Source organism: Paenibacillus mendelii, assembly GCF_024498075.1.
Lineage (GTDB): Bacteria > Bacillota > Bacilli > Paenibacillales > Paenibacillaceae > Paenibacillus_Z > Paenibacillus_Z mendelii.
Genome location: NZ_JANHOF010000011.1, coordinates 57672 through 115342, shown reverse-complemented (window position 1 = coordinate 115342; position 57671 = coordinate 57672). Strand labels below are relative to the sequence as shown.

Sequence of the window (57671 nt, the reverse complement as noted above, 5' to 3'; positions counted from 1 at the left end):
AAAGAGATGAGCATTCTAAAAATTGGCGTTATCGGCGCAGGCTCGATATCGCAATCCCACTTAAACGCCTATAAGGCTAATAAAGAAGTGGAAATATATGCAATCTGTGATTTGAATGAAGAAAGAGCGGCGGAGGCTGCCAAGAAATATGGGGCTACCAAAGTATATACGGACTATAACGAGCTTCTGGCCAATCCTGATATCGTTGCAGTAAGCGTTTGCACCTGGAACAATACGCATGCCAAGATCAGTAAGGCGGCTATTGAAGCAGGCAAGCATGTCTTGGTTGAAAAACCGCTCTGCCGTACCGTTGAAGAAGCAATGGATCTTCAACAAGCCGTACGTGCCTCAGATAAAATTCTTCAAGTCGGTTTCGTACGCCGTTACGATCCGAATGCCCAAATGCTGCGCAAATTTGTTGAAAACGGGGATGTCGGCGAAATTTACTACGCCAAAGCTTCCAGCATTCGCCGTTTAGGCAATCCGGGCGGCTGGTTCTCGGATATCGAGCGCTCCGGCGGCGGACCCTTGATCGATATCGGTGTGCATGTGATTGACCTCTGCTGGTATATGATGGGCAAACCAAAAGTGAAATCCGTCAGCGGGAATACATATCGCAAGCTTGGCAACCGCTCGAATATCCAGAACCTGTCGTTCTATCAAGCGGCGGATTATGATGCGGAGAAGAATACGGTCGAAGACATGACGAATGCGCTCATCCGTTTCGAGAACGGCGCATCGCTTCTCGTTGACGTTAGCTTTACGCTTCACGCGAAGAAGGACGAAGGCGCTGTGAAGCTGTATGGCACGAAAGGCGGCTTGGAGATCGATCCTGAGATTAGCATCGTGACCGAAAAGCACGATACAATCATTAATATTACGCCGCAAGTGAATTCGGTTGGGTTCGATTTCGGACGCGCCTTCCAAGCGGAGATTGACCATTTTGTTCAATGTGTGAAGTCGGGCAATGATCCGATTAGCCCTGTAGAAGACGGTCTCGAAATTATGAAGATCCTATGCGGTATTTATGAATCGGCTGAAAAAGGCGTAGAAGTTCATTTCTAATACCAGCATGACTTCGCATTAATGATGCGATTATTTGATAAAGGTGGGAAACAACATGAAACTTGGATTAAGCTCATACAGCTTGGCCCGTGCAATTCAAGCTAACGAAATGAGCATTACGGACGCCATCGTTTGGATCTCCAATCATGGGGGAGAACATATCGAGATCGTTCCGATCGGATTCGACCTGAACCAAAACCCAGGTCTGATCGATCAGATTCGTAAGCAAGCAGAGGAATCAGGCATCGCGATTTCTAACTATGCAATCGGAGCGAATCTCACAGCCGATGATGAATCCGCATACGAGAACGAAATACAGCGAGTTATGAAGGAAGTAGACGTCGCCAACGCTCTCGGCGTCAAGCTGATGAGACATGACGTTGCTTCTAGAAGCGATATTTCGATCAAGCAATTCCAGGCGGATCTGCCGAAGATGGCAGAAGCCTGTCAGCGTATTGCTGACTATGCAGCCCAATACGGGATCACAACCAGCGTGGAAAACCATGGCTATTACATACAGGCGAGCGACCGCGTTCAGGCTCTCATTCATGCGGTAAACCGGCCTAATTTCAAAACAACGCTCGATATCGGCAACTTCATGTGTGCTGACGAGGATTCGGTGGCCGCTACGAAGAACAATATTTCGTACGCATCCATGGTTCATATCAAAGATTTCTACCTTCGTCCATCTTACCTCAATCCAGGCAGCGGCTGGTTCCGTACAACAGCCGGCAACTATTTGCGCGGGGCGATTTCCGGACAGGGCGATATCGATATGCGTGAAGTGCTGCGGGTTATTAAGCATTCCGGGTATGACGGTTACTTGTCGATCGAATTCGAAGGCATGGAAGACTGCAGGACGGGTTCCGAGTATGGTTTGCAGAATATTAGACGTCTTTGGGACGAAGCATAGACGTAATTTGTCCTTTAGTTGATTACTACGAATGAGGTGACGAATTGGGAATTTCGAATAAAATCGGTGTAATCGTCGATAGCTTCAAGGTTGGTGTACGTGAAGGTCTGGTTAAGGCGAAGAACGTTGGAGCCGATGGCGTACAAATCTATGCGGTGAGCGGAGAGATGGATCCAGATAATCTTTCGACTGCGCAGCGCAAAGAATTGAAAGAGTACATCGCATCGCTAGGACTGGAAATCTCCGCATTAGTAGGCGACTTGTCCGGTCATGGCTTTCAAGACAAGAATGAAAATGCATGGAAGATCGAGAAATCCAAGCGCATTCTTGATTTGGCCGTTGAGCTTGGCACGAATGTGGTCACGACTCATATCGGTATCGTACCGGATGATACGAATGGTGAAATCTACGAAGCCATGCAGAAGGCATGCGACGAGCTGAGCTCTTACGCGACCAGCGTCAACGCATATTTTGCCATTGAGACCGGTCCTGAAACATCGGCTCACTTGAAGAGCTTCCTCGATACACTGAGTACGAATGGTTTATCGGTTAACTTCGATCCGGCGAATATGGTCATGGTAACTGGCGATGATCCGGTTCAAGGCGTGTACAACTTGAAGGATTATATCGTTCATACACATGCCAAGGATGGCATTCGTTTGGTTGAGGTCGATCCGCGAATTATCTACGGATCACTCGGCTTCGAGCCGCTTAGCCATGAGAAAATCGCAGAGATGGCCACTGGCGGAGAATTCTTCCGCGAAGTTCCGCTTGGTGAAGGTAAAGTGGATTGGCCAGCGTATATCCAAGCGCTGCAGGATATCGGCTACAAAGGCTACCTCACGATCGAGCGCGAAGTGGGGACTAATCCAGAGGCCGATATCGCTAACGCTGTTCAATTCTTGAAACAATTCAAGTAATCATAACAACGAACCGTTGCACAAAGAATCCCCCGCAGATCAATGACCTGCGGGGGATTCTTTGTTGATTTCTCATCCCTGCAGGTATGAGAAAGTTTGAATGTTCATGAAATCGGTTTCTTTTCTCGGATGTCAAGCCCTGGGGGGCGTTGTATAATCGGGACATACAAGGGGGAGAACGGATGGGCCGTAATGAATTATGTTCTATATTTGATCGATTAGGGTGGAAGTATATAGAGCTCTACAACGAAGACGGTGGGTCTATTCTAATCCTTGAACGAGGCTGCCGCGTAATCGGCGTTTATCCCGATTCGAATGCCGAGAACGCGGTGTGGGTCAGGCCAGAGCTTGCAGAGCTGGCGAATTCCGCGGCTGTCACGGGTATGAAGGAGAGCTGGAATATCGGTGGAGACCGAACCTTCATCAGTCCGGAAGTGGAGTATTTCTATAATCCTTCAACAGCAGCATACCTTATTCCCGCAGCCTTGGATCCAGGATCATACGAAACCGGCAATAGGGTTCACGGCTCGCTCACAGCTAACCAAACCGTCAACCTCCAAGCGTACCGGTCCGATTGCGAAATCGGATTTGATATGTCAAAGCGAATACGACTGGTCCCCGATCCATTGAAGCTCAATGAGGCGGAGTATGGCCTTGAATATTCATTTGTCGGTTATGAGGTAGAGGCGGAAATTGTTAGACATGATCATCTGTTTCTGGGGGATGAAACCAAACAACTCCCTCCCTTGTCCCTATGGAATCTGATCCAGGTACCTGCAGCCGGTGAGGCCATCTTGCCAACGAATGGACCGGCAAAGACCGTATCCTTCTTGGCTGGATATACGCCATGCGGTTTACAAGAAGAGCCAGATCATATTAGATTCCAAATCGATGCGCGAGTTAAAAGCAAGATATCCATTCGAGCAGGGGAGACGACAGGTAAAATCGGATACATCCGCACGACGGCTGACGGCAGAAGCTTATTGCTCATACGCAGCTTCCGTGTTGATCCTACAAAGCTGTATGGAGATGTACCGCTGGATCGGCAGGATGACTTTGGACACTGCGTACAATGCTACAATGACGATGGGGCTTTTGGCTATTTTGGCGAAATCGAGTACCATACCCCATTGATGGAATCAACGGATCGAGTGCTCACAGATGTAAGTCAGGTGTGGTGTTATGTAGGGGACAGGGAACAAATCGGGAAGGTTGCTGACGTGCTGCTTCAGGCACGGATATAGCGCCTTCCCGTTTCTTCATGTATCGCGGGACTTCATTGGCCTCATGTTTAACTATTGCGAGGGATCTTCGAAAATTGATTGCGGTATTGTGAGGGTGTAACACCTTGTGCTTGCTTGAACAATTGGCCGAAATAGCTGGAATCGGGAATACCGACGCGCTCGGCTATAATTGCAATGCTAAGTTCAGGATCAGCCAGCAGTTTAAGCGCCAGCTTCATACGGAATTGAGTCAAGTAACCCATGATGGTCATATTAAAGGCTTCCTTGAAGGTACGGCTTAAATATTGTTGGCTGACCTTCATCCGCTGCTCCAGCCAAGATAATGTGATTGGCTCGATATAGTGAGCATGCAGCAGCTCGACGATATCCCGGGCAAGCTGTGCGCGGTTCAAGCTGATTCCAGTGGTCGGGGCTTCGTCCTCGTTCTTGCTTTTTCGGGTGATGGTTTCTTTGATGATTCGTTCGATTTCGGGAGGATCAACCGGCTTGACCATCAAATAATCCACATGAATGTCGATTGCCCGCTTGGCATAGTGGAATTCGTCATAAGCTGTGACGATGCAGATCACCGTGTCAGGCTGGTTCTGTTTAATGATCGCGGCGACATCTAATCCGTTCATACCCGGCATACGGATATCCATGAAGATCAGATCCGGTAAATAGCGGGCTGCCCGTTCCAGCGTTTCTGTTCCTGAGCGGGCTCCGTCCACGATGACGGCAGGCAATCCGCTGTCGTTCACAATTTTGTTCAATACCTTCAATTCGATGGGCTCGTCGTCGGCAATCAGGATACTCAGCAGCATACGAAACTCCTTTCCAAACGTGAGAGAACTGATTAAACTAACTATAAACCATACGGCAAGCTTGATGCACTCTTAACTTCCGCAAGAAAAGTACGAAAATATGAAACGAGGCGAATCGCATGGAAGAGGATTGGATTCGGGAATGGACGGAAGAACAGTTCGTATTCAACCAAGCAGATGATGAAGTTAGCGATATCCGGGCTTATTTCGATCTGGGACTGTTCACCAAGCTGCAGAAGACGTTCATGACGGCGACAGGCATGAATGGCAATATTCTTGATCCGAAGGGTGTCGCGATTACGGATAAATTCGATGACCGATCTCCCGCATTCTGCCGGCTTGTTCAATCCGTCCCTGAAGGAGAGCAGCGCTGTCTGCGATCCGATGAGCGTGTAACCTCTTTCTCCATAACGAAGAAAACGTCCGTTGTTTGCAAGTGTCATGCAGGTCTATATGACAGTGCAGTCCCCATTCACTTCCGCAAGCACGGAATGGGTGCGTTCATTACCGGACAGGTATTACTAGAGCATCCAACAGAGGTAAGAATTGCGGAAATTCTGAAACGTGTTGAGAGTCTCGGCCTGAATCAGGATTCGCTGGTAGATGCCATCCGGCAGGTGCCCGTCATAACGGAAGAAAAGCTGAAGGCTACGACTGAGTTTATGAGTCTGCTCGTTGAATATATTGTCAAGAGCTTGGAGGAGGGGGAATCCAAGCGGAAGGAAGCGGAGTGGCGATCACTGCTGCGCGAAACCGAGATGAAGGTTATACAAGCGAAGCTTCATCCGCATTTTTTGTTTAATATTCTGAATCTGATCTCAGGTCAAGCGCTGCTTGAGAATGCGACGCAGACCTATGCTACGGTCAATCACTTATCGCGCATGCTGCGTTATATCGTCAAGTCCTACCGTCCCTTGGTTACGATCGATGAAGAACTGACACAGCTGGATTCCTATATCCAGCTGCAGCTGCTGCGATTCGAAGACAGACTGAGCTTCAGAGTCGATGTTCACGACGAGCGGATGAAGTCAGCCCTACTGCCAAGTCTTACGCTGCAAATTCTAATCGAGAATGCGATCAAACACGGCGTCGAGCCCAAAGAAGGACCATGTGAGCTATGCTTGCGTGTCTATATAAGCGAAGACAGAGGGATAATCGAGATCAAGGATGCAGGCGTCGGAATGGATGAACAGACTGTGCTGGAGCTGAACGAAGGCGGGGGAGAGCATGCGAAGCGTAACTCGGGAATTGCTATGATTCGCAAGCGTCTCGATTATTACTATGAAGGCAATTATGAGCTGCGGTTTCGCTCCGAGCCGGGATTTGGAACCACGGTCATGATCACGTTCCCAATTACAGAAAACGGCTGATACGGTTGTGAAAAATACGTTCGTATTTTACGGAAAGCGGTTTCTTTTCTCGGGTGTGCGGCGATCCTCCTGGTGCTATAATCGAACCAGAATAGAGCAAAGGGGTTATGGCCTTGAGAGTGATGGCTTGCTGTGCACATCCAGATGATGCGGAAATATTGATGGGAGGAACCCTGGCAAAATACGCTGAGCGCGGTGACGACGTATTTATAGTCGTAACGACCAATGGTGAGGTCGGGCATCCGACGCTGCCTAAGCATGAGATTGCTGCCATACGCAAGGAAGAGGCGCAGCGCGCGGCGGAATTAATTGGCGCCGAGCTAATCTGGCTCGGATTTCCTGACGAATTTCTGTTCGACCGGGAGGAGACAAGGCTATCGTTCATTAATGCGATTCGCAAGTGCCGTCCGGATGTCATCTTGACGCATTGGCCTGGAGATCTCTACAACCCGGACCATACATTGACCGGTCAAATCGTGAACGATGTCGCAATTATGACTACCGTCCCTAACATTGTTACTGACGAGCCGCCATGCGAAAAAATTCCAGTTGTCTATTTTGCCGATAGTGTGGCGGGAGTAGGCTTTCTGCCCGAGGAATATGTTGACATTACCAGCACGATCGGAGTAAAACGCCGTATGTTAGCTGAACACAAGAGTCAAGTGTCCGATTGGTTATCCGACCAATATGGTGTCACGATGGACGAGATGATGACCGTCAGCTCTCAGTACCGGGGGTTCCAGGCAGGTGTACGTTATGCTGAGGGATTCATACGGGCCAAGGCTTGGCCGCGAGGTGTAGCGGGTACGCTTTTGCCATAATAAATGAGGGGAAGGGGCAGTTCAAGACATGATTCGATCCGTTAATGTATTGTGGAATAAAGGTCCAGCAGGAGGACATATCGCAGTTTCGTCCGGTCAGATTACGCGAATAGAACCAGCTGCCGGCAGCAATCGGAATGATTCCAACGGGGTGTCCTTCACTGCCGCGGAAATTGGAGAAGGCCATGATAAGGGGTACAAGCTCTACGTCAGCTTCGATACGATCGAAGTCACGAGCGGCGCTCCCATTCTTGTTACGGTAGATTCGTCCGTAAATCCCTTTACGTTCCGGCTGCATGACGTGGATGCACGGTACCCGATCTACATTCGGGAATACGGTGTCATCGTCACCGAGGGGGATGATCATCGATCCTACAATCAAATAGAAGCAGAGATTGCAGCCAAAGGGTTGTTTACCGGCTTAGAGACGATTGAATCCGAGCCGGAAGAAAACTACGAATCCGCGGCCGCTCATACGAAGAATCTGGCCTGTCAGACATGGCTCGGCTTATCGCGCGATGTAAGGATGTTTGCCGTTGGGCTGCGTGGCGTTGGCGGCGAAGATCTCCTGTGGGATTGGATTCAGCCCAGAAGATTTGCTCATGAGCAAGGGATTCCCGAGAATGACGATCGTTCTGTTCGTTACCGGTTCCTGCTTGGAAAAGGCATCGGATGTACGGAGCCCGTTACACGCCGGCTGGAGGAAGGCGTACTGCCGATTCTCCGCGGCCGTATTGAGGAAGATGACGTCGTCTACGATACAACTTCGTTTGCCTCATATGAACACAGTCCGTTGAATGAGCAGACGCTGCGAGGTACGAATTACCTTGTTGCCGACGGCTATGGCGCCGGTCATATGCTTACAGAGGATCAGACGAAGCGTCGTGAAGAGCTGTTGGCTCGTCAAGCAGAGCTCGACAAAAATGAAGAAACCGTCTTGTATCTGCGAGCGAAGGCGACCAATAACGGCCAGGTTCCGCGTTATGCCTGGTTTAAGAATGTCGTCCCGAATGCATTCGTGTTGAATAATGATCAGAATTATAAATTTGATGGCTCAACCGGATTCGTCAATTATTCCGAGAACCGAGTGTGCAGCGTTACCCTAATGAACGGAAGAGCGCTTGAACGTGAAGAAACGGCGATACTGTTGATGCCCGGTGAATCCGTCGAATTCGATATCTACCTGCCGCATAGTCCAATTTCCGCAGAACGAGCCGCTCGATTAAGTGAGCAATCCTTCGATGCAAGATTGGAGGAATGCCGTCAATTCTGGAGAGAGAAGCTGTCGCAAGCCGCTAAGTTCCGTCTTCCGGAGCGGCGGATCGAGCAAATGATTCAAGCAGGGCTGCTTCATCTCGATGTCGTCGCATTCGGAGAAGAGCCAGGTGGTACGGTCCTTCCCGCTATCGGCGTGTATACGGCTATTGGATCGGAGAGCTCGCCGATCGTGCAGTTCATGGATTCGATGGGCTGGAATCACTTAGCCGAGCGATCGTTGCAATTCTTCCTGGACAAACAGCATGAGGATGGTTTTATTCAGAATTTTGGCGGGTACATGCTGGAGACGGGTGCTGCACTATGGAGCATTGGGGAGCATTACCGGTACACGCGGGATGAAGAGTGGGTCGCCCGGGTGAAGCCTAATCTTCTCAAGGCAAGAGATTATATTAAGGCGTGGCGGGAGCGGAATCAAACGGAGGCGCTTCGCGGCAAAGGGTACGGAATGCTCGAAGGCAAGACGGCCGATCCGGAAGATCCATACCACTCCTTCATGCTGAATGGATATGCCTACATTGGACTGGCTCGTTTAGCAGAGCTCCTGCTCGCGACCGATCCGGAAACCTCGCAAGCGATACGAATGGAGGCTGAAGCCCTCAAGGCAGATATCCGTGATGCCTTCGATCGCTCGGTTGCGCTCTCGCCTGTCGTGCCGATCGGGAATGGCAGCTGGGTACCGACGGCTCCGCCTTGGGTAGAAGACCGGGGACCGTTGTCGCTTCATACCAAGACGGGAAAATGGCTGACCCATGGTGCTGCCGTTGCTAGAGATTCGCTGCTAGGACCGCTGTATCTGGTTCTGCAGGAGGTAGTAGGTGCGGATGAGACAGCCGCGTCATGGATGCTTAATTATCATTCAGAGCTTATGTGCGCAAGAAACGTTGCTCTGAGCCAGCCGTATTACAGCATTCATCCTTATGTACATCTGAAGAGGGGCGAAGTCAAACCGTTCCTGAAAGCCTATTACAACGGCTTCGCTGGACTCGCCGACCGTGAGACCTATACATTCTGGGAGCATTATTGGCATGCAAGTCCGCACAAGACCCATGAAGAGGGTTGGTTTCTGATGCAAACCCGTTGGATGCTGTACATGGAAGAAGGCAGAACGCTGAACCTTCTACCTGGTATTCCAAGGGAATGGATGAAGGATGGTTCGGTCGTCGAATGGGAGAATGCGCGTACGTACTTCGGAGCGACCAGTCTTCAAGTTGTCTCTAATCTGTCCGAAGGAACAATCAAGGCGTCGTTTCAATGTGAAACAGACCGCAAACCGGATTCGATTCTACTGCGTCTGCCGCATCCGGAAGGTGCTGTTCCAAGCCGTGTAACCGGCGGCGTCTACGTTCCTGAGAAAGAAGCTGTACTCGTGGAAGCCTTCGAGGGTACGATCGAAGTGACCTTGCATTATTAATATCATTAAATATTAAATGCTGACATCTTACACGGTACGACATGCGATCTCAATTCGCAGCGTGTAGGTCAGTCTAATTGAAAACAAGCAGGCGACCTGAATGAAAGAGGTCAACTGCTTGTTTTTGTCTAGTTTTGTGGGGCTATTTCGCTAAGTGGGTGAATTGTAATCGAAGGACAGCCCCAGAGCTGCCGATTGTGCCCGCTTCCGATATCGGTTTGGAGACATTCCTGTCTTTTTTTTAAATAACGCATGGAAGAACTTAATATCCCGATAACCGACCCTGCCTGAAATATCACCAATGCTCAAACTCGTCTGAAGCAGCAGGTCACAGCTCTTCTCTATGCGCAAGTTTTGTATAAACTCCGTGAATGACTGGCCCGTTGCCGTCTTGAATAGCCGCTGGAGGTGGCTGACGCTGATTGGTATTAATGCTGCAAGCTCCTTTAACACCAGTGGCTGGGCATAATGAGCGTGGATATAATCGAATATGATGCCGATTTCGGAATAAGCACCCGATGCCGCTCCCTCCTGCTGATAAAGACGGTAAAGAGTTAGAAGCAGCTGTGTCAAATGGGCACACATGAACGACTCATACCCAGGCTGGCGCATCATATATTCCATATGAAGTCCTTCCATGATCCGTCTGACCTCGCCCCCGGTGTCCGTAAGACGCCGATAGGGCTGCCCTTCAGCAGTCAGCAGCGTATCCATGTCCTCTGGTAAAGGATACGCTCTCTGCAATCTTGTGAGCATATCAGGTCCTATCAGGCAATTGTATACAATGAGCTCATCCTTCGGTTCCTGTGATACCGGCCGGTAGACATGCTGCGTGCCGACGGGAATGACGAAGAGATCTTTCTGCTCGACCGACAGCCGTTCATCCCCAATGTAATGATGGCCCTTGCCTTCAGCGACGTAATTAATTTCAATGAAGTCGTGGACATGAATCGGCAGCGAGAATCGCTCGCGCTCCCTCGTCACGCTAAGCTGCATATTCGTGCGCCAAAAAATATGGCCTTCGAGTCGATATGGCGATGTGTTCATGATGGTTTCCGTCCTTCAGAAGGATGTAATACACCTATAAATATAACATAAGCCCCCCTTTATACGACAAGTTTGCCGTATTATGCTGTAAGAAAGATGAACACGGGAGGATGGCTATGCTAACGATTACAAGACTGCAAGTGAACGGATTAATCGAACCACAAGGGTTGGACGAGCAGTGTCCGCGTTTCTCATGGCAATTGAAGAGCGAGAAGCGAGGGGAGATGCTTGCAGCTTCGCAAGTATGGGTCGCAATGTCGAAGGCCGATCTGGAGGCCGGGAATGCAATCATATGGGAAAGCGGTAAGAAAACAGGCAGCGAGCTTCATGTCGATTATGCGGGTCGAACTCTCGCAGGCTGCACCCGTTATTGGTGGAAAGCGGGGGTGTGGGATGCGGAGGGGGATTATTCCGAATCGGAACCTAGCTTCTGGGATACAGGCCTGTTCGCCGGTGATTGGCAGGCAGATTGGATTTGGCGTTCGCGCCGCGTGCAGACGAATGATTTTGCCTACTTCCGCAAGGAATTCAAACTGACCAAAGCGATCGCGTGGGCGAAAGTGTTCGTATCTGCGCATAATTTCGTTCAATTTCACGTGAATGGTGATCGTATAGGTGGCTTTGGTTCGCCTGCTCCGACAGAGATACGCAAACGGAAGTATTATTTGGCCTATGATGTGACCGCTTCTCTGCAGTCAGGGGAGAACTGCATAGCAGCAGCGGCACACTACCTTGGGGGCGATGGTCAGAATTATGTGAACGGTCTTCCCGGATTTCGGCTGCAGCTCCACGTCACATTCACGGATGGATCGAAGAAGCTGTTCAAGTCGGATGCAACCTGGCAAACCCTGCGGGATATTCCCCATCGGACAGGTACCGCGTACCAGCAGAACCGGCGCATGTCGGCCATTGAAGATTATGATGCCCGCAAGCTTGATCCGGCGTGGCTGCTTCCCGGGTTCGACCCCGGTCAATGCAGACGAGCGGCACTCGCAAAAATCGCCAAAGCGGAATGGCCCATGAAGTGGCAGCAGATTCCGGAGGGAGCACTTGAGGAGGAAATCGTTCCTCAGCGGGTATCTACCACGCTACCGCTTAAGGAAGACGATCTTCCCGTTCATGTATTCGATACAGGCAAGATCATATCCGGCTGGCCAAGCTTTTCTTTGAAAGGGCTGCCAGGAGTTACGCTGCAGATGCGTTATTCTGAAGACTTGAATGATCAGGGACGGGTCAAGCATAACGTATGTAACGAGAACTCAGACAATTATTACGATCAATATACGATGAAGGGCGATGAAGTGGAAAGCTGGAAACCAGATTTCTCCTTTAAAGCCTTCCGGTATGTCGAGGTGACCGGATATCCGGGGCCAATCGAGCCCGGAACGAATATCGTCATTCATTCGGCACATACCGATATGGCTCAGGGGGGCCGCTTCACCAGCTCCGATGCTTTTCTGAACACCATGTACGAGGCTTCGATCCAAACGCAGAAGAATAATACGCTTGGACAGACCGTCGATTGCCCGCATCGGGAGCAAGCTCAATATTTGGCCGATACCGATCTTCAGGCGGAAACGCTGCTGTATAACTTCGATGCGCTTCAGGTGCTGGAGAAGACGTTAAGCGATTTTGCGGATGGCCAGCTGGATGACGGCACATTCCCATTCGTATTTCCGTCCAATTACGAGCATCCGGATTTCTTTATCCAAATTCCGGAGTGGGATCTCCATTTTGCGACCATGCTATGGAAGCTTTATAACCAATCTGGCGACGTTCGGCTGCTGGAAAAGTATTATGAGCCGCTATGTAGAATGATCGATTACTTCATGGGGACGGCTGATCCGAATACGGGCTTGATTCCCGTTGGCAAAGGCTGGCACATAAGCGACTGGCCGTATCCGACCGTGGACCATGCCGGAGATTTCTTGACGGTGCAACAGATTAAAGCATGGCAGGCGCTTCGAATCGCAGCAGATTCAGCCCATCTGACAGGGCGGATAGAGGAGGGCGCCGCATACGCGGCTCAGGCGGATAAGCTGCAAAGCAGCATTCTGCAGCATCTCTATGATCCGGATCTGAAGCGTCTGCGTGATAGCTCCGAATCGGAAGCGACACATCAAGGTGTCGGAGCACTTGCGCTTCTTGCGGGGATCATCCCGAGCACGGATCGGGATTCGGCGCTGGCTTATGTTGCGGAGAAAACATGGGAGTCCAAGACCGTGCTTTCGCTGCCGCTGCTTCGCTTATTGTTCGAGAGCGGGCGTCCTGAGATTGCATACGGCTTGATACGGCGTGAGGAATATCCGGGCTGGGGATATATGATCGCCCAAGGCGCCAAGACGATGTGGGAAGGATGGGACGATATCGAATCCCACTGCCACGCATGGAATGGTTACCCGGCCAGAATGCTTCAAGAGTATGTCGTTGGGATTCAAGGGACTTCTCCCGGATTCGCTAAGGTTCGGATTCGTCCCTATATGCCGGCAAGCCTCAGCTTCGCCGAAGCGACTGTACCGACTGTCAGAGGGGAAGTCATCACGAGATGGGTCAGACATGATAGAACGACCATTCAAGCCCAGCTGCATATCCCAACTTCGATGTCCGGTCAATTCATTCTGGATCTGCCGGAGGGAATGGTGCCGGTCTCAGTGATGGAGGGAACGTCCGTTATGTGGGAGAAGGGCAGCTCGATCAGCAAGGTGGAAGGTATTGTGGATTGCAAACAAGCAGAACAAGCCATCATCATTGATCTTCAATCGGGAGTCTATGATTTTACCTTCAACCTATCCTAGTAAGCAGCGAATTGCTGTATCAAAGTAATCTTAGCTTCAAGCCTTGTTCCGATAACCGATCGGGACAAGGCTTTTTCTGGTCTTAAACCAGCACATACTAATGGGGAAATTAATATTAAATTCCATGTATATACATTTTTAATTCAGATCAGTATACTTACCTTAAAACACGTATGAGAACGTTGCTGATGAATGGGTTCCGATAGGTTAGGGAGGCTGAAGAAACGAGTCGGAGTAAATAATCCTTGGATTGAAGGGAGGTGAGTTTGTATTCGATTAGGATGGTGATTGGTGAACGGTTTACAGGAGGACTTGCAGTCGATAACATTATTCGGAGGTGTTTTGTAAGTGCTTACAAGCCGCGCAAGACGATCGAAGTTATTCCATGTTTTCCTTACAGTTGCTTTGCTTATTACAGTATTCCCATTCACATCTCCAACTGCTAACGCAGTGGACTCCGTACAGCTCGCATATGAGTTTAATACGGACGGAGATAACGAAGGTTGGGCTGCATCCGGCAATGGGATCGGTTCATCCTCTGTATCCGGCGGATCTCTTCATATCACAACGGATGGCTTTGATCCGTATTGGTTCGGACCTACTCCGCTCAATTTGCCGGCAGATTCCGGACATGTGATGGTTATTCGGGCAAAATCCAACAACGGCGGCAGTATGGCTGTGTTCTTCGACACCGACATATCACCGGGTCTATCTGCTGATAAGAATATGGCGTTTGGCATTATACCTGATGGGGAATATCACGAGTACCGCATAAGGGTCGGGGCGCATTCCCTATGGAGCGGGGTCGTGCAGTCATTCCGGTTGGACCTTGAGCCGCCGAGCAGCTTTCCGGCTGAGGTAAGCATCGATTATATACGTTTCGTTCAGGAGTCTACATACGGATTCGAGTTCAATAACTCGGATAACGGATGGTCTGCTGTCAGTGATTTGACGGCACTGACGCCTGGAGCGAATACGGTGTCCACCACGGTCACGGGAAATCAACCCTCATTGATTTCTCCGGCATTAAACACACCGGCAGGCGATATTGGCAGCGTGAAGCTGAGAATGAAAGCATCGGCTGGGGAGAGCGTTGCTGTATATTTCGCCAATATTTCATCTTCTCCGCAATTCTCCGAGGATCGCAAGCTGGTGATGCCGATTACAGCCGATGGGCAGTTCCATGATTACTCCATCGACTTATGGACTCATCCGCTATGGTCCGGTACCATTGGGGAAATCCGCCTTGACCTGCAAGGCAGCGCATTGACAGGAGCAGATTGGGAGATCGATTATGTCCGCTTCCCATCGGGCGTATCGACCCGATTCGATTGGAATGTAGATGGCTTTACGCAAGGCTGGGAAGCCGCACATTCGTTATCGCCGCTTACAGCAGCAGGCGGGAAGCTGTCCACGACCGTCACAGGCAATGATCCGTACATGGCCGCACATGGCATAGACGGGATTATCGGCGAGCGCGACGGTACGATGGTCATCGGACTTAGCGCAACCGCCGGTAACTCAGTCATGCTGTTCTACGGTACGGGTACCCAGCCTGGGTTCTCGGAAGATCGGAAAATCAGTTTTCCCATCATAGCCGATGGACAAATGCATGAATACAGGGTTCCATTAGCGGAGATGCCATTGTGGGCAGGGCGTGTTCAATCGCTACGTCTTGACCTCGAAGGCAATGCAGTGAATGCGAATTGGGAGATCGATTATTTGTACTTTGAGGAGAGCCCTGCCGCTGTTCAGTTTGAGATGAAACGGTCTCAACCATCCGTAGAAGTCGGTGAAGAGGCGGTCGTCACGGCTGAAGTGTTTAACTCGGGCGGCAAGATCTTGCCCAACGCGAAGGTGGAAATCGAGCTTCCGGCTGGCCTAGAGCTAATTGAAGGCGATGCGGAGGTTTCGCTTGGAGATATGGCTCTGCGCCAGAGGGTACCGGTTACGTGGAAAGTGCGGGGCGCGGCGCCAGGAGGATACGCAGTGAATGTTAAACTGTCCGCAGCCGGCCTCACGGGCAGCAAATCGCTGCCTCTGCCTGTTCTTGCAGCGGCGCCATCGGTTGATCCGCAGCATTCCACAACTGCTCGCGCAAGCGTTGATCAAGCAACGGGACACGCGGTGCTGGAGAACGGCAACGTACGTATCGTATTCCCGCGTGATTCATTCGGCTTTGGTCAATATTTGGTCTATGCTTGGGCGGATGGACAGTGGAATTTGATGGCATCCGCACAGCCATTTGCTTATGCAACGATCCAGCAGCAGAATGGTGGCATCGAATCTGTCGGTTTCTATCCGACTCATGCTTCAGTAAGCCATGCATCCGATCAAGCTGCATTGACGATGAACGGCACGTCGACCGACAGCTCCGGACGCGTGTGGACCCATGCCTTTACGTTCAAGCTTGGTACGAACGATCAAGGGGTGAACGTTGAACAGCAGGTAAGTGCCGATACGGATGCCGATCTGCTTAATATGTCCGGTCCCGTACTCACGGTTGGTCAGGGGAGCTTCGGCAGCACCAAGGATGAAGCGCTGTTCCCAGGGCTTGAATGGCTGGTCGATGACGAATCCTCATCGAGTGATCTCGACTCGAACCTACCGTATTCTAACCGTCTCGTACCGCATCCTTACAAAATAACAATGCCGCTCATGGCTGTCCGCAGCGGTGAGAAGGTCGTTAGTTTAATGTGGGATCCGAATCAGAAGTGGGATGGGGAGCACTCACTGCCTGCCGCGAAGTTCGCTTCTCCAAATTTTGTGGAGAATCAGAATAACCACGTGCTTGGGTTGTCGGCCCTGTCGGTGCCAACCTTCGTGAAAGAGAATTCAGAATTGGCCGTCGATCCCTATGCGCTTGAGGCCAATAAACCGCTGACGCTTCAAGCCGTTATTGCGGCAGCTGAAGGCGACAGCGTGCTCGAAGCAGTCGATTTGTACCTGGATTCCTATGGCTGGCCGGAAGAAGCGCCCGGACATAGTTTTGAGAAAGAAGTCGATCTTGGCTTGGAAGCCTATCTGAACACATTCTGGGTCGATTCGGCAAAAGGATGGCGACATGTCGACGGCCCGAATTGGGGACCGTCCAAATTCCCTTCTAATAATGTGCTGCTGCGTCAGCTGGGCATGTACGATGCAGCGAAGCGGCCTGATGCGGAGGCCCGCATTCAAGAAGTGCTGAATGATATGCCCAGCAAAGCAGCTCTCGGTAACCCGGATGGTCATATCCCGATCTGGCAGTCGCCATTCTATCTGGGTTACATGAAGGAGTCGCTGCAAGGGTTGAAAGGGACGATACAGTCGCTCATTAATTCACAGGATGCTTCCGGAGCCTGGTTGTTCTACAATAACCCGAACAATGCCGGAAGACCGTTAGGTGTTGATGGCGAACAGCAGCTTGGTTTCACGGCGCAGCATACGCAAACCTTACTTCGTTACGCTAATATGACAGGCGATGAAGACGCAGCCGCCGCCGGCATGAAGGGCATCGCGGCTATGCAAACGATGGGGGATGTGCCGCGTGCTGCACAGACGTGGGAAGTTCCCGTGCACACACCGGACATTCTCGCTTCCGGCAGGGCCGTTGGCGCCTATCTGGAAGCGTTCAAATGGACGAATGACGATCAATATGTAGATGATGCAGTCAAATGGGCCCGTACAGGCTTCCCATTCATCTATGCGTGGAATATCCCCGGCTTTTCATTCTCGCCGTACGCGACTATTCCTGTCTTTGGTTCAACCGCTTATGTGATGCCTTGGTTCGGGGTACCGGTACAGTGGAATGGACTCGTCTACTCCTATTCACTCTTAGAGCTGTCCCGCTATGATGATTCACTGCCTTGGAGCGAGATCGCCTCCGGAATATTATCCAGTGCCGAGGAGATGCAGGAGGCAGATGCCGGCGAACCGCATCTGGGCGGATATCCGGACTTCTGGAAGCTGCTCACAGATGAACGCTCCGATGATGTGATGATTAACCCGGAGGCGCTGCTCAAGAATGTGTTCTTGGAGCGTGCGCTTGAAGGTCAAGGACCCGAGCCTGATTTCACGACAACGCTAACGGCGCCTTGCGCCAATGGACAGTGCGAGCCTGCCCGCATCTCCACGCTGGCGAATATCAGCAATGTCGGACCGTCTTCTACGAATCATCTAGTGAAATTCGATTTAACGTACCCGGCTGGAGAGACGACATATGTATTGATTACGCAGCGCGACAAACCCCGTATAGTTACGATCAATGGGGTGGAGCAAAGCGAAGCGGCCGATTTGAATACCGTAATCTCTGGATGGTCGTATGATACAGGAACGGGATATTTAACACTGAAAGTCAAGCATTCAGCCAAAGATGACGTCAAGCTTCATTACTAATCGGAGTTTATTTGCCTTCATATCGTTATAAGTCTAGAGTCACGTAGCATCTTATGCTATGTGGCTCTTTGCTATCGCTTACGACAGGATTGGCTGCGGGGAGAGACCGGGGGAACCGCTATAATGAAAACGACCATATAGATGGCCGTTTTCTCTACATATAGGTAAGAGGAAATATTAGTCTTGCTTGGGTTTGACTAACTGGTTGTTCTGGATGCCCAGAAATTCGAATGCTTCCTCCAGCATAATCTGGTCATTATCATTCCAGAAGCATTTGTTGATTTCCATAATGTTCGAATTCCGCGAAATACGGTCCATCTGCATCTTCATGAGTGTTCCGCTGCAGAGAACGGCAATCTTGGAGACATGCGGGAAAACGGTGCGCTGTGCATTTTCCCATATGCTGTTTACTTCGGGAGTAAACACAACGGAGCGGCCATTACGTTCCATGAAGCGGTTGTCGACGAGCAGCTTCACCTTTGTCGTTTGGGAATTCGCCTGGACCGTCGAAATAATGATGTCAGCGGCGGCTTTTGCTTCCTCGGGTGTCAGATTCTCATGAACCTGCCAGGAGAATACGTGCGTGCTTTGATCCATGTTGGAAATAAATTTGTCTTTTAAATTGATGCTCATTCCAATTCACCTCTGATAATGTTAATAGGTTACTTAAACCAGGATGCCAGCATGACATCCAGCGTGTTGCATGTATATTGAACCAAATGCTTGGCTTCATCCAACTGCTTCTCGCTCATGCCTTTGATCAAGTGATAGACGTCGCTATGTTCTTCATCGGCTTCGCAATGGATAGCCCAATATTCGAGATTAGTGAAACCCGTCCGCTGCAGAATCGCATAAGCGTGCAAATAAACCGCGTGCGCGAAGCCTTCGCTCGTACTATTGATAATGAGCAAGGAGAGATTCTCATCCATGGCCGCAACGGCACGGTACTGCAAGGAGATGAAATGCTCGGTCTCATAGTTGGCATTGTGCAGCTCGGGATCATCCAGCCCGATGCCGATCATCCATTTGCGAAGCATCTCTGCATGGTCTTTCTCTTCTTCATAATGACTCGAAAATAAATCGTGATCGACATCGGGGAAACGTTCCCATCTAAGCTTCAACAGCTCGCCAAAATGCTTGGACAAGTGATAAAGATTGTTACACCAAGAAAAGTACGAAGGATCCTTCTCCTGCGGGAAGTGGAGGAAGAACGGATTTTCGTTTTTAACGCGTGTCAGTTCAGACTGAATAATGGTATTAATACTTTCGACTACAACTAGCGAATTTGCCAAAGCCACGTAATCACTCCTAAATTTGTATTCCTTGGTTATATCGGTTTCTAAAGAATGGAAATTTATACTTGACAAAAGAATTTCAAAAAACATACAAATAAATTCACAAAATTACGATGAGAAATTTCTCAACGATCATGATAGCCAAGACAGAATTTGTTTACAGGTAAATATGCGTTTGGTAAAATTTAGTTATTAAGCGATTCGTGTTCTTGAAGGATCCAGGCATGAATTAGTTCCAATTGAATACGAATATAACGGAATAGGATCGTGAGGCTGGACAAGAACTCGAACCGCTCAGTAATGCATATATGTGCCTTCTATCTTATGCAGGAAGAAAGCAGGTGGACTCATGATTATCAGCTTGAAGGATTTTCCGATTCTTTCGACTAAAGTGGAATGGGGACGAATCACCACGCAGTTTACTTTGGAAGCGGTAGAGGACGAAGCCTTAATCAGCAATATCAGTATCGTCCCGGTCATAGGCGATCGTTATGTAATGATGAAGCTCGATACAGGCGTATGGGAACTCGCAGGAGGTACGTTGAAGCGGGATGAACCTTATTTGGACGCCTTGCGCAGGGAAGTGCAGGAAGAATTAGGCGCTGAATTAATTGCCTACCATGTATTGGGGCACTTCAGATGCAGCTCGAGGGCGGAACAGCCCTACCTGCCTCATATTCCTCATCCCGATTTCATCCGGCTTGTTGGATATGGCGAAGTGAGACTTATCGGCGAACCGCTCAATCCGCCAGACGGCGAGAAGGTGATCTTAGTCGATGTCGTTGGTATCGAAGAAGCCATTCGTCGATTCGAAGAAATTAATCGGCGTGATCTCTCGGAACTTTACCGGCTGGTTCACCTGACCAGAACGAGCGAGAAACAGAATGTATCTGATACGATTAACGGCATTAAATTATAATAACATTAAATAAAAATATAGTGATTTCCGCGGAATTTACATACAATGGACGTTATTTATCCGACGCTCTGCATGACTTTCGGAGTACTTTGGTCCCTTGACATCATGAGCCGACTGGAATAAACTTTGTTCGATTCCACGACTTGAATGCGGGAGGCGTTTCGTTTGGGTGTTATATCCGACATGAAACGATTTTTACAGGTTAAAGGTGCAGTTAGATTGCTGCTTGCATTATTTTGTTATGGGATCGGAACAGGCATTCTAGCACCTATGAATTCGATCTATCTCAGTGAGAGCATCGGATTATCCAAGGGGCAAGTCGTGTCCGTATTTGCGTCCTCCTTATTCCTCAATATGATCACGACGATGGTCGTAGGCATATGGAGTGATCGATTAAAGAGCAAGAAGAAGCTGGCTATGAGCGCGGCAGCATTGTGCATGGTTGGGTTGTTGTTTTATCTTCGGGCGGATACATTCGCGACTGCGCTGATCGGCATGTGCATCGCGGTGGCGCCTTCCGGCTTAATAATGGGGCAGTTGTTCGCCATGTCACGGAATCATTTTGTACGGTTAGCGTCCGATATTGTCGAGATGGCCCAAATTTGGCTGCGGGCAGGCCTTAGCATCGGTTTCTTCGTTGGTTTATTGATCGGGGCGAATCTCTACCTGCTTGCAACCTTCCAAGGCGTGTTATGGGGCAATTTGGCCGGCTATGCGGCATTATTCGTGCTGCTGTTGTTCTATAAGGAGTATACGGGAGAGACAGTGAAGGCCGAGGCGAAGACCGGTGAGCCGTTCTCGATGCTGATGCTGGTCGCTTTGTTCATGTTGGCCTGCGCGGATGCGATTCGCGGCTTATATTTGCCGCTTGTCGTCAAGGACTTGTTCGGTCGTCCAGAGCTCATGTCCTACATATGGAGTATTCAAGCCGTGTTCGAGCTGTTATTTATGACAATCGCGGGATACTGGGCCGTTAAATATGGAAGCAAGCGGATCATTCTGCTGGGTGGCATCGGTGCTTTTATTACCTATGCCGTGTATGCATCATCCGCGGCGCTGCCCATCTTCTTCATCGTACAGCCCGTTTATTCCTTCTTTGTTTCGATCCTATATGGGGTAGCGATGGGATATGTACAGCGAATGTTCGTGAATCGCAGCGGCTTCGGCTCGAGTTTATACGTCTTTATCTCCTTATCGGCCTCTTTGTTAGGTTATATGTTCCCGCTGCTAATTAGCGGTTATAACCCGCTGATCTTCGTCATCCCGCTCAGTTTAGTATCCGCCTCGATGCTGCTGATTCTGTTTGTACTTCGGATGGAACGCAGACCGGCCGCTGGTATGACGAGTGGAATCTGACATGATGAGCTATAATGGATTGGTATGCTTAAGGGGCGATCAAGACGGTACAAATTTGCGCAGATATAGCGAAAATTATAGGAAGGGCAGTATATTCGCTACGCCTAAAAAGGCGGGACGCAGCCTATCATTCTTTACATTTTTATATCTTTAGGAAAGAGGGAAACACATGATTCAAACGCAATGGGAATATCGTACGATCAAGTATAGGACAGGTGGATTTCTCGGGGGAAAGGTCAAGGAAGAGGAATTGGACGAGCTGCTGAATTCACAGGGCTATGAAGGCTGGGAGCTGATTTCCTGCTTTGATACCAGCATGACACAAGGGCAGTCTAAGGATATTATTATGATATTTAAGCGGAGAGTCTAGCACTCTTTTATGAATAGTACGATGGGGAACATCACTGAATTTGGCAAGAATAGAAAATTGGGAAAGACGTAAGCGGTAAGCGCTCCGGCATCAATCTCTTGGAACGATAGCGGGTATTCTGATAAAATGGAAAATAGGATGACTCGTTCGAAGACGATTGGAGGAGACGTAATGAGAAGCTCTCAATTTCAATTGCCTGACCGCCCGATTCATGTCTATAAATGGGAACCGGACGAGGGGAAGCCCTTATCTGGAATCGTTCAATTGGTACACGGGTCCTGCGAGCATGCAGGGAGGTACGAGGCGTTCGCACAATACTTGACTGGGCAAGGGCTGGTCGTCTATGCCAACGATCATCGGGGGCACGGCCTCTCCGTGAAGAACAACGAGGACTTCGGGTACTTCGGTGAGCGGGATGGCTGGGACCACATGGTCGATGATCTATACAAGCTTACCGGGCTTGCAAGAAGGGAACATCCTGGTCTGAACGTTACCATGTTGGGCCATAGTATGGGTTCCTTTATGGCACGTCATTACGCAGTGAAATACGGGTCTGCCGTTGACGGGATGATCCTCTCCGGGACTGCGCACTATGGCCGGCTCCTGCTGCGGCTCGCCCGCTTGATTGCGGTTTGGGAGGTCTGGTCCCGAGGCAGCCGCTTCCATAGCACGTTTCTCTACCGAATGACGTATCAATCGTTCAACCATCGCTTCCAACCCATTCGAACGAATCAGGACTGGCTGACACGTGATCAGTCGATCGTAGACCGGTTCATGGCGGATGAGCGTTGTGGCTTTGTATTTACAGCCAGCGGATTTCGGGATATGTTCGATGGACTTCTCTATATCACGAAACCGGCGAATATTAGCCAGACTCCTAAATCACTGCCGATCTTATTGCTGTCGGGGACAGACGACCCAGTCGGGACGTACGGAAAAATGGTGGAAGAAGCCTACAATGCTTACCGGACAGTGGGTGTTATCGACGTTAATATGAAGCTATATGAGGGAATGCGGCATGAGATTCTGAATGAAATTGGTCGCGAACAGGTTTATGCTGACATATTGGATTGGCTCCAGGCGCATGAGCTGCGCGATAATGACGCAACTACGATATCAACAATATAAAGCACATGAGTAAGCTGGATAGATGTTCGGCTTGCTCATGTGCTTATTTGCGGAGGATCAAATAAAAAGAACTGACACCATGCAAGGTGTCAGTTGGTTATGGTGTGATGGGGTAAAAAAAGTGTTGTCAGTGATAAACCTGTGTGGTAGAATGAATGATAAACGTTGAGTCGGGAATTCACAATCATTTGGATTAATCATATCACACATGAACCTCGTGTGTCAATCAGAATTTCTGGTACTATTGACCCAACGATAGGTGTGGAGGGAGCCGGATATGACAGAAGACCGTAAGAACGCGGATAAAGAGGCTATACAGGTACAGGCAGAAGATTCTGCCGATTCGAATACCTGGGATGACTTATCGCTTCCGCCGGGAATGAAGAACAGTGACCCGGTTCGCATGTACTTGAAGGAAATCGGGCGTGTCCCGCTCCTGTCCGCTGAAGACGAGGTTCTATTAGCCCAGAGGATCGAGCAAGGGGATGAAGAGGCGAAGAGGAGACTTGCGGAAGCTAATCTTCGGCTTGTCGTCAGTATAGCCAGGCGGTATGTCGGACACGGCATGCTATTTCTCGACTTGATACAGGAAGGGAATACGGGGTTAATTAAGGCCGTTAATAAGTTTGATTATACAAGAGGGTTTAAATTCAGCACGTATGCGACGTGGTGGATACGTCAAGCCATAACCCGCGCTATTGCCGATCAAGGCCGTACGATCCGAATTCCCGTTCATATGATCGAGACGATCAACAAGCTTAATCGTACAGCCCGTCAATTGCTGCAATCTCTTGGGCGTGAACCCTCGTATGAAGAGATCGCACAAGAGATGAACATTGAGACAGAGAAGGTCCGCAGCATCATGAAGATGGCACAGGAACCCGTATCGCTCGATACTCCGGTCGGTGAAGAGAATGATTCGAGGCTGTCTGATTTCATCGAGGACCACGAAATGATGACCCCTGTCGACTCCGCGGCATATGAATTGCTTAAGGAGCAGTTAAGTCATGTGCTGGATTCCCTTACGGAAAGGGAGGAAGGTGTCCTTCGCCTCCGTTTTGGAATCGACGATGGCCGGACACGGACGCTGGAAGAGGTGGGTCAAGTCTTCGGCGTTACCCGGGAACGTATTCGCCAGATTGAAGCGAAAGCGCTCCGGAAGCTGAGGCATCCAAGCCGCAGCAGACAGCTGAAGGATTTTTTAGAATGACGGAATTCGAGGAAGACGCTGGATTCGCATCGGGATTCACGGTATAATCTTGATTGTGGCAGGTTATGGAAGTCTATTTTACTCGCCAACATAACAAATAAGGAGCAAGATGATGGAAAAAGTACTTATTTTCGGTCATAAAAACCCTGATACCGATACAATCTGTTCGGCTATCGCGTATGCGGATTTGAAATCCAAATTGGGCTTGAACGTTGAGCCAGTCCGTCTGGGAAGCGTTAACGGGGAGACTCAATTTGCATTGGACAAGTTCCAAGTATCGGCACCGCGTCTTGTCGAAACGGTTGCCAGTGAAGCGAAAGAGGTCATTCTTGTTGATCATAATGAGCGTCAGCAAAGCGCCAGCGATATCGATCAAGTACGCGTAATCGAAGTTATCGATCATCACCGGATTGCTAATTTCGAGACCAGTCATCCATTATACTATCGTTGCGAGCCAGTAGGCTGCACGGCGACGATTCTTAATAAAATGTACAAGGAAAACGGGATTGCGATCGATAAGCCTATTGCCGGGCTGATGCTGTCCGCTATAATCTCCGATTCCTTGCTGTTTAAATCACCTACCTGCACCGAGCAAGATGTAGCGGCAGCGCGTGAATTGGCGGAAATCGCCGGCGTGAACCCTGAATCTTACGGCCTGGATATGTTGAAAGCCGGAGCCGATCTGAGCGACAAAACCATCGCACAGCTCATCTCACTGGATGCGAAAGAGTTCCAAATGGGCAGCTACAAGGTGGAGATTGCGCAAGTTAACGCAGTCGATACGAGTGATGTCCTTGTCAAACAAGCCGAGCTGGAAACAGCGCTTAACGGCATCATCGAGGAAAAAGGCTTGGATCTGTTCGTATTCGTCGTTACCGATATTCTGAATAACGATTCCGTTGCCCTCGTGTTAGGACGCACAGCGAATGCCGTTGAGAAAGCCTATAACGTGTCGCTGGATGATAATAAAGCGATCCTCAAAGGCGTAGTTTCCCGCAAATCGCAAATCGTACCCGTGTTGACGGAAACGTTGAACAAAATGTAAAATGACTTTAAAAACACCGGGTGGATGTCAGTACAATCCGCCGCGGTGTTTTTTTTATCAGCATGATGATGAAATTAGACTTGAATATGATGGATGGGTGATGCTCGTGTACCAATATATCGATCAACATTATGAGGATGTCGATTTCAGCAATGCCGATAAACGGTACGGTGAGATGCAGAACTGCACCTTTACGCGCTGCCGGTTTCGTGGAACCTCCTTTGAAGAGATTACGACATTTGGCTGCAAGTTTATTGATTGCGACTTCCATGGTGCTCTATTCAATGCATCTTTACATAATGAGACAGCTTTCACGAACTGCAACTTCACAGGTGCGAACTTGTTCGTGGCTAAGTTCAATTCCTGTAAAATGACAGGCTCAGACTTCACTCAAGCTCAACTGGACGGAATTACCATCAAGAATGGCGATTGGTCATACACCAGCCTGCGTCATCTTAACCTCGCCAAGCAGGATTTACGTGGAGTTAAGTTCAAGGAAGCCGATCTGGCTAGCTGCAATCTGGAGAAAGCAGATCTTCGTGAAGCTGACTTGACCCGCGCTCAGCTATCCGGTTCCAAGCTGATGGGAGCAGATTTACGCGGTGCCGTTATGGAAGGTGTGAACTGGAAGGCGCTCGACGTAAAGGGAGTTCGTATGGACGTTAATTTAGCCGTCGCTTTTCTTCGCTCCTATGGCGGAAAAGTGGACTAAGGCCTCGTCGAATCATGATTAATCGGCTTCCTTCTTGGGTTCATTGCCAGCCCCGTTCAATAGGTCGGTACCATGAAATTCATCGGGCGGTGCTGCAGGATCGACTGGAGTCGGTCTGCCGGCATATTCATCGGCATCGGGAACGGAATCGAGATCGACTTCATCTTGGGCCGCTTCAATTTGCTTATCCGGATAAACGTCAATCAGCTCGGCATCGACGGGCGGAACGAATCCGTTGTTATCTTCTTCTGTGAAGAGCCAGAACTCGGGATCCGTCTCACGTTGGGTTACGACTGATGGAATTTCATCTCGATATGGATTGTGTTTCATGGGAATTCCTCCTCTACTGCTGTGTATATCCGTCTTTACCCGAACGAGCTATGCCGTAATCTTTGGCGTTGATTAGCCATAGCAGTAAACTTGTACTATGATAGATAAAGAGTCTCCAGGCTTGAAGAATTAGCCAAGCAATTAATAAATTACAGGAGGAATATGATATGACAGCGAAGCAGAAGCCTTTATTCATCTTCACCGGATCCTATGCAGAACCGGAAAACAGCGGCGTATACGTCTACTCCTTCAATGAAGAAAACGGACAGCTAACGCTCCTTGACCAAGTAGGGGGATTAAAGAATCCGACGTTCTTGGACGTGGATGCAGAGCGCAAGGTTCTCTATTCCATTGGTGAACGGCAAACGCCAGAGGGCAGCAAGACCGCAGAGGCAGCCGCCTTCGCCATAGATGAGCGTACAGGGAAACTAAGCCTGTTGAATCGGGAACATACCGTACCGGCGCCAACCTGCCATATCCAAAGAGACATCCGAAACCCGCTTCTTGTCGTGTCGAGCTACCACGGTGGAATGATCGGTTTAGTCGCCTTAAGAGAGGATGGCCAAGTCGGTGAGCTGTTAGATACAAAACAGCATGAAGGGCATAGTGTTCATCCGAATCAGGACCGGCCTCATCCGCATTCCGCTTTCTTCAGTCCGAATGGCCGCTTTGTGTTCATTCAAGATTTAGGAATCGACCGGATTCGTTCCTATTCCATCGATGCGCAGCGGGGCGTACTAACTCTGCATGGCGAGGCTACTGAGAAGCCGGGGGCTGGCCCGCGTCATCTCGCTTTTCATCCAGAGGGTGCATATGCTTTCGTCATTAATGAATTGAATTCATCGATTACTAGTTATTCCTATGATGCCGAGCAAGGGCAGCTTACGGCTATCGAGACGGTTCCGACACTGCCGGAGGATTACAACGGTGACAATTCTTGTGCGGAAATTAACGTTTCGGAGGATGGAAGGTTTGTATATGGCTCCAATCGCGGCCATGACAGTATTGTCGTCTATGCGTTCAACTCCATTACGGGCAAGCTATCACTTGTAGAGCATGTGTCCGTGGAAGGCAGTCATCCACGAAACTTTGCATTAACGCCAGGAGGCCAATACTTAATTGCGGCGAACCGCGATACGAACAATATCGTAACCTTCCGGGTGGATCAGGAATCAGGGAAGCTGCATTATACAGGAAACCATGTGGAGGTATCCAAGCCTGTATGCGTGCGTCCTGTACGATTGGGCTAGCAGCAAACTTGATCAGAAGCAGAAGAAGAGACAGACGGCGAAGGCCGTTCGTCTCTTCTTCTTTGTCATTCGTTAAACAAGGTAAGGAAGGCGCAGTCCCTTAATAGATCCGATGCTTCCAGCCATTCAGCTTGGCAATAGCTTCAACATAATAATAATCGCCATAGATCAAGGACCCATCTACACAGAAGTTGCCGGGTTTGCTGCCGGTTCCACCGATAAGTATCGCCTCGTGTTCCGGCTGATCCCAAGTAGCGTAGTGGTTTGTAAGAGCTTGCAGCATACGATGGGCACCATTGGCATAAAGATGCTTCTCAGCTGCAGGTACAGCATCCGCGATCTCCAGCAAGCCCGATGCGGCAATAGCGGCGGCAGAGCTATCGCGGGGCTCATGCTCGAATGACGCTAAGCGGAAATCCCAGTAAGGCACATGATCATCTGGGAGCGATGCCAGAAAGAAATGAGCAATCCGTTTGGCGGTGTGAAGGAAACGGATGTCTCCAGTATGCCGGTATGTATTCGCAAATCCATGAAGTGCCCACGCCGTTCCCCGGCTCCAGGAAGAATCAGGGGCACTGCCTTGTCCGCCGAATGCTTCGATAAACGCTCCTGTGTCCGGGTTGAATGAAAGGATATGATTGACCGATCCATCTTCACGGACACCGTACTGCATCGTCGTTTCGGCATGGCGGATGGCAATGTGGCGGTATCTGGGGTCTTCAGTCACTCGGCTTGCCCAGAACAACAGCGAGATGTTCATCATGCAATCGATGATTGCCCAGCCATGCTTGTCGGCATTCCATGCGCGAATGAAATTTCCAGATAAATTGAAACGTGATGCAAGGAAATTAGCGGCCTCTATCCCTCTTCGGAGCCCATCCTCATCGCCGGTGATGGTATGCTTAATAACCGCCGTCGATAAGAATTGGAAGCCGACATCATGATGCAGCTGCACCGTAGGTTTGACGAACCAGCCTTCAAGTTCCTCATCCTTATTCCATACCGCACTCTTGTAAGCTTCCTTACCGGTCATATCATGCATCACCCACAAGATTCCCGGCCAAAATCCACTCGTCCACCAATCACTCTGGAGATGATCATACGTACCGTCTTTCCCAGCAAAATGAGGACATTTGGTCCCGATTTGATCGATCATCCGGTCGACTTTCGTTTCCAAACGCTTCAAGAGCTCTGCATAATAAGGCGTGCTCATATTCATTCCCCCCCAGTCATCATTTGCTTCGATTATAGCTGTTCTTTCCTTGTAAAAGTTGTGATACGATGTGAGAAAATGTTGCTAGATTGTTCGAAGCGGAGGAGCCTATGAATCTGCTATTTGATCCAATCAAGTTTGGCGGTAAGCAGCTGTTATGGAATCACAGGTTACGGAATGAAGCTAATTTCGGCGGTTATTACCATTGGCATCCATGCTGTGAGATGCTCTTTGTTCATGAAGGTCAGGGGAGTGTGATTGTCAACCAGCAGACCTACGCGATTCGCCGAGGCATGCTTTTCTTCTTTCAACCCTTCCAGCTGCATAAGGTGTATGCCCAAGTAAGCTCAGAGAGTCCCTATGTTCGAACGATTTTGCATTTTGACCCGGCTGTGATATCCGTCTGTCAAGACGTCTTTCCCGTGCGCTACAATCAATTCAACGTGATGTGTCATGGTCAAATGAAAGAACACGCCTATGATCTTATATGGAGTGCCGCTCATATGGAATGGTTATTCGATTTGTATAATAAGGCTGCTGGTGAAGGAAGAGGAGAGTCACAGGAAGAAATGGCCTACTTGATTATGCAGCTGGTCAGCGGCATACAAGCGGCAGGAACGGCTTCGGGTGAAACAAATAAGCGGATAGAGCCGCGTACGGTTCGGTATTCAGAAACGATCATGAGATGGATCGAAGCGCATTATACGGAAGTTTTCAGTCTGGAGAAGTTGGCGGAGGCCGCACATTTGTCGAAGTTTTATGTCTCTCGGATATTTCGGCAGGAGACAGGAAGCAGCATCACGGATTACTTGATCGCCAGAAGAATCAAGCAGGCTTGCCGGCTGCTTCAGACGACTACGCTGCCGATCGAACGGATTGGGATTGAAGTAGGTCTGCCGAATGTCTCGTATTTTATTCAATTGTTTAAGAAGGTGGTCGGTACGACGCCGTTGAAGTACCGCCAGCAGCAATGATGGCGATTGATCAGGTTCATGGCAAGGTTGCGGTAGAAGCACGAACAACAAGTTCGGGTTCCAATACGAGGGTTCTCTCGGCATAGGGTGCTTCTAAAAGCGTCAATAGCGCAGCGGCAATTTGTTGCGCGATGTACTGGATCTCGACACCGACGACGGTCATGGGGATGTCAAAATCCATCATCTGAGGAATATTGTCATAGCTCACGATAGATAGATCATGGGGGATCTGATGTCCGAGCTCCACAATTGCTTTCAGTATGCCGCGGGTGAGATCGAAGCTGCCGCTGATTAAGGCTGTTGGCCGGGCAGAGGAGCATAGAAGCTGTTTGGCTGCAGCATAACCATCGTGAAACTCCATCCCCTGTATGGATGCGACGCATTCATCCGGACATGGAGCGCCATACTTCTCCATCTCTGATCGAAAGGCTTCGATTTTCTCCATCTGGAGAGGGTCGGACTGCATCGTTCTCCCTATATAGCCGATATGACGATGACCGAGCTCAATTAAATGTTTAACCGCCAAACGGGTCGCTTTGCTGCGGTTGACATCGACGGTCACGAACGGCGAATGAACGCCAGAACCATAGATGAGTATAGGAATGGACGTCGCTAGTGAAGCGAGCTGAGCAGCCTGATCGCCATGATCCCCAAAGACGAGAATGGCATCAACTTGAAATCGGTGGAACGTCTCAATCGCAGAATCAAGGCGGTTAATGGATAATAGCGTCGTATAGCCGCGTATTTCCAATTCCTCATTAATCCGCGTTAGTAGGGAAGAAGGAGCGGTTCGCTCGATGGAGGGCCAGACCACACCAATTGCACCGCTTTTCTTCGAGGCGAGGCGGCGTGCGGCAATGTTCGGCTGGTACCCCATTTCTTGGGCAAGATTCAGAATATGCTGCTTGGTTGTTTCCTGTACGAGAGGGCTGTTGCGCAGTGCCTTGGAAACCGTGGAGAAGCTGACTCCTGCACGCGATGCAATATCTTTTATCGTAATCATCATAACCTCCGGGCAATATCGGTTAACAACGTTGTTAGGTAACATCATAATCGAATAACTTCAGGAAGGAAAGGGAGCGCAGGTAAGTGTAGACATTCGAAATTGATTTCGCTATGATGGCTTTAACAACGTTGTTATTCATTGGATAGCTGTACGGTTCATAGGATGTGAGACAAGAAAGGTGGTACATAATGCGATGTTTAATCTAAGTGGAACGGTGTCCGTCGTCATAGGCGGGAATGGCGTATTGGGAGGAAGCATGGCAGGGGCTCTAGCGGCATCCGGATCGAAAGTCGTCATCGTTGGCCGGGATATGGAGAAGGCTGCGGCGGTCTGCAAGCGAATCGAAGCAAGCGGCGGGGAAGCGCTGATGGTTGCTGCAGATGCAACCCGTAAAGAGGAGCTTGAAGCGGTGTTGGAGCAAGCATTGGCTTGGGGCGGTCGTATCGATACGCTTGTGAATGCCTCGGGAACGAATAGCGCGACGCCGTTCTTCGAATTAGAGATGTCCGAATGGGAACGTATCATGGATGTTAATTTGAAGAGCGTCGTGCTGGCTTGCCAGATTTTTGGCAAACAGATGATCGAGCAAGGGGACGGCGGCTCCATCATTAATATTTCTTCCGTGTCCTCAGATCCGCCGCTATCACGTGTGTTTACGTATTCGGCATCTAAAGCAGGCGTCAACAGTGTGACACAATTTCTGGCTCGTGAGTTTGCTCCTCATAACGTTCGTGTGAATGCCATTATTCCGGGATTCTTCCCGGCTGAGCAGAATCGCAAGATATTGTCGCCGGATCGAGTAGAATCCATTATGCGTCATACGCCGATGGGGCGCTTCGGCGATCCAGAGGAGCTGCACGGCACGATTCTCTACTTGGCATCGAAGAAGGCTTCCTCGTTTGTAACCGGAACGATGCTTCGAGTGGATGGTGGATTTGGCGCAATGACCATTTAGAAGAGGTTGTAGACAGGGCTCTTTAAGGGTACGTGCTTCGCTTTAAGCGAAGCACGTGCCCTTTTTTGATAATAGCTGTTCCAACGGTGTGGTTACGAAGAGCTTGAATTGCATTACGCTGCAGTTGCGGATTTACGCTCGCCTGGTTTGATCCATACAAGGGCAATAATAGCGGTAATTGCAGCTATACCAGCGATCGTGTAGAAAAGCGCGCTCGGATTCGGACTCATCAGCAGCGATGCAACCGGAGGTCCTAACCCGACGCCGATAAACCTCATGCTGCTGTAGAGAGAAGTAACGGTCCCGCGTTCTTGCTTCTCGATCCCTTCTGTAATCAAGGCATCCATGCAGGGCAGGGCAGCACCGATTCCCGCGGCGGCTGCACTAATAATCACGAACATCATGACAAGAGACAAGGCGTGCAGCCATGCACATCCGATTGAAGCCAGCGTGAGAATAAGTAAACTAATGAAGGACAGCCATTTCATTCGTTTCTTATGTTCACCGATCCATTTGCCAGTTAGATAGGAGCTTAAACAGAGGGCGCTAAGCGGAATGGCCAGCAGTGCTCCCTTCGCGATGCCTTCGATGTGATGGCGGGTCTCCAGTCGGTCCGATAAGTAGAATAGTACAGCGAATACGGCAAACATGCATGTTCCCCCCACAAGAAAAACGGCAAACAGCCATTTTCCTTTCTCGCGGAAGACCGGCTTCATGTTGTGAAGAAATAGCTTCAAGGGCAATGGCTTATCTTCATTAGGCTCTTGTTTCGGAATATGGATGAATACGAGCAGAAGCACAACAGAGACCATGCTCAATAGCGGAATCGCATAGAAAGGCAAGTACCAGATGACCCAAGCGAGCAGGGCGCCTAATATAGGGCTAAGCACTTTTCCAAACGTATTGGCTGTTTCGACCAGTCCCAGGGCGCTGCTGACTTCCTTCTCACTTTTGAACAAATCGCCCGTAAGCGGGAACACAATAGGAGCCGCCCCGGCAGCCCCGGCACCTTGAAGGAGTCTTCCGAGCAAAATAATCCAATAGGCGTCTTGGGTCATCGATGCCGCCAAAGCAGAGACCAAACCGCCTACAGCAGCTAAGCATAAGCTGGGAATCATGATTTTCTTCCGTCCCCACCGGTCGGACAAATATCCTGCCAGCGGGATTAGAAGGATGGCGATGATGGAATAAACACTGATGATCATGCTGATCTGGAAGGAGCTCACACCCAGCTTTTTGGACAACTCAGGCAGAATAGGGATAAGCATTGAATTGCCGAGCGTCATCATTAAGGGAACGGACGAAAGCGCAATAATGGCACCGGTCTTGGCCGTCTTCAAGCGTACACCTCCTTATACGGATTTTTTCGCGCGATCGCTGTCATTCAATTAGCAGTCTAATCCATAAGATGCGCTTAAATAACGAAATTATGTGAGGTTCATAATAAAACACACCGGAATTATCGGAATAAATGATTTGGACATTTCGCACATTTATAGAGCTGAAATCGATTAAGTTGCTTACCATTGGGGGAAATTATAGCTAGAAGTCCCATATAGAAGGAGGTTATGACCCATGGCAGACACCAACCCAGGTAAGCTCCAGCTGCCTCAGATGCCGCAGTCCTACTGGCGGGAATCCGTGAAGCTCCCCTCTTATCCCAAGCTTGAGAAGGATATTGAAGTTGATGTCGTCATCATCGGCGGCGGAATAACCGGTATCTCAACGGCCTATCTGCTCTCGAAGCAAGGATTACGGATCGCCATTCTCGAAGCCGACGTCATCCTGAACGGGACAACCGGCCATACGACAGCAAAAATAACGGCACAGCACGACCTCATCTACGATGAATTCATCGGAACCCTAGGCGAGGAGAACGCCAGGCTATATTATGAGGCGAATCGGGATGCCCTTCAGTTTGTTAAACAGACCGTCAGTGAGCATCGCATCGAATGCGATTTCTCCGAAGAGGACGCCTATGTCTATGCACAGTGGGATTCCACGGCAGAGAAGGTGCATAAAGAAGCTGCCGCATATGCAAAGCTTGGTATCGATGGCGGTTTTGTCGATAAGATTCCACTTGCAGTTCCATCCGTCGGAGCGGTCATCATGCGTAATCAAGCAAAGTTCAATCCGCTGCAATACCTGACGGCACTGCTGCCGATTATTACCGCTGCAGATGGCGTCATCTATGAGCGTACGACAGCGATTGACGTCGAGGAAGGGGCAACGCCGGTTGTAATCACCCGAGAGGGCTGGCGGGTGAAGGCTGGTCAGGTTGTGGTCTGCTCCCACTTTCCGTTCATTGACCGGCATGGCTTATATTTCGCGCGACTGCATGCAGAGCGGTCTTATGTTCTGGCGGCCACAATGAAGGACAGCTACCCGGGCGGCATGTATTTAAGCGCAGACAATCCGAAACGATCAATACGATCAGTCGGCACTGCGGCAGGGGAGCAGCTCATTCTGATCGGCGGCGAAAATCATAAGACGGGTCAAGGTATTTGCACCATCGACTATTATGAGTCGCTTCTAGGATTTGCAATGCGTCAATTTAAGGTGGAATCGTTCCCGTATCGCTGGTCTGCACAGGATTTGATTACACTGGATAAGGTGCCTTACATCGGTCCGATTACATCTGGAATGCCGAATATATTCATTGCTACGGGATATGCCAAATGGGGGATGAGTAATTCGACGGCCGCGGCGATGATCATTAGCGATACGATTGCGGGACGAGATAACCCTTATCGCGAGCTGTACTCTCCACAGCGTTTCCACCCTAATCCAAGCATCAAGAACGCCATCACCCAAAACTTTGACGTCGCCAAGCAGCTCATATCCGGCAAGCTGGAGAACGTCAATAAAAAAGCAGAACAGCTGCAGCCCGGCGAAGGTGCGGTCGTGACCCTGAATGGGAAGCGTGCTGGGGCTTATCTGGATGATCAAGGAAAACTTCATCTGGTTGATACGACCTGTACCCACATGGGATGTGAGGTCGAATGGAACAATGGGGATCGGAGTTGGGATTGTCCATGTCACGGCTCGCGTTTCAACTATGAAGGAGAAGTCATGGAAGGCCCGGCCAAACAGCCGTTAACGAAGCTTAGCGGAGAGTAATGTTCATCGGAGCCCATAAGCCGTAAGGTTGATGGGCGATATGTTTCATTTCTCTAGGAGCATTCATGCATTACGATGCGTAAACTCATCGAATGGGATACTGGATTACTAAGGGTACCAATTCATCTAGAAGGCCGGCTGAACGTTCAGTCGGCCCTTCTTCCGATTGACCTAAAACGAATTAGGACCATTCAATCTCAATGGTTAAATGAATTGTACCGGGTGTCACCTGACCGGTGAGTTCAATGTAATAGGAGCACCATTCTTTCTTGGTTGCATACGTATATTTGCGAACCTCTATAAGTTCTCCATTGATCACGGCTGAGATTGTGCCTACTTTCTCCGGTTCGGTAAATGAAAGCTCAATTACAGCGTCATCGTCAAACCCGGGAGAGAATGCATTCCATTCGATAAAAGGAAGCTCAAACACCGTTTCAAATGTTTGCTTCTGTCCCCTTAAATCTATTTCCGACAACGGATTCATGAGCCATTCATCTGAACAATCCGTGTTATCCGCTTCGAGTTTATTTCCTATATAGGCATCGCCCAGTACAACATCCAGCCAGATCTCGATAGGTTCCGAGTGAGCTCTGGAGACTAACGCGCCAAGGAAGGGGCATATGGCCTGCTGCGGCAGTATAATCTCCATATTGTTCGGCTGTACAACCCAACGGTTCAGCTCGCGAGGAGCGCGGGTTCTCGGAAATGCAACATCAACCGGGACGATGTTACCGACTTGCCCATGCAACGCTGCTGAGGCTGGGAAGGTATACATGGGAACGGTCGGGATCTGCTGAGCGGACACGCTTTCTACGTTTTCCTCTTCGGGCAGCAGGAGCTTAATAGGAATAACCTCACCTTGCTGAGCTTTCAATTTCAAGCGGTACCCTTGCTGGGTCCTCACGGACTCTGACGGGAGTCCGAAGACCTTTAATCCTTCCGATTTCTCATGGGGCTTGATTTCGATGTACCGCACACTATGCGGAGGTATAGAGCAGGAGATGACATCTCCGAATTGTGCATAAGGAAGGGGCTGCTCACTCAGCGGACATTCCTGCGGATAGATCTCGAACAGGTCATAGCACGCTGCTTCTTCCAGGCCAATCGCACCATTCAAGGGAAACGTGACCGTTCCGGCAAACGGATTTTGATTGACCAAGCAAATAAATCCGCGATCCTTGTCCATATGCGAATAGGCTTCCATTGCACCAATTGAAGGAGAATCACCGACTTGTCTCGTATGCTGCCAAACATCGAAGTTTTTCCGTACGAACGCCAGCCATTTTGTCAGGAAAGCGACACAACCATCTCGTTTAGCGTAGGGGATCCGCTCAAGAAAGGTCCGCCATTCGCCGAGACAGATATTAGGCGTAACAGCCAGCCCTTGCAGGATGCTGTATTCGAAAAATAGTAAATCATGCAGCCGACTGCGCTTGGCGTAGTAATATTCACAATTCGTATAGAATCGGTAAGGTACCATGTACGTGTTGTGGAATGTAACCATCTGTTCACGCCTGGTATCGCCCATAAGCTTCAGCATGTTGAGATTCGGCGTATACTCTCGGACATGAGGATCGGTCAAATAAATGTTCGGATTATACCAGACCAGCTTCGGCATAAACTCCAGCCAATTCCCGCTGTTGGTCCATATCAAGTATTCCGGATGTATATCTGCGAGCGCAACCATGAGTTCAACAAGACCTCGAACCTGATGATAAATATCTCCCTCAGGATGATTGTGATTGGGTGCATAACAAGGCTGAATGTCCAGCATATCCAAGCAAATCATCTGCTCATCGTATTTGCGGTTATGATCGACAAGCTTCTGACGGAGAAAGTCAACATACTCTCTGCTGCCCAGACAGAACTGCCCATGGTTGCCGCTTGCATTCAACTGACGCCATTCTGGCCGTTCCAAGCGACGGTGTTCATAATTATAATGCGGGCAATACAACTCTCCAGGATGGACATAATCGCCGACCCGAACTCCCCGCTGGGCTGCATAATCCACTAAACGGTGGAGGGCATCTCCGGATTTCGTATCGTCTTCAGGCCAGTCGAATACACCTTCGAACACCTGATAGTATTCAATTCCCGCTTCGGCACATAGGTCAATCTCTCTCTCCAGCACATCCGGGTTCAGCAGGATAGTTGGATTATCGTGCATGGAATAGAAGATCCGTCCTTCACGCACATCTGTCATCCGGTTCGTTATACACGTCATCGATGTTACAGGACGGTTAAATCGGAGCGGGAACCGCTGCTCGATATAAGCACTGACGGACTCAATCTCAGCCCGGTCATAATCGCCAACCATGATCCCGGATAGCTGACAAGCTGCTACAGTGATGGTATGGCAATGGTACGTGGATTGTGTTGAAACTTCGTCCCATGGCTGATAGGTAATACCGTGTTCAGTTATTGTGCTGCTTGGGAAGTCCAACGAGAGGAAGAAGGAAACGTCGCCCTTTCGCAGAAACAGGAAGTTGTCCTGCAGTTCAGTTGCATGAACATGTCTGGAATCGTAAGCTTCCCAAGCTCCGGAGAACCAGGTTACCTTCTTGAGAAAAGTGGGTTCGAGAGCCGTTAGTTCCAGCGATAGTATGGAAAAACGGCTTTCTTCCAAGTGCCATGCCGCGGTAAGCTCTTTATCCGAATCGATATGGAATAGCGAGCCTTGCAGCACAATCGTTTCTCCGCAGGAATGCAGACGAATATCTTGAGCAGATATATCGATCGTCAGCGGTGTGAAGAGGGGAGAGTTCCAGTCAAAAAAAGCTTTATCTGTAATGTTAATGGTCAATAAAATCACCTCGTTCCATTTTGTTAACGCTATTAACCACTTGTTCTTGACGATCACTTGAATGTTGATTTGATGCGTTTATAAGTGGTCAGGGCGATTATACAAGATGGTTAAAAACGCTTACAACCGAGGAAAGAAACCATTATTATGACTTTATACACCTTAATATGCAGATGTCCTTTAATACATAATTCCTGCCGCTTTGGCAGGGCAATTCAATGTTAGAGGAGAGAGGAACATAAGGTGAAGAGGGGGCGGACCCATTTAACGTTTTCGTCTGGATCGGATATCGCTGCAGAAGCAAGCCCCTCTGAGAAAAACCATCTGCCCTGATGTTATCGAAGTTATCATATTCACGGTATTCAGCTAGCCCCACCGAAAACTGGCCAGCAAATTTGAATGACGGTTTGATTGTGAGTCGACCTTATCTGCTGCTTCGCATGCTTTTCTACTAATATGAGTCCGTATGTAGATCGTCTATAGAAATCAAATCTCTTAAAGCGGTGATCGTTCTGTAAGGAATGACCGATAAGGGAGGTTCCACGTTTCTATGATTCATCCAGATGCCTTTAATCCCAAGTTTCTGAGGCGCTGCGACTTCCCATTCCAGATTGTCTCCGATGATCCAAGCTTCTTCCTTACTGACTCCAAGCTGGTCCAACGCATGAAGATATACTCGTGGGTCCGGCTTGCCGATCCCAAATTCTTCTTCAATAATGATATGGTCAAAATATGGAGCCAGATTGAATCGCTCAATTTTACCGCGCTGCGCAGCTGAACCACCATTGGTGATCAGAGCAAGCTTGATACCTTTACTTTGCAAATAACTAAGCGTCTCAATCGCATCAGGGAAGATACGAATGGCTTGGTCGCGCATTCTTCCATAATCCAATGCAATTTGCATTGGTAAGTGTGGGACATTCAAATTCAGACTGCTGAGGGCGTCCGTTATGATGGTAGTTCTTGCCGTATCCAGGTCGAGCCGTCCTATACGATGCCTGTCTGGATCACTCCAAAACCACCTTGCCCGCTCTTTTATAGCTTCCAATATTTCCTCAATTCTAGCCGCTTCCTGGTCATGAAAATGTGTCCTGCATGCGCTCATCCAACAAGCGCTGAGATCGACTCCGTGTTCAAAGGCAATTATCGTGTCATCCATGTCGATTAGCATTGCTTTTGGGAACATAAACAACCTCCGGAAATGTGATATATCGAGTTTACCACCATTGGAAAATATTGGCGCTCCATAAGAGGCAATCTACTGTGTTGTAAGATACAAGGAATGGGTTGTTTGGATCCCGACTAACCGAAGATTATCAAAGGAATCACGAAATAGGAGCCGGTGCTGTATAAGCATCGGTTTCTTTCTCATTCGAAGAAGCCGGATTCAAATAGCAGCCGCTTCAATGGAAAGTAGTCTGGCTTCAGAAGCATAAAACATGGAATTGTTGGCATTTTAAGAAGGGATAACATGTCGACCCGGATCGGTTTGAGTACATGGAAGCGATGTAAACCAAGAACAGGGCATATCGAGAGGAATGAGGGAATTGACAGCGATGAAGAGAAACCATGCGTTAATTGCTTTAATAGTCATTATGATGTTCACAATGCTGGTTACGTCTTGCGGCGGCCAGAACAATAATCAGCCGAATAATCAAGGCGGTCAAGGAAATGAAGGCACAACGCCGACGACAGCGGGCACCTTTCTGGATAAAGCGAATAACGGCGAATATAAGGGCAAGAAAGTGACGATGTTTGGACCTTTCACGGATGCGGACGAAGTGAAATTCAATGAAAGCGTCAAAGCATTCGAGGAGAAGACGGGGATCGATATTGCTTACGAAGGCTCCAAAGAATTCGAGGCCACCATTGCTGTCCGCGTGGGCGGGGGCAATGCGCCAGACATAGCGGATTTTCCGCAGCCTGGTCTGCTTAAGGGCTTCGTCAAAGATGGCAAAGCCGTCGACGTCAAGACATTCTTGACGGACGATTATTTGAAGAAGCAATATAACGACAGCTGGCTCAAGATGGCTACCATGCCCGGTAAAACGGGTGATGTAATGGGAGGGATCTGGGCTCGCAGCAGCGTGAAGAGCTTGGTTTGGTATAACAAGAAGGCGTTCACGGAAGCGGGTTATGAAGTTCCTAATACGTGGGATGAGCTGCTGAAACTGACGGAACAGATCGCCAAGGATGGCGACCCTGCATGGAGTATCGGCATCGAGTCCGGAGCTGCGACAGGCTGGCCGGCCACAGACTGGGTGGAGGATATTATGCTGCGCACCACCACACCTGAGAATTATGACAAGTGGGTAGCAGGCGAGCTGCCATTCACGGACCCGATCGTTAAAAATGCTGTAGAAAAAATGTCTGAGATTTGGTTTAACAACGAATACGTCTATGGGGGGCGCAAATCGATTGCGACCACGCCATTCGGCGACTCCGTTAAACCGCTCTTCGACAATCCGCCCAAAGCATGGCTCCACCGCATGGGTGGTTTTATTACCAGCTTCTTCCCCGAGGGCGTAACCGCGGACGATTATGATTGGTTCCCGCTTCCGCCGATCGAGGCAAAGTATGGTCAACCTGCTCTGATCTCCGGTGACATCTATGCGATGTTCAACGATCGCCCTGAAGTACGAGCAGTCATGCAATATTTTACGACAGGCGACTCACTGAAGACTTGGATTCAATCCGGAGGCGTGACCGCGCCTATGAATGATGTCGATCTGTCCACGTACCCGAATGATCAGGAACGCCGCATGGCGGAATTTCTGAAGACTGCAACGACAATCCGTTTCGACGGTTCGGACACGATGCCAGGTTCGGTCGGCTCCGGCACGTTCTGGAAAGGAATGACGGATTACGTGAGCGGCACCGTCCAGCTCGATAAGGCGCTATCCGAAATTCAAACAGGCTGGAAGAAATAATTTGAAGTGGGGGAGCTGAAGGAAGGGGCTTGTTTGAGAGCATTCTCCTGCGGGCGTCTGTGGCTCCTCCTTCTACATAGAGAAAGTACCTGCTGCGAAGCGAGTTTTGTTTCGAAGATGATTCACAGTTGTTATGCTCAACAAGACGAAGATGATGCTTTCGAAGCGAGTTTTGTTTCGAAGATGATTCACAGTTGTTATGCTCAACAAAACTTTTAGGGGGCTTGGTTCATGGAAATGCAGACGAGTAAAAGCCGTGGAACGCGTCTGTGGCTGATAAGCATCTTGGTCCCGGTGGTGAATATCGCCATTCATTGGTTGATTTTCTTATTCCTCCGCGATTCCAGCTTGCCCCCGGTCATGAATGCCGTCGTTGCCGTCCTATGGGGGGCGCTCGGGATCTATTCCATCTATTATTCCTTCAACTGGGCGGTCGAGCAGTATCCGGACCGTTGGAAGCGCCGTATCTTACCCTATGTGTTCATTGGGCCCGCCGTCATATTGCTGGGTTGGCTGCTTGTCCTCCCGACGCTAAGAACGCTGTATTTAAGCTTTTTCAATGCGGATTCGACCCAATTCGTTGGACTCGCCAATTTTGCTGCTGTATTCACGGATCGTTTGCTCCTGACTGCACTGCGGAATAACCTTCTGTGGGTCGTTTTCGGTACGATTGCTTGCGTGGGGCTGGGACTGCTTATCGCGATTCTGGCGGATCGGAGCAGCTTCGAGAAGCTGGCGAAAGGGATCATCTTTATGCCGATGGCCATTTCATTTGTTGCCGCCGGTGTAATCTGGAAGTTTATTTATTACTATCAGCCTGAGCAGCAGCAGATCGGTCTGCTTAATGCGATCGTTGTCGCTTTCGGTGGAGAACCGCAGGCTTGGATCAGCATGGTTCAGCCATGGAACAATTTGTTCTTAATCGCGATTCTGATCTGGATGCAGACGGGATTCGCTATGGTTATTTTGTCAGCGGCGATTAAAGGGGTTCCTGAGAGCATGCTTGAAGCGGCGCGAGTGGATGGAGCGAATGAGGTGACGATATTTTTCAAAATCATGATTCCCTCAATCTCGGGAACGCTGCTGTCGGTGACGACCACGATCGTCGTGTTTACGCTCAAAATATTCGATGTGGTCATGATCATGACCGGCGGCCAGTACGATACGGAGGTTGTCGCCACACAGTTCTATAGGCAGCTCTTCATGTACCAGAATGCAGGATATGGTTCGACTCTCGCGATTGTCCTGCTCATCGCCGTCATTCCGGTCATTCTGGTGAACCTGCGGCAGTTCCGCAGGGAAGGGGGTTTCTGACATGCGTAAGACAAAGCTTCGCAAATCCAAATGGCTCGTTAATACGGTGCTTGCGATTATTTGCCTCGTCTGGTTTATCCCGACTCTTGGACTGTTGATCTCCTCGTTCCGGCCAGCGGCCGATATTCTGCAGACCGGATGGTGGAACATCTTCCCGCATCGGGAGTGGATGACGGTTGAAGACATTCAGCTTCCCAAGGATACAGATTTGCGGCAGCCGATCCAGGTCAACGGAAAGACGTTTACGGATCAGCAGCTGCGCGCTGGGGTGGATCTGGATGGTGAGCGACTCATCTGGGAGAATCGACGAGCGCGGCTCGTGAACATTCAAGAGAAAAAGTGGAGTGTGATTACCCGCTTCACGCTGCAGAACTATAAGACCGTTCTCGGCGGTAAGAGTTATCCCATCACGATGCCGGATGGAAGCGTGAAGACGGAGAGAGGGAGCGGGATGGGGCGCTCGTTCTGGAACACGGTTGCGGTCTCCGTGCCGGCGACGGTCATTCCGATTCTAATTGCTTCCTTCGCAGCTTATGCCTTCGCATGGCTTCGGTTTCCCGGAAGGCGGACATTCTTCGTCGTTATTGTCGCTCTGCTTGTTGTGCCGCTTCAAGTGGCGCTTATCCCGATCCTGAGGGACTATACGTCGCTGGGCTTGAACGGAACTTATTTCGGCATTTGGCTTGCGCATGCCGCTTTCGGATTGCCGCTGGTCACGTATTTTATGTACAACTCCATTAGCCAGCTCCCAAGGGATTTGTTTGAATCCGCATTTATGGACGGGGCGACGAATTTCACGATTTTTAGCCGGCTCATTCTGCCGCTATCCGTTCCGGCGCTGGCGTCCATTAGCATTTTTCAGTTTCTATGGGTCTGGAACGATTATCTCGTATCGCTCATCTTCTTGGGCAGTCAGCCGGAGGTGCAGGTGATGTCTATGAAAATTGCCAATCTTGTCGGCTCGCGCGGCAATGACTGGCATTTGCTGACGGCTGCGGCTTTCGTCTCGATGATTACTCCACTCGCCGTGTTCTTCGCCCTGCAAAAGTATTTTGTACGAGGGCTGCTCGGCGGTTCAGTCAAGGGTTAGGCTTGCAAAAGGTACGGGAGGTTGTTATAATAACCAGCAATAACTTGAAATCACACTATGCCGATGAAGAGAATCCAACTCGGAGGCGTTATGATCGGGACCCTGGCGCTTGTTATAGCTGCGAGATATAGGTCCTCTAAGTAGTCCGGAACCGCACCGTTATTGGCGGATCAAGAGAGTCGGCGAATGTCGGCTAATTTGGGTGGCACCGCGAGAAGCGCTCCTCGTCCCTTATGTGGATGAAGAGCGCTATTTTTATTTCTCAAGAGGAGTGATTAGCCCATGTTAGACATTCGTATGATTCGTATCCGTGCTCAAGAGGTACAAGAAGCGGCTAGACGCAAAGGACTGAATTTTGACGTCACTCATTTGCTGAAAGCCGATGAACGAAGACGGGAGCTGCTCATGCAGGTGGAAACGCTGCGTGCCAAGCGTAATAAACGCTCGGACATCATTACGCAGATGCTTCGTAAAGGACGCACCGAGGATGCAGAGAAGGAGAAGCTCGCAGCGTCGGAAGGAATGGCGCACCTCAAGCAAGTGGAAGCAGAGCTGCGAGCTGTTGATGGCGAGTTCGAAACCTTGATGTTCGATGTGCCTAATTTTATATCACCGGATACACCGATCGGCCTTAGCGATAGAGATAATGTAGAAGTTCGCCGGTACGGTGAGGTGGCTGCGTTCCCATTCGAAGCCAAAAGTCATGTCGAGCTGGGGGATTCGCTCGGCATCGTCGATTTGCAGCGGGGGGTTAAGATTGGCGGCAGCCGTCATTATGTGCTTCGGAATAATGGTCTTCTGCTGCATAGGGCTGTCCAACAGTTAGCGCTGGATCTGCTTGCAGCGAAAGGATATGACCTGCTTGATGTACCGATATTGGTGAAAGAGGAGACACTCCATGCCACAGGCTTCTTTCCGTCGAACCGCGATCAGACGTTTGCCGTTAACGGCGGCGAACGATGGTTAGCCGGTACGGCAGAGGTGCCTCTCGTCTCGCTGTATAGTGGTGAAATTGTGGATGTAACCGAACCCCTGCTGCTTGGAGCGGTATCGCCCTGTTTCCGCAGCGAAGTTGGGTCTGCTGGACGGGATGTGCATGGCTTATACCGTGTACACCAATTCTCGAAGGTGGAGCAGGTCGTCATTTGCCGGGCTGACGAGGAACTATCGGAGCAGTTGCTGCAGAACATGGTGAAGCATTCCGAGGAGCTTCTCCAATTACTCGAGCTCCCGTATCGTGTCGTTGCGGTTTGCTCGGGGGATATGTCACAGAAGAACTATAAGCAGTATGATATCGAAACATGGATGCCGAGCAGAGCGGATTACGGCGAGACGCATTCGGCCTCGAATGTTCTCGACTTTCAGGCAAGACGTTCGCGGATCCGATACCGGGATGAGGAAGGTCAGCTGCAGTTCGTTCATACCCTGAATAATACGATGGTTGCCAGCCCCCGCATTCTGATCCCGCTGCTTGAAAATCATCAGCAGGAGGATGGCTCGGTCTACATTCCGGCAGCGCTGCGTCCATATATGAGAGGAATGGATCTCTTGAGCTGACGCTGATGTCAGGGATTAAATGCCTCGCAGAACCGATGTAACGCCCTTTTTGGGTGTATCGGTATGTGGTTGCACCCTTCATGAAAGCCGCATCGCACGCTGGGAGTTTCGTACAGTGCAAGAGCTATGTAACGCAACAAACGGCTCATTTTACTCATTCAGGGATGAAAATATAGCGGTAGTCCGGTTCAACAGGTATACTGGTGGAAACGCAGTTCCATTATTTGAAAGCATAAGAGAGGAGCTTTACTGCAATGAACCTGGAATCGATACATCGAATTGCTGACCGTATACGCTCTAACGTTAGTGAAGTCATCGTCGGCAAAGAAGATATCGTCGACAAATTACTGATTGCCATCATAGCATCCGGACACGTGCTGCTTGAAGATGTTCCCGGCACCGGCAAGACGCTTCTTGCGAAAGCGCTTGCGAAGTCGCTGGACGGCTCGTTCAAGCGAATTCAGTTCACACCGGATCTGCTCCCATCTGATCTAAGCGGCATTCATTTCTATAACCAGAAACTGTCGGAGTTTGAATTCCGTCCTGGCCCGTTATTTGCCAATATCGTGTTGGCCGATGAAATTAATCGCGCTACGCCAAGAACGCAATCGAGCCTGCTGGAATGCATGGAGGAACGTCAAGTTAGTATTGATGGTACGACACATGTATTAGAGCGGCCATTCTTAGTCATCGCGACTCAGAATCCGGTGGAGCAGCAAGGAACATTCCCGCTGCCTGAAGCTCAGCTGGACCGATTCTTATTCAAAGTAAAGATGGGGTACCCGTCCGTTGATGAGGGACTTTCTATCATGAAACGATTCATGTCCGAAAATCCGCTAGAGCTGTTGAAGCCGGTTGTGAACGCGGCAGATATTGTGGAAGCTCAGCGTGTCTATCCTACCGTGCTCGTTAGTGATGATCTGCTCCACTATATGCTGTCCATCGTCGAAGGCACTCGAGTACATCCGGATGCGGTCCTTGGGGTGAGCCCGCGCGGCAGTCAAGCGCTGCTGAAGGCTTGCCAGGTGCATGCTGCGTTGAGGGGGCGGGATTTCGTTACACCCGATGATGTAAAAACCATGGCCGTTCCTGTACTGGCACATCGAATCGCGGTGAGAAGCTCGCAGCGGATGCGTGCAGATGCTGCAGAAACGATTGTCATGTCGGTCCTTAATCAAATTCCAGTACCTGCGGATGCACCGCTTACGGCAAGATGATTATCGTCAACATCGTTGCGAAGCGGAGGCGAATCTAGTGGGCATACATTGGTTTATTCTAAGCGCGCTCGTCGTGATGTTCGCACAGCGCTGGGTCTTTAAACGCTTCGGGATCAAGAGGCTCACGTATAAGCGGACGTTCGGAACCGCGCGCTGCTTCGAAGGCGATCGGATCGAGATGATTGAGAAGGTAACGAACCGAGGCTTGCTTCCGGTTCCATGGCTGCGTGTGGAATCACAGCTTCACACGGGTCTGAAGTTTGAAAGCGAGTTTAATTTCGACGTCAGCTCCGGTCAATTCTATCAGAACCACAAAAGCCTGTTTAGTCTGATGGGTTACAAGCAATTAACGCGCCGGCATGCTGTGCTATGCAATCAGCGCGGCTGTTATCGGCTTACCTCGGCATCGCTTACGTACGGTGATTTATTCGGATTTTACCGGGCCTGGGTGAATGTGCCGCTTAGTGAAGAGCTTATCGTCTATCCCAAGCCGCTTGACCGTGCGGATATCCAGCTTCCCTCACACAGCTGGCAGGGTGATATTTCCGTGCGCCGCTGGATCGTGGAGGATCCGTTCTTCGTGACTGGGGTTCGCGACTATCGACCTGGCGATCCGCTGAAAGGCATTAATTGGAGTGCGACGGCACGTGCTGGACAGATTCAGGTTCACCGCAGGGATTTTACGGCCGATTACCGGCTCATGGTTGTATTGAATGTCGAAGATCATACAGACATGTGGGATACCGTTAACGATACCGAGCTGATTGAGCAAGGCATTAGGTGCGCAGCGGGCTACATTCAATATGCGACAGAGCAAGGGCTAGAGAGCGGGTTTGCGTCGAATGGGCATGAGCTGGATATTCCGGGAAAACCGATGATTGAAGAGATGGGAAGCGGACATGAGCATCTAATGGCGATTCTGGAGCAGATGGCCAAGCTGGTCATTGTAAGGGCTATGCCGTTCGATGCCCTCCTCGCCTATATCGGCACGACCCTGGATGCGCGATGTGATTTGGTTATCGTGTCGGCTTTCATGAATGATAAAATAACAGCCGAGGTGGAACGGCTCCGGCATGGCGGTCATGGCATTCATTGGGTGCCCATTGGCCGGTCAGAGGAGGCGGCGTAATGAAGCATTTGATCGCAGGCCTTCGGGTTGCCCAACAAGGCCTGATTGAGCTCCTGCTGTATTTTCCGATTATACTCGTCCTGACGGGATACGTTCTGGAAGGACCGATCCAATGGATATGGCTGATCGGTCTGCCGCTGGGATATCCAATCGGTTATTTCATCAACCTTCCTTTATCGTTCCGGCATCCTTTTCCGGTCATTCTCCTGGCTGTGATTGGGGGCTTATTGTACGGGTATGGATTTGGATTATTCGATTTGTCCCGGATAGGTATTATGGCGTTTCTCGCAGCAGCCTTCGGAATGTTTCGCGGCGGGACGATGCTCTCGTTGTCGTGGCATGAACGTATTGGTATTAGCCGTTATGCGTATAGCTTGTTATTCTATTTTCTGGTTTCGGCCATATTTTTGCGGTTTGAACGATTCGAGGATTATTCATGGCTGCTGCTTGCAGGCGGCGCCGCTTCACTCCTTCTCTTCTTATTCTTATCGAATCGCCATATGGTGGGGGAAGAGACACTGTCCGGCGATCAGGAACCCAAGGTTGAAGCAACGGTAAAGCGTCACAACAGAGTGATGGTTATCCTCATCGTAGGCTTAACGGTTTTTCTGGTGCTTGCCATTCAACTGCAAGCCTTGTTCAGCTCACTCGGTGGCGCAATAGTCGCCCTGCTTAATAAGCTGCTAAGTGGAGAGAGCAGGGAGGAATTGCCGGCAGAAATGCCCCCGAATGAGCCTGCGCCGCCACCGCAATTGCCCAAAGGGGGAGAGCCCTCGCCGATTTGGGATATACTCACATACGTCTTGCTTACTGTAGTAGCCGTCTTGCTATTATGGGTAATCCTGCGAATCATGAAGCATGTCCCGGGATGGCTAAGGCTGCTCAGAGAGAGACTCGCGCGATTATTCGGACGAGAACGGGTTATCCGTTCGCAGGGCTATGTAGATGAGGTGGAGAGCATATGGAAGCCAGGTCGATTCGCAGCATGGTTCCGGGGATCCTCACGTGAGTCACGGTTGAAGTGGAAGGATCTCCCCGACAACGAATCCAGGATTCGTTACTTATACCGGCAGTGGCTCGGTCAACGCGTGAAAGCAGGCTATGCGTATAAACCTCACCTGACTCCGGTTGAGACCGGGTCAGAGCTGAGCGAGCAGTTAAGCTCCCAAGAGAATGAAATGGCAGAGCTTCTTGTCAATCATTATGGATCGGTCCGATATGGCAAGAAGGCAATAAGCGATGCTGAGCTGGAACGTCTGCAGGCAGCCACGACGCCGAAGCATAAAAACAAGCGAAAATAATCCGTTGAACCTCACCCTACATAAAGTTTCAACCAATGGTGCATATTAGCACTATTCCTATTGTTACAGGAGGGTTCCGATGGAAAATCAAAATCAAGGACAAACAATCAATAGCCAGCAGATGTCTTATCAGCAGTTCCAAGAGCAAGTGCAGCAGCAGCAAGCGCAGGAGCGGATTCAGGCTCAGCAAGCCTTGCGCAACGCAGGTCTGGATCAACGCTCGCAGAAGGTCAATCAAGTCGTGATCGAAATACAGAACATTCAGCATGAGCTACAGCTTGCGGAGAATCAGATCCAAATGCAGATGGATGCCCAAAAAAGACAGATTCAAAACATCCTTCAGCGACTTCAGCAAGCCGAGCAGCAGGTCAAGAGTACGATCAGCGCGATATCCGCTGAACCCGCTCAATCAAGCATCCCGATTCAATAAGTACAGAGCTACCACTCCAATCAACGCCTCTACAGCAGCTGCTCGCCAATTTCGAGCACTGCCGATAGAGGCGTTGTTCGGTATGAGGAGAGATAGTTGACGCGTATGCATTTCTCCCGGTGGAAACGCCGGGTTCTCTCGTAACCTTCCAACATAGAATAGGGAAGGAGAAAAGAAAGAGTAGAGGGGGCGAGGGCATGCCGGTACTGGACTCCGGACTTCTATTCAATCGGAAAGCGCGGCGGACCGCGAAGCTATCTGTCTCTGTTATGAATATGGGGTGGCAGCAAGCGAAAGCAGGCATCGAGATTTATACGTTGAAGCGGAAAACAGCCGAATCTGATGATGAGTATGGGAGCTTGGTCACGAAAGCGTTCAAGGTCGTTCAGCTGCAGCGGGTAGGCTGGGAACAATCCGTCTTCGTCTATGAGGTGGATGCGAAAGAATTGGATCGATTCGGAGTTCGTGTCGTGACGAACGGACTAGGCTCAGGCGACGTCGTTGCCACGGTTACGGAATATGACGATACGGACGATCCCGCAGACCAGCATGTGCTGCGGATGATGCCTGTTCGCCATGATGAGCTGCAGCTGGCTTATGTTGCGAATCACACGCAGCATACCGTTACCGTCATCCAAACTTCGACACATTCCCGTCTCACGACGGTAAAGCTGCCCTCAGGCTCCAGACCGCGTGTATTGGCCGTTTCGCCAGACGGCTCTAGCATCTATGTGACCTGTCAGGGCGATAAGTCGTTGAAGGTAATCTCGGCGGTTTCACACCGCGTTACAGCGGATATCCGTTTTCCGCCCAGCTGCGTGCCTTTTGCCCTCGCTCTGTCAAGCAATGGGAAGAAAGTGTATGTGACGACGCTTCTGGATGATTCGATTCATGTTATCGACACGGGGACGAATGCCATCATTCAAGCGATTCCCTTGCCCGTATCCAGCGATCCATCAGCGGTGGCCCTGTCTCCGGACGGACATGATCTCTACATTTGCATGACGAATACCGGAAAAATCGCTGTCATGGACACAACGACGGACATGATCACATCAATGATTGGGCTTCCGAGCGGGAGCCAGCCTTCATCTCTTGCTTTCTCACCTGATGGAGATGACGTCTATATTACAGATCTCCACTATAATCGGATTCTTGTCGTATCGGCATCAGAGCATACTGTGCGATCAATCATTTCATTGGAGTACGGCAGTAAACCGCAAGGCATTGCCGTTTCGCCGGATGGTGCGCTGGCATACATCGTGAATCGGGACAGCAACGCCATCGGAGTCATTAACACGGCGAAAAATGAAGTGCTGACGACGATCGATCTGCCCGAAGGAAGTATGGCCAGCAGTCTGGCCTTCACCACCGACGGCATGAAGCTGTATGTGTCTATGCTTGCCGTCGGGTATGTTGCGGTTATCGACGTTCAAAGTCAGCAGCCGATTGCGATATTGCCCGTAGGCAGCTTCCCATCGTCTGTTGTGATATCACCGCTATTACTACTCTCTACAGGTGTGGAAGCATAGGCTCCTGTCCATATTTTCATCGGTTCAAACCAATACGCCATAGGAAAGAGGCCGCGATCGCTCGCGGCCTCTTTCCTATGGCGATTATTCAGTTCGCAGGGGAAGCCATTCCAGCACACGCTGGATCTTAGCATCCCAGTAGCCCCAATCATGATTGCCGGGTTCCTCTTCGTACGTTAAAGGCAGATTGAGCTGCCGGGCATGATCACGGAAGTTGAGATTCACATCGTATAGAAAATCTTCTGTCCCGCAGCATTGGTACAGCTGGGGAGCCTGCTTGCCGCTTGCCGCCAAATCGGAAGCAAGCCGGAACATATCATTCGCGCTGTCTACGGCTTCATCCAGACTGCCGAATACTTTTGCAAAGTCGGCGGGAAACCGTTCCGACAAGCTGGCGATATCTAACGAACCCGACAAGCTGGCAGCCGCTTGATAACGATCAGGATGGCTTAAGGCAAGCTTGAAGGCGCCATAGCCACCCATCGAGAGTCCGGCGACGAAGTTATCCTCCCTGCGATCGGATAGAGGGAAGAAGGATCTGGCAATCGAGGGCAGCTCTTCGCTGATGAATGTCCAGTAATCGTATCCGCTCTTCATATTCGTGTAGAAGCTCCTATGTACAACCGGCATGACAACAGCTATTCCAAGAGAAGCTACATAGCGTTCGATAGATGTGCGGCGCAGCCATATGGTATGGTCGTCGGACAACCCATGGAGAAGGTACAGCGTAGGGTGTTTCCGTTGGAGAGCCTTCGACTCCATACCGATCTGCGAATACGATTGTTGAGGGAGTATGACCGTCATGGAAGTCGACAAGCCGAGGGAATCCGAATAAAAATCACAATTAATCAATGCCATTAAATATTACCTCCATTAAATAAAGAAAAATGGTTTGCTTACATCAACATGAGACATAACAAACATTCGCCTCGTATGCACAAATTCCTGCTTGTTCATGAAATGGGCGGACTGCCGCTTTTCGCATCCACATTTTTTTCGTAATAACGATTATAGATTGGAGGGATATGTAAGTTAACGCAGAATAAGCATATTTACATAGTCCTTATTAGGGATGTTGTCATTCAAACCATGAGTCTGCAGGGTCAACCTCAGATCAATTCAAATCTAAAAGGGGGCGTGCCAAGTTCTTGATCCAACCAGCCGCACCATCATTGATTAGGAAGCATTCTTCATTGTGAGCAGAACAAGATGCTAAAGCATAGAACGATGAATAAGGAGATGTAAATATGAGCTTGACTGCCGGCCAAATTGATTTCTTTGAAACCTTCGGATTTATTAAATTACCTCAGCTGCTTAGTGACAGTATCGATTGGATCACCGATGAATTTACGCAGACCTTCCCGGGGAAGACGGATATTGCACCGCATGATGGAACGAAACGAACGTGCATTGTTCCATTCATCGATCAACGGGCACGAATGAATACGCTGCTGGATGATCCGAGAATCGAAGGTATTGGGGCCTCCCTGTTAGGCGATGACTTTAACTACATGGGCAGCGACGGGAATTATTATACAGGCGAGACGGGCTGGCATCGCGATGGGTATCATCACAAGTATAAACATATCAAAATCGCGTTCTACCTGGATAAGCTGGATGGAGCTTCGGGGGCGCTGCGCGTCATTCCGGGAAGTCATCGGCTCGATGATCAATTCGGTAAGGATTTGACCGATAAAATGCGCAAAAGCAGTGAATTGTGGGACATCAAAGGCAGCGAGGTGCCGTCGGTTACCTTGGACGTGGTGCCGGGTGATATCCTGGTATTCGATCACAATACCTTCCATGCTTCGTTTAATGGCGGACCGAATCGGAGAATGTTCACCATGAATTTATGCCAGCGCTATCTGGAAGAGGATCTTCAGGAGCTGCGCGATTATATTGCCGGCCATGCCCGATTCTGGATCGATCGGAACTATTCCGAAACGATGATGAATACAGCGTCACCCCGCAGGATGGTTCATCTGGAGCAGGTGATGGCTAACGACGGTCATCTGGCCGGGTTAACGGCTGAATTGAAGAAGACGATGTCCGAACCGGCTCGCGGTTAATAAGTATAGATTGGCAGAAGGAGGAACCGCGCAGCGAGCGGTTCCTCCTTCTGCCTGGATGCCCCGGTTAGATATGGTTAATGATATACTAAGATGAGAGGAGGCGTACGGACGTATGACACGAACGAGTGTGGACCTGTATTGGCAAGGGAAGAAAGATGAATCAGCAACCACAGACAAGCTTGCTCTAGATAGGAGAAGGCTCGAGGAGCGAATCTCCGAATACCAAGAATGGAAAATTAGAGATATTGTCCTTATCCAGCAAGGCGCGCCTGCATGGGAATGGCATGATGGGCAGGATGATCGTGTAGGGGCTGTCTACTCGTGCACGAAAAGCATATTATCCGCGCTGATTGGCATTGCGTTGAAACGGGGAGAAATCGACGATTTGGAACAGCCGATTTCCGACTACTTCAAACAAATACATAAAGATAAGGATCCCCGGAAGAAAGCGATCCGCATCAAGCATCTGCTAACGATGACCCCCGGATTTGATTGGCCGGACTTCGATAAACCCTATTGGGCGATGAAACGGGCTGAGGATGGAGTGCAATTCGTTCTTGACCGGCCTATGGCACATGATCCGGGAGAATCATTCACCTATAATTCCGGCGGCTCTTACTTACTTTCGGCCATCCTTAATCAGGCAACCGGAGTTTCGGTCTACGATTATGCAAGCGAGCATCTGTTTCGGAAGCTTGAATTCCGCAAACCCCGTTGGAATAGCTTAGCAGGCATTCATGAAGGCGGAGCCGGCCTGCATCTTGCTTCCCGAGATATGGCGAAGTTCGGTTTGCTGTACCTGCAGGGCGGAAGATGGAACGCTGAGCAGATCGTGCCCGAAGCATGGGTAAGAGACTCAACCGTCATGCACCACAAAGGCTATCTTCACTATGAACCGCCGATCTTTGGAGAATACGGTTACCATTGGTGGATTTCCTCTAAGGAGCATAACGGAGTTGTCGACCTCTATTTCTCCAAAGGATATGGGGGACAATATATCTTTGTTATTCCAGCCTATGAGCTTGTTGCTGCGATCCGCAAGGAACCGACAGGGAAGAGTGAAGCTATATACGCCAAGCGGCTGCTGTTCGAGGACATTATTCCTGCACTGCGAATGAGATGAGTGCGGATGACGTATAAATAGACATGCACTTAAATTTAATATCATTAACTATACATGACATTAATAACAAGACTTTGGCGATCCATCCGATCTTATTCGCTCGCTTCATAGAATACAAGCCTGTTTCCAAAAGGATCAACAACTTGTACTTCAAGCGAATTCCAGGGCGTTTGTTCCAAGCCGGGTCTTGCGAATTTATAGGTCTTGGCAAGCAGGGAGGAATGAAAAGCCCGCACATTATTCGCCTGGATGCGAACCGCACCGCCTGGGCAGCAATCTCCGTGATGTTCCGACAAATGCAGCACACAAGCACCGCTTGACACCTGCATGTATAAAGGAAATCCTTCCTCGAATCTGTGCTCCCAATCGACAGCAAAGCCCAGAAATTCGATATAAAACTCCAAGGCCTTGTTTACGTCGAATATTCGCAGAATAGGTGTGACAGCAGCCAGCTTCAGGTCTTCATTTCCCAATATTAACGCCGCCTTCCCAGTTTTTGACCTCATCATGACATGACAGCTGAAGCATGTCAATTCAGAACTTTAGTCATACATACGACCGATGTTACGATCATTGTGTTCAATGCCCGTTCATGAACTGTTTATATTCCGTTTATCTAATGCGTGTATCATAATCTTACAGCATGTTCATAACTCGAAATAAATGCGTTGAGCTTCATGCCGCAAGCAGGCAGAAAGGACTGGACTTATGGAGCATACATCTCAAGCCCTACCCGAGCAAAAGGAGCGGCCATCTACCGGAAACTGGCGGCTATTCATTCGTATGATTCGTCAAACCAAGCCTTCGATCCCGATTCTGACCATCGCGATCATCATGAGCGTGGCATCCACCCTAATCGGACTCGTCATCCCGCTATTTACGAAAAACCTGGTGGATGGCTTTAGTCTTAGCAGTCTGAGCTTCAGTCAAATCGCCGGTATCGCAATTATCTTCATCGTTCAGACTGTCGCGAGCGGGCTGTCCATCTATTTACTGAACCGAATCGGTCAGCAGATTGTTGCTGCACTGCGGGATCGGCTGTGGCGCAAGCTGCTTGTATTGCCTGTTACTTATTATGATAATAATCGGACAGGCGAAACTATCAGCCGGATGACCAATGATACAGGAGTCGTGAAGTCGCTCATTGCCGAGCATATGACCAGCTTCTTCACGGGTATCCTGTCTGTGATTGGATCTGTCGCGGTTCTGTTATACTTGGATTGGAAGATGACGGCTGTTATGCTTGGTGTTATTCCGCTTGCTGCACTCTTCCTTGTTCCGCTGGGCCGGCAGATGTTCAAGATTTCCAAGGGATTGCAGGATGAGACCGCTTCTTTTACAACGCTGCTTACCCAGGTCTTATCCGAAATCCGCCTTGTGAAATCCTCCAATGCCGAGAGCAGAGAGTATACGAACGGTAAGACAGGTATTATGAATCTATTCCGCTTTGGATTAAAGGAAGCGAAGGTGCAAGCGATTATTGCGCCGCTCATGTTTCTCGTCATGATGATGCTGCTGGTTGTAATTGTCGGATATGGCGGCATGCGGGTATCATCCGGAGCATTGACTGCTGGCGAGCTGGTCGCATTTATTCTATACTTGATCCAGATCGTAATGCCCATGAGCCAAATTACGACATTCTTCACCCAATTTCAAAAAGCGATCGGCGCAACGGAACGAATCATCGACATGCTCGATGCCGACGAAGAGGATCACCATTCGGGGAAATCCGTCGAACGGTCGAACCTGCCCATTGTCGTCGAACACTTGGGCTTTGCCTACAAGAATGGCGAACCGATTCTCCGTGATGTGAGCTTCAGAGTCGAACCGGGAACGGTGACGGCGATCGTAGGACCAAGCGGAGGCGGCAAGACAACCTTGTTCTCGCTATTAGAACGCTATTATATACCGACAGACGGGACGATCCAGCTGGGCGAGACGGCAATTGAAACCTTCTCCCTGCAATCATGGCGAAGCCAGTTCGGTTATGTCTCGCAGGAAAGTCCGCTTATTGCGGGATCGATCCGGTATAACATCTGTTACGGAGTGGATGGGGATGTTACCGATGAGGAGTTGGAGCATGCGGCTGCAATGGCCTATGTGGATACCTTCATACGCGAGCTGCCGGAAGGGTACGACACGGAAGTCGGGGAGCGCGGTATTAAGCTATCCGGCGGACAGCGTCAGCGAATCGCGATTGCCAGAGCGCTGCTGCGTGATCCGAAGATCCTCATGCTGGACGAAGCGACATCCAGTCTGGACAGTAAATCGGAGGTCGTGGTCCAAGAAGCGCTGAAGAACTTAATGAACGGCCGGACGACGCTCGTTATTGCCCATCGGTTATCGACTGTCGTAGATGCAGACCAGATCCTGTTCATCGAGAAGGGAACCATCACCGGCAGCGGCACGCATCAAGAATTACTCGCCAAGCACAAGCTGTACCGGGAATTTGCGACTCAGCAGCTGCAGCTCAATGAATATGGAACCGTCGATTCTATAACGGCCGAACTGCTGGACGCCTCCAGAACCCGCTAATATCAACTCCCCTGGATCAGATCCGGGGGAGCTATTACTTGTCATGAAACTCTTTGGCGCGAACACTCGTCTTACAAGAGGACATGCATTGAACAAGATTAATGATAAAGGATGATAGACATGAATCGTCATATCCTGATCGTCGATGACGATCCGAAGATCGCTCAGCTCATTGAAATCTACTTGAGCAATGAAGGCTATACCGTCAGTAAAGCCGGAGATGGACTGTCTGCCTTAGAATTCATGAAGGATGACAAGATTGATCTCGTCATACTGGATATTATGATGCCCGGGCTGGACGGACTTAGCGTCTGTATGAAAATCCGCGAAACCAAAACAACGCCAATTCTGATGATAAGCGCCAAAGATGGCGATATGGATAAGATTACGGGCCTGATGACCGGTGCGGACGACTATATGGTCAAGCCGTTCAACCCGCTTGAGCTTATCGCCCGGGTGAAATCGCTGCTGCGCCGTACCTATTTCAACGGACAGCCGCAGCAGACCCAGCCGGATAACCTAATACGGATTCAATCGCTCGAAATTAATAAACAGACGCACACGGTCATGTTTGAAGGGCGTCCGATCAAGCTGACCCCGATCGAATTCGGCATCCTGCATCTGCTTGCCAGTCATCCGGGCAGGGTGTTTAATTCGGAGGATATCTTCGAGATGATTTGGAAAGAGAAATATTACGACTCCAACAATTCCGTCACGGTTCATATGAGCCGGCTTCGCGAGAAGCTGGTGAAGGAAATGGACGGCGAGAAGATCATACATACCGTTTGGGGGGTCGGCTACAAAATTGAAGCTTAGGTGGATGATCCCGCTATTCTGGAGTATTGTCGGGACGATCTTCGTGCTGTTCTTGTTCGTCGTGATCGGCCGCTTTCTGATCTTCACCGACTTATACCAAGTGAGTCTCAGCAGGCTGCTGGTGTTCATCAATCGGAATATCGGATACCCGAACATGTATGTTGTAACAGGTATTCCCGTGTTTGTTGTCGCCTTGATCTTCTTCTTCTCGCGGGATAAACGGATTCGCTCCGAGAATTATCTCCTGCAGATCGCCGAGAACGTCCGGCGGATTGCCGCAGGCGACTTCAACCATAAGGTTCCGGTCGAGCCTATTGGCGAGTGGGGGAATATGGCCGCCAATATTAACCGGTTCGTCGATCAGTTGAATACCTCGCTTGCGGAAGAACGGCGAGCCGAACAGACGAAGAACGAGCTCATTACGAACGTGTCGCATGATTTACGTACGCCGCTTACGTCCATTACCGGTTACTTGGGCTTGATTGAGCAGGATCGGTACCGGGATGAGGTGGAGCTTCGGTATTATGTGACGCTTGCGTATGAAGAGTCCGAGCGAATGAGCCAATTAATTCAGGACTTGTTTGAGTATACAAGGCTTCGCAACAACGAGATGAAAATTCATAAAGAAAAAATCAACCTGGTCGAAATGCTCTACCAAATGTCGGAGCAGTTCCGGCTTCAAATGGAGGAAGCGGGAATCGAGCTGAGGATGAAGCTGGGTGACCCGCTTCTGGCCGTGATGGCAGATGGCAATAAGCTGAGGCGGGTATTCGAGAATTTGGTGACGAATGCGATCAAATACGGGTATGACGGCCGCTATCTCGACATCACTGGACATAGAGAGAATGGCATTGTAACCATCGATATTATTAATTACGGCGAACCGATTCCACAATCG

Annotated in this window: 45 protein-coding genes and 1 pseudogene (1 of these 46 only partly in view); 34 read left to right on the top strand and 12 right to left on the bottom strand. The window is 49.8% G+C overall.

Going from position 1 to position 57671, the window contains the following annotated elements; translation table 11 throughout:
- The first annotated feature begins 6 nt into the window (after positions 1-6).
- From NNL21_RS25695 to NNL21_RS25680, 4 genes are all read left to right on the top strand, one after another.
- Positions 7-1065 carry a Gfo/Idh/MocA family protein gene (locus NNL21_RS25695; protein ID WP_204821201.1) on the top strand — a complete coding sequence of 353 codons (1059 nt, stop codon included), beginning with the start codon at positions 7-9 and terminating at the stop codon, positions 1063-1065.
- 55 nt (positions 1066-1120) lie between these two features.
- Positions 1121-1978 carry a sugar phosphate isomerase/epimerase family protein gene (locus NNL21_RS25690; RefSeq protein ID WP_204821200.1) on the top strand — a complete coding sequence of 286 codons (858 nt, stop codon included), beginning with the start codon at positions 1121-1123 and terminating at the stop codon, positions 1976-1978.
- 44 nt (positions 1979-2022) lie between these two features.
- Positions 2023-2898: a sugar phosphate isomerase/epimerase family protein gene (locus NNL21_RS25685; RefSeq protein ID WP_204821199.1), complete on the top strand. Its 876-nt coding sequence runs from the start codon at positions 2023-2025 to the stop codon at positions 2896-2898.
- A 182-nt stretch (positions 2899-3080) separates the two neighbouring features.
- Positions 3081-4142 (top strand): DUF6786 family protein, encoded by a 1062-nt coding sequence (locus tag NNL21_RS25680; protein WP_204821198.1) that lies wholly within the window; start codon positions 3081-3083, stop codon positions 4140-4142.
- A gap of 47 nt (positions 4143-4189) precedes the next feature.
- Here NNL21_RS25680 and NNL21_RS25675 read toward each other — a convergent pair whose 3' ends face one another.
- A complete protein-coding gene (locus tag NNL21_RS25675; protein WP_204821197.1) occupies positions 4190-4945 on the bottom strand; it encodes a response regulator transcription factor in 756 nt (251 codons plus the stop codon).
- A gap of 119 nt (positions 4946-5064) precedes the next feature.
- Between NNL21_RS25675 and NNL21_RS25670 the strand changes: the two genes are divergently transcribed.
- The 3 genes from NNL21_RS25670 (at position 5065) to NNL21_RS25660 (ending at position 9825) form a co-directional block, all read left to right on the top strand.
- Entirely contained in the window at positions 5065-6315 is a 1251-nt protein-coding gene (locus tag NNL21_RS25670; protein WP_204821196.1) for a sensor histidine kinase, read from the top strand.
- Between the two features lie 122 nt (positions 6316-6437).
- Complete coding sequence (locus NNL21_RS25665) at positions 6438-7136, top strand: PIG-L deacetylase family protein (protein WP_256555483.1); 699 nt, start codon at positions 6438-6440, stop codon at positions 7134-7136.
- Between the two features lie 28 nt (positions 7137-7164).
- Positions 7165-9825, top strand: a complete 2661-nt coding sequence (locus NNL21_RS25660) for a hypothetical protein (protein ID WP_204821194.1) — start codon at positions 7165-7167, stop codon at positions 9823-9825.
- A gap of 150 nt (positions 9826-9975) precedes the next feature.
- Here the strand turns inward: NNL21_RS25660 and NNL21_RS25655 are convergent, their stop codons facing one another.
- A complete protein-coding gene (locus NNL21_RS25655) occupies positions 9976-10872 on the bottom strand; it encodes a helix-turn-helix domain-containing protein (protein WP_204821193.1) in 897 nt (298 codons plus the stop codon).
- A gap of 116 nt (positions 10873-10988) precedes the next feature.
- Between NNL21_RS25655 and NNL21_RS25650 the strand changes: the two genes are divergently transcribed.
- Both NNL21_RS25650 and NNL21_RS25645 read left to right on the top strand, forming a co-directional pair.
- Positions 10989-13667, top strand: a complete 2679-nt coding sequence (locus tag NNL21_RS25650; protein WP_204821192.1) for a family 78 glycoside hydrolase catalytic domain — start codon at positions 10989-10991, stop codon at positions 13665-13667.
- Positions 13668-14015: 348 nt separating this feature from the next.
- Entirely contained in the window at positions 14016-18041 is a 4026-nt protein-coding gene (locus NNL21_RS25645; protein ID WP_204821191.1) for a hypothetical protein, read from the top strand.
- Between the two features lie 177 nt (positions 18042-18218).
- Here NNL21_RS25645 and NNL21_RS25640 read toward each other — a convergent pair whose 3' ends face one another.
- The gene (locus NNL21_RS25640; protein ID WP_204821190.1) at positions 18219-18674 is read right to left on the bottom strand and encodes a hypothetical protein; all 456 of its coding nucleotides are present in this window, start codon (positions 18672-18674) and stop codon (positions 18219-18221) included.
- 29 nt (positions 18675-18703) lie between these two features.
- Positions 18704-19339: an iron-containing redox enzyme family protein gene (locus tag NNL21_RS25635; RefSeq protein ID WP_256555473.1), complete on the bottom strand. Its 636-nt coding sequence runs from the start codon at positions 19337-19339 to the stop codon at positions 18704-18706.
- Positions 19340-19685: 346 nt separating this feature from the next.
- Here NNL21_RS25635 and NNL21_RS25630 point away from each other — a divergent pair, with 346 nt between their 5' ends.
- The 7 genes and pseudogenes from NNL21_RS25630 (at position 19686) to NNL21_RS25600 (ending at position 26076) form a co-directional block, all read left to right on the top strand.
- The gene (locus tag NNL21_RS25630) at positions 19686-20255 is read left to right on the top strand and encodes an NUDIX hydrolase (RefSeq protein ID WP_204821188.1); all 570 of its coding nucleotides are present in this window, start codon (positions 19686-19688) and stop codon (positions 20253-20255) included.
- A gap of 165 nt (positions 20256-20420) precedes the next feature.
- Positions 20421-21611: an MFS transporter gene (locus NNL21_RS25625; RefSeq protein ID WP_204821187.1), complete on the top strand. Its 1191-nt coding sequence runs from the start codon at positions 20421-20423 to the stop codon at positions 21609-21611.
- Between the two features lie 169 nt (positions 21612-21780).
- Positions 21781-21981: a DUF4177 domain-containing protein gene (locus tag NNL21_RS25620; RefSeq protein ID WP_204821186.1), complete on the top strand. Its 201-nt coding sequence runs from the start codon at positions 21781-21783 to the stop codon at positions 21979-21981.
- 171 nt (positions 21982-22152) lie between these two features.
- A complete protein-coding gene (locus tag NNL21_RS25615) occupies positions 22153-23109 on the top strand; it encodes an alpha/beta hydrolase (protein WP_204821185.1) in 957 nt (318 codons plus the stop codon).
- A 349-nt stretch (positions 23110-23458) separates the two neighbouring features.
- Positions 23459-24319, top strand: a pseudogene (gene rpoD / locus NNL21_RS25610) (RNA polymerase sigma factor RpoD); the annotation flags it as partial.
- 112 nt (positions 24320-24431) lie between these two features.
- Positions 24432-25364 carry a manganese-dependent inorganic pyrophosphatase gene (locus NNL21_RS25605; RefSeq protein WP_204821291.1) on the top strand — a complete coding sequence of 311 codons (933 nt, stop codon included), beginning with the start codon at positions 24432-24434 and terminating at the stop codon, positions 25362-25364.
- Between the two features lie 106 nt (positions 25365-25470).
- On the top strand, positions 25471-26076 hold the full coding sequence (locus tag NNL21_RS25600; RefSeq protein WP_204821184.1) for a pentapeptide repeat-containing protein: 606 nt from the start codon (positions 25471-25473) through the stop codon (positions 26074-26076).
- A gap of 18 nt (positions 26077-26094) precedes the next feature.
- Here the strand turns inward: NNL21_RS25600 and NNL21_RS25595 are convergent, their stop codons facing one another.
- A complete protein-coding gene (locus NNL21_RS25595; protein WP_204821183.1) occupies positions 26095-26406 on the bottom strand; it encodes a hypothetical protein in 312 nt (103 codons plus the stop codon).
- 167 nt (positions 26407-26573) lie between these two features.
- On the opposite strand from NNL21_RS25595, the gene NNL21_RS25590 reads away from it, so the two are divergent.
- Positions 26574-27656, top strand: a complete 1083-nt coding sequence (locus tag NNL21_RS25590) for a lactonase family protein (protein ID WP_204821182.1) — start codon at positions 26574-26576, stop codon at positions 27654-27656.
- Positions 27657-27756: 100 nt separating this feature from the next.
- On the opposite strand, the gene NNL21_RS25585 is transcribed toward NNL21_RS25590, so the two are convergent.
- Positions 27757-28869, bottom strand: coding sequence for a glycoside hydrolase family 88 protein (locus tag NNL21_RS25585; RefSeq protein WP_204821181.1), 1113 nt, complete (start codon positions 28867-28869; stop codon positions 27757-27759).
- Positions 28870-28979: 110 nt separating this feature from the next.
- On the opposite strand from NNL21_RS25585, the gene NNL21_RS25580 reads away from it, so the two are divergent.
- Positions 28980-29843, top strand: a complete 864-nt coding sequence (locus NNL21_RS25580) for an AraC family transcriptional regulator (RefSeq protein ID WP_204821180.1) — start codon at positions 28980-28982, stop codon at positions 29841-29843.
- A gap of 16 nt (positions 29844-29859) precedes the next feature.
- Here the strand turns inward: NNL21_RS25580 and NNL21_RS25575 are convergent, their stop codons facing one another.
- On the bottom strand, positions 29860-30849 hold the full coding sequence (locus NNL21_RS25575; RefSeq protein WP_204821179.1) for a LacI family DNA-binding transcriptional regulator: 990 nt from the start codon (positions 30847-30849) through the stop codon (positions 29860-29862).
- A 193-nt stretch (positions 30850-31042) separates the two neighbouring features.
- Between NNL21_RS25575 and NNL21_RS25570 the strand changes: the two genes are divergently transcribed.
- The gene (locus NNL21_RS25570; protein WP_204821178.1) at positions 31043-31804 is read left to right on the top strand and encodes an SDR family oxidoreductase; all 762 of its coding nucleotides are present in this window, start codon (positions 31043-31045) and stop codon (positions 31802-31804) included.
- A 113-nt stretch (positions 31805-31917) separates the two neighbouring features.
- Here NNL21_RS25570 and NNL21_RS25565 read toward each other — a convergent pair whose 3' ends face one another.
- A complete protein-coding gene (locus NNL21_RS25565; protein WP_256555472.1) occupies positions 31918-33144 on the bottom strand; it encodes an MFS transporter in 1227 nt (408 codons plus the stop codon).
- A gap of 235 nt (positions 33145-33379) precedes the next feature.
- Between NNL21_RS25565 and NNL21_RS25560 the strand changes: the two genes are divergently transcribed.
- Entirely contained in the window at positions 33380-34924 is a 1545-nt protein-coding gene (locus NNL21_RS25560; protein ID WP_204821177.1) for an FAD-dependent oxidoreductase, read from the top strand.
- A 181-nt stretch (positions 34925-35105) separates the two neighbouring features.
- Here the strand turns inward: NNL21_RS25560 and NNL21_RS25555 are convergent, their stop codons facing one another.
- Entirely contained in the window at positions 35106-37727 is a 2622-nt protein-coding gene (locus NNL21_RS25555; RefSeq protein WP_204821176.1) for an alpha-amylase family protein, read from the bottom strand.
- 451 nt (positions 37728-38178) lie between these two features.
- Entirely contained in the window at positions 38179-38913 is a 735-nt protein-coding gene (locus tag NNL21_RS25550; protein WP_204821175.1) for an HAD family hydrolase, read from the bottom strand.
- 370 nt (positions 38914-39283) lie between these two features.
- Here NNL21_RS25550 and NNL21_RS25545 point away from each other — a divergent pair, with 370 nt between their 5' ends.
- The 9 genes from NNL21_RS25545 to NNL21_RS25505 all read left to right on the top strand — a co-directional run bounded on the left by NNL21_RS25545 (position 39284) and on the right by NNL21_RS25505 (position 50227).
- A complete protein-coding gene (locus NNL21_RS25545) occupies positions 39284-40657 on the top strand; it encodes an ABC transporter substrate-binding protein (RefSeq protein WP_204821174.1) in 1374 nt (457 codons plus the stop codon).
- Between the two features lie 237 nt (positions 40658-40894).
- The gene (locus NNL21_RS25540; protein WP_373567599.1) at positions 40895-41971 is read left to right on the top strand and encodes a carbohydrate ABC transporter permease; all 1077 of its coding nucleotides are present in this window, start codon (positions 40895-40897) and stop codon (positions 41969-41971) included.
- 1 nt (position 41972) lies between these two features.
- The gene (locus tag NNL21_RS25535) at positions 41973-43061 is read left to right on the top strand and encodes a carbohydrate ABC transporter permease (RefSeq protein ID WP_204821172.1); all 1089 of its coding nucleotides are present in this window, start codon (positions 41973-41975) and stop codon (positions 43059-43061) included.
- Between the two features lie 282 nt (positions 43062-43343).
- Positions 43344-44618, top strand: a complete 1275-nt coding sequence (gene serS / locus NNL21_RS25530; RefSeq protein ID WP_204821171.1) for a serine--tRNA ligase — start codon at positions 43344-43346, stop codon at positions 44616-44618.
- 254 nt (positions 44619-44872) lie between these two features.
- Positions 44873-45835 carry an AAA family ATPase gene (locus NNL21_RS25525; RefSeq protein WP_204821170.1) on the top strand — a complete coding sequence of 321 codons (963 nt, stop codon included), beginning with the start codon at positions 44873-44875 and terminating at the stop codon, positions 45833-45835.
- A 37-nt stretch (positions 45836-45872) separates the two neighbouring features.
- Positions 45873-46964 carry a DUF58 domain-containing protein gene (locus tag NNL21_RS25520; protein WP_204821169.1) on the top strand — a complete coding sequence of 364 codons (1092 nt, stop codon included), beginning with the start codon at positions 45873-45875 and terminating at the stop codon, positions 46962-46964.
- Positions 46964-48265, top strand: coding sequence for a DUF4129 domain-containing protein (locus tag NNL21_RS25515; protein ID WP_204821168.1), 1302 nt, complete (start codon positions 46964-46966; stop codon positions 48263-48265). Before NNL21_RS25520 ends, NNL21_RS25515 begins: the two co-directional genes overlap by 1 nt.
- 79 nt (positions 48266-48344) lie before the next feature.
- Positions 48345-48695, top strand: coding sequence for a hypothetical protein (locus tag NNL21_RS25510; RefSeq protein ID WP_204821167.1), 351 nt, complete (start codon positions 48345-48347; stop codon positions 48693-48695).
- 197 nt (positions 48696-48892) lie between these two features.
- Entirely contained in the window at positions 48893-50227 is a 1335-nt protein-coding gene (locus NNL21_RS25505; RefSeq protein ID WP_204821166.1) for an SMP-30/gluconolactonase/LRE family protein, read from the top strand.
- An 84-nt stretch (positions 50228-50311) separates the two neighbouring features.
- Here the strand turns inward: NNL21_RS25505 and NNL21_RS25500 are convergent, their stop codons facing one another.
- Positions 50312-51085, bottom strand: coding sequence for an alpha/beta hydrolase (locus tag NNL21_RS25500; protein ID WP_204821165.1), 774 nt, complete (start codon positions 51083-51085; stop codon positions 50312-50314).
- 389 nt (positions 51086-51474) lie between these two features.
- Between NNL21_RS25500 and NNL21_RS25495 the strand changes: the two genes are divergently transcribed.
- Positions 51475-52296, top strand: a complete 822-nt coding sequence (locus NNL21_RS25495) for a phytanoyl-CoA dioxygenase family protein (protein ID WP_204821164.1) — start codon at positions 51475-51477, stop codon at positions 52294-52296.
- A gap of 115 nt (positions 52297-52411) precedes the next feature.
- Positions 52412-53422 (top strand): serine hydrolase domain-containing protein, encoded by a 1011-nt coding sequence (locus tag NNL21_RS25490; RefSeq protein ID WP_204821163.1) that lies wholly within the window; start codon positions 52412-52414, stop codon positions 53420-53422.
- A 92-nt stretch (positions 53423-53514) separates the two neighbouring features.
- On the opposite strand, the gene NNL21_RS25485 is transcribed toward NNL21_RS25490, so the two are convergent.
- Positions 53515-53895, bottom strand: a complete 381-nt coding sequence (locus NNL21_RS25485) for a glyoxalase superfamily protein (RefSeq protein WP_204821162.1) — start codon at positions 53893-53895, stop codon at positions 53515-53517.
- Positions 53896-54130: 235 nt separating this feature from the next.
- On the opposite strand from NNL21_RS25485, the gene NNL21_RS25480 reads away from it, so the two are divergent.
- From NNL21_RS25480 to NNL21_RS25470, 3 genes are all read left to right on the top strand, one after another.
- Positions 54131-55957, top strand: coding sequence for an ABC transporter ATP-binding protein (locus NNL21_RS25480; RefSeq protein ID WP_204821161.1), 1827 nt, complete (start codon positions 54131-54133; stop codon positions 55955-55957).
- A gap of 120 nt (positions 55958-56077) precedes the next feature.
- Entirely contained in the window at positions 56078-56773 is a 696-nt protein-coding gene (locus NNL21_RS25475; protein ID WP_204821160.1) for a response regulator transcription factor, read from the top strand.
- Positions 56763-57671, top strand: partial view of a sensor histidine kinase gene (locus tag NNL21_RS25470; RefSeq protein ID WP_256555471.1) — the 5' portion only. Its footprint extends 192 nt past the window's final position; only the first 909 of its 1101 coding nucleotides appear in the window; its start codon is at positions 56763-56765; the stop codon falls past the right edge of the window. Before NNL21_RS25475 ends, NNL21_RS25470 begins: the two co-directional genes overlap by 11 nt.

What these genes read in the sequence shown, in the direction of transcription:
- NNL21_RS25695 (WP_204821201.1), top strand. Translation starts at nt 7, where the DNA reads ATGAGCATTCTAAAAATTGGCGTTATCGGCGCAGGCTCGATATCGCAA.
- NNL21_RS25690 (WP_204821200.1), top strand. Translation starts at nt 1,121, where the DNA reads ATGAAACTTGGATTAAGCTCATACAGCTTGGCCCGTGCAATTCAAGCT.
- NNL21_RS25680 (WP_204821198.1), top strand. Translation starts at nt 3,081, where the DNA reads ATGGGCCGTAATGAATTATGTTCTATATTTGATCGATTAGGGTGGAAG.
- NNL21_RS25675 (WP_204821197.1), bottom strand. Translation starts at nt 4,945, where the DNA reads ATGCTGCTGAGTATCCTGATTGCCGACGACGAGCCCATCGAATTGAAG.
- NNL21_RS25670 (WP_204821196.1), top strand. Translation starts at nt 5,065, where the DNA reads ATGGAAGAGGATTGGATTCGGGAATGGACGGAAGAACAGTTCGTATTC.
- NNL21_RS25665 (WP_256555483.1), top strand. Translation starts at nt 6,438, where the DNA reads ATGGCTTGCTGTGCACATCCAGATGATGCGGAAATATTGATGGGAGGA.
- NNL21_RS25660 (WP_204821194.1), top strand. Translation starts at nt 7,165, where the DNA reads ATGATTCGATCCGTTAATGTATTGTGGAATAAAGGTCCAGCAGGAGGA.
- NNL21_RS25655 (WP_204821193.1), bottom strand. Translation starts at nt 10,872, where the DNA reads ATGAACACATCGCCATATCGACTCGAAGGCCATATTTTTTGGCGCACG.
- NNL21_RS25650 (WP_204821192.1), top strand. Translation starts at nt 10,989, where the DNA reads ATGCTAACGATTACAAGACTGCAAGTGAACGGATTAATCGAACCACAA.
- NNL21_RS25640 (WP_204821190.1), bottom strand. Translation starts at nt 18,674, where the DNA reads ATGAGCATCAATTTAAAAGACAAATTTATTTCCAACATGGATCAAAGC.
- NNL21_RS25630 (WP_204821188.1), top strand. Translation starts at nt 19,686, where the DNA reads ATGATTATCAGCTTGAAGGATTTTCCGATTCTTTCGACTAAAGTGGAA.
- NNL21_RS25620 (WP_204821186.1), top strand. Translation starts at nt 21,781, where the DNA reads ATGATTCAAACGCAATGGGAATATCGTACGATCAAGTATAGGACAGGT.
- NNL21_RS25615 (WP_204821185.1), top strand. Translation starts at nt 22,153, where the DNA reads ATGAGAAGCTCTCAATTTCAATTGCCTGACCGCCCGATTCATGTCTAT.
- NNL21_RS25605 (WP_204821291.1), top strand. Translation starts at nt 24,432, where the DNA reads ATGGAAAAAGTACTTATTTTCGGTCATAAAAACCCTGATACCGATACA.
- NNL21_RS25595 (WP_204821183.1), bottom strand. Translation starts at nt 26,406, where the DNA reads ATGAAACACAATCCATATCGAGATGAAATTCCATCAGTCGTAACCCAA.
- NNL21_RS25590 (WP_204821182.1), top strand. Translation starts at nt 26,574, where the DNA reads ATGACAGCGAAGCAGAAGCCTTTATTCATCTTCACCGGATCCTATGCA.
- NNL21_RS25585 (WP_204821181.1), bottom strand. Translation starts at nt 28,869, where the DNA reads ATGAGCACGCCTTATTATGCAGAGCTCTTGAAGCGTTTGGAAACGAAA.
- NNL21_RS25580 (WP_204821180.1), top strand. Translation starts at nt 28,980, where the DNA reads ATGAATCTGCTATTTGATCCAATCAAGTTTGGCGGTAAGCAGCTGTTA.
- NNL21_RS25575 (WP_204821179.1), bottom strand. Translation starts at nt 30,849, where the DNA reads ATGATGATTACGATAAAAGATATTGCATCGCGTGCAGGAGTCAGCTTC.
- NNL21_RS25570 (WP_204821178.1), top strand. Translation starts at nt 31,043, where the DNA reads ATGTTTAATCTAAGTGGAACGGTGTCCGTCGTCATAGGCGGGAATGGC.
- NNL21_RS25560 (WP_204821177.1), top strand. Translation starts at nt 33,380, where the DNA reads ATGGCAGACACCAACCCAGGTAAGCTCCAGCTGCCTCAGATGCCGCAG.
- NNL21_RS25550 (WP_204821175.1), bottom strand. Translation starts at nt 38,913, where the DNA reads ATGTTCCCAAAAGCAATGCTAATCGACATGGATGACACGATAATTGCC.
- NNL21_RS25545 (WP_204821174.1), top strand. Translation starts at nt 39,284, where the DNA reads ATGAAGAGAAACCATGCGTTAATTGCTTTAATAGTCATTATGATGTTC.
- NNL21_RS25540 (WP_373567599.1), top strand. Translation starts at nt 40,895, where the DNA reads ATGCAGACGAGTAAAAGCCGTGGAACGCGTCTGTGGCTGATAAGCATC.
- NNL21_RS25535 (WP_204821172.1), top strand. Translation starts at nt 41,973, where the DNA reads ATGCGTAAGACAAAGCTTCGCAAATCCAAATGGCTCGTTAATACGGTG.
- serS (WP_204821171.1), top strand. Translation starts at nt 43,344, where the DNA reads ATGTTAGACATTCGTATGATTCGTATCCGTGCTCAAGAGGTACAAGAA.
- NNL21_RS25525 (WP_204821170.1), top strand. Translation starts at nt 44,873, where the DNA reads ATGAACCTGGAATCGATACATCGAATTGCTGACCGTATACGCTCTAAC.
- NNL21_RS25515 (WP_204821168.1), top strand. Translation starts at nt 46,964, where the DNA reads ATGAAGCATTTGATCGCAGGCCTTCGGGTTGCCCAACAAGGCCTGATT.
- NNL21_RS25510 (WP_204821167.1), top strand. Translation starts at nt 48,345, where the DNA reads ATGGAAAATCAAAATCAAGGACAAACAATCAATAGCCAGCAGATGTCT.
- NNL21_RS25505 (WP_204821166.1), top strand. Translation starts at nt 48,893, where the DNA reads ATGCCGGTACTGGACTCCGGACTTCTATTCAATCGGAAAGCGCGGCGG.
- NNL21_RS25500 (WP_204821165.1), bottom strand. Translation starts at nt 51,085, where the DNA reads ATGGCATTGATTAATTGTGATTTTTATTCGGATTCCCTCGGCTTGTCG.
- NNL21_RS25495 (WP_204821164.1), top strand. Translation starts at nt 51,475, where the DNA reads ATGAGCTTGACTGCCGGCCAAATTGATTTCTTTGAAACCTTCGGATTT.
- NNL21_RS25490 (WP_204821163.1), top strand. Translation starts at nt 52,412, where the DNA reads ATGACACGAACGAGTGTGGACCTGTATTGGCAAGGGAAGAAAGATGAA.
- NNL21_RS25480 (WP_204821161.1), top strand. Translation starts at nt 54,131, where the DNA reads ATGGAGCATACATCTCAAGCCCTACCCGAGCAAAAGGAGCGGCCATCT.
- NNL21_RS25475 (WP_204821160.1), top strand. Translation starts at nt 56,078, where the DNA reads ATGAATCGTCATATCCTGATCGTCGATGACGATCCGAAGATCGCTCAG.